The organism is Pseudomonas sp. LF020 (assembly GCF_053456425.1).
In genome coordinates this window covers 191,043-245,452 of sequence record NZ_JBRFIX010000008.1, presented here as the reverse complement: position 1 = coordinate 245,452, position 54,410 = coordinate 191,043, and the positions used below count along the sequence as shown (strand labels likewise).

General features: G+C 59.9%; 59 protein-coding genes, 1 tRNA gene and 1 pseudogene (1 of these 61 only partly in view). 39 read left to right on the top strand and 22 right to left on the bottom strand.

Going from position 1 to position 54,410, the window contains the following annotated elements; genetic code table 11:
- The first annotated feature begins 455 nt into the window (after positions 1-455).
- From rpoE to ACU680_RS20010, 4 genes are all read left to right on the top strand, one after another.
- A complete protein-coding gene (rpoE, locus tag ACU680_RS20025; protein WP_003172477.1) occupies positions 456-1,037 on the top strand; it encodes an RNA polymerase sigma factor RpoE/AlgU in 582 nt (193 codons plus the stop codon).
- Positions 1,038-1,067: 30 nt separating this feature from the next.
- Positions 1,068-1,655 carry a sigma-E factor negative regulatory protein gene (locus tag ACU680_RS20020; protein WP_003222558.1) on the top strand — a complete coding sequence of 196 codons (588 nt, stop codon included), beginning with the start codon at positions 1,068-1,070 and terminating at the stop codon, positions 1,653-1,655.
- Positions 1,656-1,663: 8 nt separating this feature from the next.
- Positions 1,664-2,626 carry a MucB/RseB C-terminal domain-containing protein gene (locus tag ACU680_RS20015; RefSeq protein ID WP_448180331.1) on the top strand — a complete coding sequence of 321 codons (963 nt, stop codon included), beginning with the start codon at positions 1,664-1,666 and terminating at the stop codon, positions 2,624-2,626.
- 210 nt (positions 2,627-2,836) lie between these two features.
- The gene (locus tag ACU680_RS20010; protein WP_007963275.1) at positions 2,837-4,267 is read left to right on the top strand and encodes a DegQ family serine endoprotease; all 1,431 of its coding nucleotides are present in this window, start codon (positions 2,837-2,839) and stop codon (positions 4,265-4,267) included.
- Between the two features lie 80 nt (positions 4,268-4,347).
- Here ACU680_RS20010 and ACU680_RS20005 read toward each other — a convergent pair whose 3' ends face one another.
- On the bottom strand, positions 4,348-5,781 hold the full coding sequence (locus tag ACU680_RS20005; RefSeq protein WP_367083623.1) for a M48 family metalloprotease: 1,434 nt from the start codon (positions 5,779-5,781) through the stop codon (positions 4,348-4,350).
- Positions 5,782-5,879: 98 nt separating this feature from the next.
- On the opposite strand from ACU680_RS20005, the gene ACU680_RS20000 reads away from it, so the two are divergent.
- Both ACU680_RS20000 and ACU680_RS19995 read left to right on the top strand, forming a co-directional pair.
- On the top strand, positions 5,880-6,119 hold the full coding sequence (locus ACU680_RS20000; RefSeq protein WP_007963279.1) for a sulfurtransferase TusA family protein: 240 nt from the start codon (positions 5,880-5,882) through the stop codon (positions 6,117-6,119).
- Positions 6,120-6,151: 32 nt separating this feature from the next.
- The gene (locus ACU680_RS19995; protein ID WP_027614463.1) at positions 6,152-7,222 is read left to right on the top strand and encodes an AI-2E family transporter; all 1,071 of its coding nucleotides are present in this window, start codon (positions 6,152-6,154) and stop codon (positions 7,220-7,222) included.
- 109 nt (positions 7,223-7,331) lie between these two features.
- Here the strand turns inward: ACU680_RS19995 and ACU680_RS19990 are convergent, their stop codons facing one another.
- Both ACU680_RS19990 and ACU680_RS19985 read right to left on the bottom strand, forming a co-directional pair.
- A complete protein-coding gene (locus ACU680_RS19990; RefSeq protein ID WP_400759385.1) occupies positions 7,332-7,805 on the bottom strand; it encodes a peroxiredoxin in 474 nt (157 codons plus the stop codon).
- A 10-nt stretch (positions 7,806-7,815) separates the two neighbouring features.
- Positions 7,816-8,376, bottom strand: a complete 561-nt coding sequence (locus tag ACU680_RS19985) for a glycine cleavage system transcriptional repressor (protein WP_007963284.1) — start codon at positions 8,374-8,376, stop codon at positions 7,816-7,818.
- A 324-nt stretch (positions 8,377-8,700) separates the two neighbouring features.
- On the opposite strand from ACU680_RS19985, the gene dapA reads away from it, so the two are divergent.
- The 7 genes from dapA (at position 8,701) to ACU680_RS19950 (ending at position 13,328) form a co-directional block, all read left to right on the top strand.
- Complete coding sequence (gene dapA, locus ACU680_RS19980) at positions 8,701-9,579, top strand: 4-hydroxy-tetrahydrodipicolinate synthase (protein WP_367083628.1); 879 nt, start codon at positions 8,701-8,703, stop codon at positions 9,577-9,579.
- A gap of 17 nt (positions 9,580-9,596) precedes the next feature.
- Complete coding sequence (gene bamC, locus ACU680_RS19975; protein WP_007963286.1) at positions 9,597-10,712, top strand: NlpB/DapX family lipoprotein; 1,116 nt, start codon at positions 9,597-9,599, stop codon at positions 10,710-10,712.
- A 4-nt stretch (positions 10,713-10,716) separates the two neighbouring features.
- Positions 10,717-11,478: an MBL fold metallo-hydrolase gene (locus ACU680_RS19970; RefSeq protein WP_047598088.1), complete on the top strand. Its 762-nt coding sequence runs from the start codon at positions 10,717-10,719 to the stop codon at positions 11,476-11,478.
- A gap of 28 nt (positions 11,479-11,506) precedes the next feature.
- On the top strand, positions 11,507-12,220 hold the full coding sequence (purC, locus tag ACU680_RS19965) for a phosphoribosylaminoimidazolesuccinocarboxamide synthase (protein ID WP_007963288.1): 714 nt from the start codon (positions 11,507-11,509) through the stop codon (positions 12,218-12,220).
- 83 nt (positions 12,221-12,303) lie between these two features.
- Positions 12,304-12,393, top strand: a tRNA-Ser gene (locus ACU680_RS19960).
- Positions 12,394-12,744: 351 nt separating this feature from the next.
- Complete coding sequence (locus ACU680_RS19955; protein ID WP_448180330.1) at positions 12,745-12,999, top strand: type II toxin-antitoxin system HicA family toxin; 255 nt, start codon at positions 12,745-12,747, stop codon at positions 12,997-12,999.
- The gene (locus ACU680_RS19950; RefSeq protein WP_047598089.1) at positions 12,996-13,328 is read left to right on the top strand and encodes a type II toxin-antitoxin system HicB family antitoxin; all 333 of its coding nucleotides are present in this window, start codon (positions 12,996-12,998) and stop codon (positions 13,326-13,328) included. The genes ACU680_RS19955 and ACU680_RS19950 overlap by 4 nt, the downstream gene beginning before the upstream one ends.
- A 117-nt stretch (positions 13,329-13,445) precedes the next feature.
- On the opposite strand, the gene ACU680_RS19945 is transcribed toward ACU680_RS19950, so the two are convergent.
- A complete protein-coding gene (locus ACU680_RS19945; RefSeq protein ID WP_027614505.1) occupies positions 13,446-13,652 on the bottom strand; it encodes a hypothetical protein in 207 nt (68 codons plus the stop codon).
- Between the two features lie 153 nt (positions 13,653-13,805).
- A pseudogene (locus ACU680_RS19940) lies at positions 13,806-13,997 on the bottom strand (YegP family protein).
- A 276-nt stretch (positions 13,998-14,273) separates the two neighbouring features.
- On the opposite strand from ACU680_RS19940, the gene ACU680_RS19935 reads away from it, so the two are divergent.
- The 7 genes from ACU680_RS19935 to ACU680_RS19905 all read left to right on the top strand — a co-directional run bounded on the left by ACU680_RS19935 (position 14,274) and on the right by ACU680_RS19905 (position 21,229).
- Positions 14,274-15,239 carry a glycosyltransferase family 2 protein gene (locus ACU680_RS19935; protein ID WP_448180329.1) on the top strand — a complete coding sequence of 322 codons (966 nt, stop codon included), beginning with the start codon at positions 14,274-14,276 and terminating at the stop codon, positions 15,237-15,239.
- 3 nt (positions 15,240-15,242) lie between these two features.
- Positions 15,243-15,953, top strand: a complete 711-nt coding sequence (locus ACU680_RS19930; RefSeq protein WP_448180328.1) for a class I SAM-dependent methyltransferase — start codon at positions 15,243-15,245, stop codon at positions 15,951-15,953.
- Positions 15,950-16,336: a GtrA family protein gene (locus tag ACU680_RS19925; protein ID WP_448180327.1), complete on the top strand. Its 387-nt coding sequence runs from the start codon at positions 15,950-15,952 to the stop codon at positions 16,334-16,336. Before ACU680_RS19930 ends, ACU680_RS19925 begins: the two co-directional genes overlap by 4 nt.
- The gene (locus ACU680_RS19920) at positions 16,333-18,417 is read left to right on the top strand and encodes a DUF6311 domain-containing protein (protein ID WP_448180326.1); all 2,085 of its coding nucleotides are present in this window, start codon (positions 16,333-16,335) and stop codon (positions 18,415-18,417) included. Before ACU680_RS19925 ends, ACU680_RS19920 begins: the two co-directional genes overlap by 4 nt.
- An 88-nt stretch (positions 18,418-18,505) precedes the next feature.
- Positions 18,506-19,426 (top strand): LysR substrate-binding domain-containing protein, encoded by a 921-nt coding sequence (locus ACU680_RS19915; protein WP_027614510.1) that lies wholly within the window; start codon positions 18,506-18,508, stop codon positions 19,424-19,426.
- 176 nt (positions 19,427-19,602) lie between these two features.
- A complete protein-coding gene (locus tag ACU680_RS19910) occupies positions 19,603-20,811 on the top strand; it encodes a low temperature requirement protein A (RefSeq protein ID WP_400759364.1) in 1,209 nt (402 codons plus the stop codon).
- Positions 20,812-20,863: 52 nt separating this feature from the next.
- Positions 20,864-21,229 (top strand): 5-carboxymethyl-2-hydroxymuconate Delta-isomerase, encoded by a 366-nt coding sequence (locus tag ACU680_RS19905; RefSeq protein WP_025110650.1) that lies wholly within the window; start codon positions 20,864-20,866, stop codon positions 21,227-21,229.
- 3 nt (positions 21,230-21,232) lie between these two features.
- Here the strand turns inward: ACU680_RS19905 and ACU680_RS19900 are convergent, their stop codons facing one another.
- Positions 21,233-22,168 carry a LysR family transcriptional regulator gene (locus tag ACU680_RS19900; RefSeq protein ID WP_448180325.1) on the bottom strand — a complete coding sequence of 312 codons (936 nt, stop codon included), beginning with the start codon at positions 22,166-22,168 and terminating at the stop codon, positions 21,233-21,235.
- Between the two features lie 200 nt (positions 22,169-22,368).
- On the bottom strand, positions 22,369-23,550 hold the full coding sequence (locus ACU680_RS19895; protein ID WP_448180324.1) for a cyanate transporter: 1,182 nt from the start codon (positions 23,548-23,550) through the stop codon (positions 22,369-22,371).
- A gap of 340 nt (positions 23,551-23,890) precedes the next feature.
- Here ACU680_RS19895 and rnd point away from each other — a divergent pair, with 340 nt between their 5' ends.
- The 3 genes from rnd (at position 23,891) to ACU680_RS19880 (ending at position 26,365) form a co-directional block, all read left to right on the top strand.
- Positions 23,891-25,024, top strand: a complete 1,134-nt coding sequence (gene rnd / locus ACU680_RS19890; RefSeq protein ID WP_448180323.1) for a ribonuclease D — start codon at positions 23,891-23,893, stop codon at positions 25,022-25,024.
- The gene (locus ACU680_RS19885) at positions 25,021-25,314 is read left to right on the top strand and encodes a YcgL domain-containing protein (RefSeq protein ID WP_007963308.1); all 294 of its coding nucleotides are present in this window, start codon (positions 25,021-25,023) and stop codon (positions 25,312-25,314) included. Before rnd ends, ACU680_RS19885 begins: the two co-directional genes overlap by 4 nt.
- 118 nt (positions 25,315-25,432) lie before the next feature.
- Positions 25,433-26,365 (top strand): D-2-hydroxyacid dehydrogenase, encoded by a 933-nt coding sequence (locus tag ACU680_RS19880; protein WP_003222601.1) that lies wholly within the window; start codon positions 25,433-25,435, stop codon positions 26,363-26,365.
- A gap of 81 nt (positions 26,366-26,446) precedes the next feature.
- On the opposite strand, the gene ACU680_RS19875 is transcribed toward ACU680_RS19880, so the two are convergent.
- Entirely contained in the window at positions 26,447-27,040 is a 594-nt protein-coding gene (locus ACU680_RS19875; protein WP_448180322.1) for a nitroreductase family protein, read from the bottom strand.
- Between the two features lie 165 nt (positions 27,041-27,205).
- Here ACU680_RS19875 and ACU680_RS19870 point away from each other — a divergent pair, with 165 nt between their 5' ends.
- Both ACU680_RS19870 and ACU680_RS19865 read left to right on the top strand, forming a co-directional pair.
- Positions 27,206-27,655, top strand: a complete 450-nt coding sequence (locus ACU680_RS19870; protein ID WP_027614519.1) for a YcgN family cysteine cluster protein — start codon at positions 27,206-27,208, stop codon at positions 27,653-27,655.
- A 36-nt stretch (positions 27,656-27,691) separates the two neighbouring features.
- Positions 27,692-28,921 (top strand): hypothetical protein, encoded by a 1,230-nt coding sequence (locus ACU680_RS19865; RefSeq protein WP_448180321.1) that lies wholly within the window; start codon positions 27,692-27,694, stop codon positions 28,919-28,921.
- A gap of 77 nt (positions 28,922-28,998) precedes the next feature.
- Here ACU680_RS19865 and ACU680_RS19860 read toward each other — a convergent pair whose 3' ends face one another.
- The 4 genes from ACU680_RS19860 to ACU680_RS19845 all read right to left on the bottom strand — a co-directional run bounded on the left by ACU680_RS19860 (position 28,999) and on the right by ACU680_RS19845 (position 31,245).
- The gene (locus ACU680_RS19860; RefSeq protein WP_047598116.1) at positions 28,999-29,376 is read right to left on the bottom strand and encodes a YgaP family membrane protein; all 378 of its coding nucleotides are present in this window, start codon (positions 29,374-29,376) and stop codon (positions 28,999-29,001) included.
- Positions 29,377-29,458: 82 nt separating this feature from the next.
- Complete coding sequence (locus tag ACU680_RS19855) at positions 29,459-29,929, bottom strand: RNA methyltransferase (protein ID WP_007911337.1); 471 nt, start codon at positions 29,927-29,929, stop codon at positions 29,459-29,461.
- 208 nt (positions 29,930-30,137) lie between these two features.
- A complete protein-coding gene (locus ACU680_RS19850; protein ID WP_003222612.1) occupies positions 30,138-30,509 on the bottom strand; it encodes a YajD family HNH nuclease in 372 nt (123 codons plus the stop codon).
- Between the two features lie 49 nt (positions 30,510-30,558).
- Positions 30,559-31,245: a spermidine synthase gene (locus tag ACU680_RS19845; RefSeq protein ID WP_047598150.1), complete on the bottom strand. Its 687-nt coding sequence runs from the start codon at positions 31,243-31,245 to the stop codon at positions 30,559-30,561.
- Between the two features lie 80 nt (positions 31,246-31,325).
- Between ACU680_RS19845 and ACU680_RS19840 the strand changes: the two genes are divergently transcribed.
- The gene (locus tag ACU680_RS19840) at positions 31,326-31,610 is read left to right on the top strand and encodes a hypothetical protein (protein ID WP_448180320.1); all 285 of its coding nucleotides are present in this window, start codon (positions 31,326-31,328) and stop codon (positions 31,608-31,610) included.
- On the opposite strand, the gene ACU680_RS19835 is transcribed toward ACU680_RS19840, so the two are convergent.
- On the bottom strand, positions 31,607-32,080 hold the full coding sequence (locus ACU680_RS19835) for a cyclic nucleotide-binding domain-containing protein (RefSeq protein ID WP_007969596.1): 474 nt from the start codon (positions 32,078-32,080) through the stop codon (positions 31,607-31,609). The genes ACU680_RS19840 and ACU680_RS19835 overlap by 4 nt on opposite strands.
- Positions 32,081-32,280: 200 nt before the next feature.
- Positions 32,281-34,335, bottom strand: coding sequence for a S9 family peptidase (locus ACU680_RS19830; RefSeq protein WP_448180319.1), 2,055 nt, complete (start codon positions 34,333-34,335; stop codon positions 32,281-32,283).
- A 236-nt stretch (positions 34,336-34,571) separates the two neighbouring features.
- Between ACU680_RS19830 and ACU680_RS19825 the strand changes: the two genes are divergently transcribed.
- The 3 genes from ACU680_RS19825 to ACU680_RS19815 are packed head-to-tail and all read left to right on the top strand — an operon-like array spanning position 34,572 to position 36,419.
- Positions 34,572-35,069, top strand: coding sequence for a hypothetical protein (locus tag ACU680_RS19825; RefSeq protein ID WP_007969598.1), 498 nt, complete (start codon positions 34,572-34,574; stop codon positions 35,067-35,069).
- 16 nt (positions 35,070-35,085) lie between these two features.
- Positions 35,086-35,862 carry a class II glutamine amidotransferase gene (locus ACU680_RS19820; RefSeq protein WP_007969599.1) on the top strand — a complete coding sequence of 259 codons (777 nt, stop codon included), beginning with the start codon at positions 35,086-35,088 and terminating at the stop codon, positions 35,860-35,862.
- A 14-nt stretch (positions 35,863-35,876) separates the two neighbouring features.
- The gene (locus ACU680_RS19815; protein WP_064586452.1) at positions 35,877-36,419 is read left to right on the top strand and encodes a DUF2937 family protein; all 543 of its coding nucleotides are present in this window, start codon (positions 35,877-35,879) and stop codon (positions 36,417-36,419) included.
- A 152-nt stretch (positions 36,420-36,571) separates the two neighbouring features.
- Here the strand turns inward: ACU680_RS19815 and ACU680_RS19810 are convergent, their stop codons facing one another.
- Positions 36,572-37,486, bottom strand: coding sequence for a LysR family transcriptional regulator (locus ACU680_RS19810; RefSeq protein ID WP_448180318.1), 915 nt, complete (start codon positions 37,484-37,486; stop codon positions 36,572-36,574).
- 158 nt (positions 37,487-37,644) lie between these two features.
- On the opposite strand from ACU680_RS19810, the gene ACU680_RS19805 reads away from it, so the two are divergent.
- The 4 genes from ACU680_RS19805 (at position 37,645) to ACU680_RS19790 (ending at position 41,359) form a co-directional block, all read left to right on the top strand.
- Entirely contained in the window at positions 37,645-38,931 is a 1,287-nt protein-coding gene (locus tag ACU680_RS19805; RefSeq protein ID WP_448180317.1) for an MFS transporter, read from the top strand.
- Between the two features lie 63 nt (positions 38,932-38,994).
- Positions 38,995-39,747, top strand: a complete 753-nt coding sequence (locus ACU680_RS19800) for a 5-oxoprolinase subunit PxpA (RefSeq protein WP_448180316.1) — start codon at positions 38,995-38,997, stop codon at positions 39,745-39,747.
- Positions 39,744-40,448 (top strand): 5-oxoprolinase subunit B family protein, encoded by a 705-nt coding sequence (locus ACU680_RS19795; RefSeq protein WP_448180315.1) that lies wholly within the window; start codon positions 39,744-39,746, stop codon positions 40,446-40,448. Before ACU680_RS19800 ends, ACU680_RS19795 begins: the two co-directional genes overlap by 4 nt.
- On the top strand, positions 40,445-41,359 hold the full coding sequence (locus ACU680_RS19790; protein ID WP_400759330.1) for a 5-oxoprolinase subunit C family protein: 915 nt from the start codon (positions 40,445-40,447) through the stop codon (positions 41,357-41,359). Before ACU680_RS19795 ends, ACU680_RS19790 begins: the two co-directional genes overlap by 4 nt.
- Before the next feature lie 117 nt (positions 41,360-41,476).
- Here the strand turns inward: ACU680_RS19790 and ACU680_RS19785 are convergent, their stop codons facing one another.
- Positions 41,477-42,655, bottom strand: coding sequence for a vWA domain-containing protein (locus ACU680_RS19785; protein ID WP_027614532.1), 1,179 nt, complete (start codon positions 42,653-42,655; stop codon positions 41,477-41,479).
- Between the two features lie 10 nt (positions 42,656-42,665).
- Positions 42,666-43,511 carry an AAA family ATPase gene (locus ACU680_RS19780; RefSeq protein WP_098967703.1) on the bottom strand — a complete coding sequence of 282 codons (846 nt, stop codon included), beginning with the start codon at positions 43,509-43,511 and terminating at the stop codon, positions 42,666-42,668.
- 202 nt (positions 43,512-43,713) lie between these two features.
- On the opposite strand from ACU680_RS19780, the gene ACU680_RS19775 reads away from it, so the two are divergent.
- Positions 43,714-43,944 (top strand): DUF4160 domain-containing protein, encoded by a 231-nt coding sequence (locus ACU680_RS19775; RefSeq protein ID WP_097086717.1) that lies wholly within the window; start codon positions 43,714-43,716, stop codon positions 43,942-43,944.
- On the top strand, positions 43,932-44,429 hold the full coding sequence (locus tag ACU680_RS19770; protein ID WP_367083686.1) for a helix-turn-helix domain-containing protein: 498 nt from the start codon (positions 43,932-43,934) through the stop codon (positions 44,427-44,429). The genes ACU680_RS19775 and ACU680_RS19770 overlap by 13 nt, the downstream gene beginning before the upstream one ends.
- On the opposite strand, the gene ACU680_RS19765 is transcribed toward ACU680_RS19770, so the two are convergent.
- Positions 44,426-45,502 (bottom strand): DUF748 domain-containing protein, encoded by a 1,077-nt coding sequence (locus ACU680_RS19765; RefSeq protein ID WP_367083688.1) that lies wholly within the window; start codon positions 45,500-45,502, stop codon positions 44,426-44,428. The two genes, ACU680_RS19770 and ACU680_RS19765, sit on opposite strands and share 4 nt — an antisense overlap.
- 127 nt (positions 45,503-45,629) lie before the next feature.
- Between ACU680_RS19765 and cysK the strand changes: the two genes are divergently transcribed.
- Together cysK and ACU680_RS19755 are read left to right on the top strand one after the other, a co-directional pair.
- Entirely contained in the window at positions 45,630-46,604 is a 975-nt protein-coding gene (gene cysK, locus ACU680_RS19760) for a cysteine synthase A (RefSeq protein ID WP_007969612.1), read from the top strand.
- A gap of 184 nt (positions 46,605-46,788) precedes the next feature.
- Positions 46,789-47,727, top strand: a complete 939-nt coding sequence (locus tag ACU680_RS19755) for an aspartyl/asparaginyl beta-hydroxylase domain-containing protein (protein WP_367083690.1) — start codon at positions 46,789-46,791, stop codon at positions 47,725-47,727.
- Between the two features lie 58 nt (positions 47,728-47,785).
- On the opposite strand, the gene ACU680_RS19750 is transcribed toward ACU680_RS19755, so the two are convergent.
- Together ACU680_RS19750 and ACU680_RS19745 are read right to left on the bottom strand one after the other, a co-directional pair.
- Positions 47,786-47,944 (bottom strand): hypothetical protein, encoded by a 159-nt coding sequence (locus ACU680_RS19750; RefSeq protein WP_329699363.1) that lies wholly within the window; start codon positions 47,942-47,944, stop codon positions 47,786-47,788.
- Between the two features lie 35 nt (positions 47,945-47,979).
- Positions 47,980-48,402 (bottom strand): hypothetical protein, encoded by a 423-nt coding sequence (locus ACU680_RS19745; RefSeq protein ID WP_371921067.1) that lies wholly within the window; start codon positions 48,400-48,402, stop codon positions 47,980-47,982.
- A 554-nt stretch (positions 48,403-48,956) separates the two neighbouring features.
- On the opposite strand from ACU680_RS19745, the gene ACU680_RS19740 reads away from it, so the two are divergent.
- The gene (locus tag ACU680_RS19740) at positions 48,957-49,820 is read left to right on the top strand and encodes a DMT family transporter (protein ID WP_448180314.1); all 864 of its coding nucleotides are present in this window, start codon (positions 48,957-48,959) and stop codon (positions 49,818-49,820) included.
- Between the two features lie 120 nt (positions 49,821-49,940).
- On the opposite strand, the gene ACU680_RS19735 is transcribed toward ACU680_RS19740, so the two are convergent.
- Both ACU680_RS19735 and ACU680_RS19730 read right to left on the bottom strand, forming a co-directional pair.
- Positions 49,941-50,849 (bottom strand): DMT family transporter, encoded by a 909-nt coding sequence (locus ACU680_RS19735; protein ID WP_448180313.1) that lies wholly within the window; start codon positions 50,847-50,849, stop codon positions 49,941-49,943.
- 85 nt (positions 50,850-50,934) lie between these two features.
- Positions 50,935-52,560, bottom strand: coding sequence for a methyl-accepting chemotaxis protein (locus ACU680_RS19730; protein WP_448180312.1), 1,626 nt, complete (start codon positions 52,558-52,560; stop codon positions 50,935-50,937).
- Between the two features lie 411 nt (positions 52,561-52,971).
- Between ACU680_RS19730 and aceK the strand changes: the two genes are divergently transcribed.
- Positions 52,972-54,410, top strand: partial view of a bifunctional isocitrate dehydrogenase kinase/phosphatase gene (gene aceK, locus ACU680_RS19725; RefSeq protein WP_367083700.1) — the 5' portion only. The gene runs 283 nt beyond the window's last position; only the first 1,439 of its 1,722 coding nucleotides appear in the window; the start codon lies at positions 52,972-52,974; its stop codon lies beyond the right edge, outside the window.

Below are 54,410 nucleotides of genomic sequence, written 5' to 3'. Positions count from 1 at the left end.
GCGGCACAATAGCCGGGCTCGTATGGCATTGTGAAACTACTGTGACGACAAAAGCTTGACGTTCGTCGGACGTTTTTTTCTGTCGTTTGAGAAAAAGGCGACTGTATCGAGGATGAAACAGGCTTTTTCAGCACACGGTTGCTCGATGTCGCTTCAGCGCGGCTATAAATAATTGGAACTTTTGCCAGAGGCCCAAGATCAATAGTCAGTTGCCAGAAGCACGGGACAGTGTCGGCTTCAATGCAGAACCTGCGATTGGGTTTTTGCCGGCGAACCGATGACAAGATTATTCGCGCAGCCGGTTTATCCCGCGCTGCGTTTTTCGTGCGTGCCAAATCAGAGCCCGCAGGAAACTTGCCTGGAGGGGGAGAACTTTTGCGAAAAGCCCGAGTCTATGTTTGCAAGTCTGGTCGTTTAGTTATGCAAGCCTCCTCCATGCTTATCGAGGAGTGTTCATGCTAACCCAGGAAGAGGATCAGCAGCTGGTCGAGCGCGTTCAGCGTGGCGACAAGCGAGCTTTCGATCTGCTGGTGCTGAAATATCAGCACAAAATTCTCGGGTTGATCGTGCGTTTCGTGCACGACACCCATGAAGCCCAGGATGTGGCTCAGGAAGCCTTTATCAAGGCCTACCGAGCACTAGGAAACTTTCGCGGAGACAGCGCGTTCTATACGTGGCTTTACCGCATTGCCATCAACACGGCAAAGAACTATCTGGTATCACGCGGCCGCCGGCCGCCGGATAGCGATGTAAGTTCTGAAGATGCAGAGTTCTACGACGGCGATCATGGCCTCAAGGATCTCGAATCACCGGAACGCGCATTGCTGCGGGATGAGATCGAAGGCACCGTCCATCGAACCATTCAGCAACTGCCAGAGGATTTACGTACGGCTTTAACTTTACGTGAATTCGATGGTCTGAGTTACGAGGACATTGCGAGCGTCATGCAGTGTCCGGTGGGTACCGTGCGCTCCCGGATTTTCCGCGCCCGGGAGGCCATCGATAAAGCCCTGCAGCCGTTGTTGCAGGAAAACTGAGACAGCGGCGACAGCCAAGAGAGGAACGCCATGAGTCGTGAAGCCCTGCAGGAATCGCTGTCCGCAGTGATGGATAACGAAGCGGACGAACTGGAATTGCGTCGAGTGATCAATGCACTGGACGATGTTGAAACCCGTGAGACCTGGGCTCGTTATCAGATCGCTCGGGCAGCCATGCACAAGGATCTGCTGCTTCCGCGTCTGGACATTGCTGCGGCAGTTTCTGCTGCGCTGGAAGACGAAACGGCTCCAGCCAAAGTATCCCGCGGCCCTTGGCGCAACCTGGGTCGTCTGGCCGTTGCAGCTTCGGTGACCGTTGCAGTGCTGGCCGGTGTGCGCTTGTATAACCAGGACGAAATCGCTGGCGTCGAGCTGGCTCAGCAGTCCAATCAGCCTTCGCTGGTTGCACCGCAGGTCAAGGGCCCGGCTGTCCTGGCTGGTTACAAGGAAAGCTCGGAAACCACTGGCCCGATGGCCAATGGCGTCCTGCAAGGTCAGCCAGGCTGGCACGATCAGCGTCTGCCAGGCTATCTGCGTCAGCATGCCCAGCAGGCTGCATTGAAAGGTACTGAAAGCGCTCTGCCTTATGCGCGTGCAGCAAGCATGGAAAACCGTTAAGGAGGATCATGCGCGCCATACCTCTACTTTCGCTTCTGCTGAGCGGCTGGTTCATTGTTCCAGCCCATGCCGACGAGGCCCAGGACTGGTTGATCCGCCTGGGTCAGGCCGAGCAGCAGCAAAGCTTCCAAGGCACTTTCGTATACGAGCGTAACGGTAGTTTTTCTACCCATAATATCTGGCATCGTGTCCAGAACGGTCAGGTCCGCGAGCGTTTGCTTCAGCTCGACGGCTCGGCTCAGGAAGTCGTACGTGTTGATGGGCATACTCAATGCGTCAGCGGCACCCTGATTGCGGGGTTGGGAGATTCTCCCAACTCGACCGCTCGTTCGCTTGATCCCCAAAAGCTGAAAAACTGGTATGAGCTTGCCGTCATTGGCAAGTCGCGCGTGGCCGGGCGTGATGCGGTTATCGTATCGCTCACGCCTCGCGACCAGCATCGCTATGGTTTCGAACTGCATCTGGATAAACAGACCGGCTTGCCACTGAAGTCGTTGTTGCTCAATGACAAGGGACAGCTACTGGAGCGCTTCCAGTTCACCAGCCTTGATACCGCTGAAGCCCCGTCGGACAAAGACCTGCAGGCTGGCACCGAGTGCAAGGCCGTTACTATTGATAGTGACAAGGCTTCTGCCGTGAGGACGGCTCAGGTCTGGCATTCTGATTGGCTGCCCCCAGGCTTCGTACTGACCAGCAGCACCTCGCACAAAGATCCGCAAACCAAGACTCAGGTCAGCAGCCTGATGTATGACGACGGGCTTGCGCGTTTTTCGGTATTTCTTGAGCCGTTGAACGGTGCAACAGTGACCGATACCCGCACGCAGTTGGGGCCGACTGTCGCTGTTTCCCGCCGCCTCACTACGCCTGAGGGCGAGATGATGGTGACGGTCGTTGGCGAAATTCCAATCGGCACAGCCGAGAGGATTGCTCTTTCGATGCGCAACGATGGTGCTGCAACCAGCAAGCAGTGAGCTGATTTCAGTCATTTCCACTTCTTCTTCGAGACGTAGATGAAATGTTTGCTCAGCATTTTCATTTGCAAATCACCCGAAAGTTTTTTATAGGTCAGAGCCTCACGGCTCTGGCCTTGTCTGTCGTTCCCGGAACAAAAATGCCGGCCTGCGGTTCCCGGTGTTCCTTGCTCCATATCGCTTAACCCTGCTCGTCGTAACGGGAGCTGTATGTCGATACTTAGCTTGAAGTCTTATCTGTCCATTTTCGCCACCGTGCTGGTACTGGGTCAGGCTGTCCCGGCTGTCCAGGCGGCCGACCTTCCGGATTTCACCCAACTGGTTGAACAGGCCTCGCCTGCCGTGGTGAACATCAGTACCACGCAGAAACTGCCGGACCGCAAGGTGAACCAGCAGATGCCTGACCTGGAAGGCTTGCCGCCGATGTTGCGCGAGTTCTTCGAGCGCGGCATGCCACCTCAGCAGCGTTCGCCGCGCGGCGATCGTCAGCGTGAAGCGCAATCGCTGGGTTCGGGCTTCATCATTTCCTCGGATGGCTACATCCTGACCAATAACCATGTGATTGCCGATGCCGACGAAATCCTCGTGCGTCTGGCAGATCGCAGTGAAATGAAAGCCAAGCTGATCGGCACCGATCCACGCTCCGACGTGGCCCTGCTGAAAATCGATGGCAAGGATCTGCCGGTGCTCAAGCTCGGCAAGTCCCAGGACCTGAAGGCGGGCCAGTGGGTTGTGGCGATCGGTTCGCCGTTCGGCTTTGACCACACTGTGACCCAAGGCATTGTCAGCGCCGTCGGCCGTAGCCTGCCAAACGAAAACTACGTGCCGTTCATCCAGACCGACGTGCCGATCAACCCGGGTAACTCCGGTGGCCCGCTGTTCAACCTGAACGGTGAAGTGGTCGGGATCAACTCGCAGATCTACACCCGTTCCGGTGGCTTCATGGGTGTGTCGTTCGCCATCCCGATCGATGTGGCGATGGACGTTTCCAATCAGCTGAAAAGCGGTGGCAAGGTCAGCCGTGGCTGGCTGGGCGTGGTCATCCAGGAAGTGAACAAGGATCTGGCCGAGTCGTTCGGTCTTGATAAGCCGGCCGGTGCGCTGGTTGCACAGATTCAGGATGACGGTCCGGCAGCCAAGGGTGGCCTGCAAGTGGGTGACGTGATCCTGAGCATGAACGGTCAGCCGATCGTCATGTCCGCCGATCTACCACACCTGGTCGGTGCGCTGAAAGCGGGCGCCAAGGCCAACCTCGAAGTGATCCGTGACGGCAAACGCAAGAATGTCGAGCTGACCGTCGGCGCAATTCCGGACGAGGACAAAGAGCTGGCAGCACTGCCAAAGTCCGGCGCGGAAAGCAGCAGCAACCGCCTCGGTGTTTCGGTGATCGAGCTGACCGCCGAGCAGAAGAAAACCTACGACCTCAAGGGTGGTGTGGTGATCAAGGATGTTCAGGATGGTCCTGCGGCACTGATCGGTCTGCAGCCGGGTGACGTGATCACTCACCTGAACAACCAGGCCATCGGCTCCACCAAGGAGTTCGCCGAGATCGCCAAGGCGTTGCCGAAGAATCGTTCGGTGTCGATGCGCGTTCTGCGTGAAGGTCGCGCGAGCTTCATCACCTTCAAACTGGCTGAATAATCCGCTAGCGGTGAAATAGAAAACCGCCTCGAAAGAGGCGGTTTTTTTATGCCTGAAAAATTTGCCTCGTCGAGGAAAACTCAGCCCATCATGTCCTTGATCATGCGCTCCTGCTCCATCAGCTCGCGCTGGCGTGCATCGATCCGCGAGGACAGCGGGAAGTTGCTGCCCGCCTTGCGCTTGGCAAAGTCGAGCTGCTGGATCGCCTGACGATAATCGCCGACCAGCGCGAAGTACTCGGCGCGAGCCTGATGCAGACCGATGATGTTGCCAGAGAGACCACGGGTTTCCGCGACCTGATACCACACGTCCGGATCATTCGGACGGGATTTGAGCAGGCTGTCGAGGGCTTTCTCCGCGTCGGCGGTGCGATTCTGTTTCAGCAACAGATCGACCCGAACCTGATTCAGTGGATAGTTGCCCGGATACTGGGTGAGCATTCGGTCAACCCGCGTTTGCGCATCCGGCAGACGGTTATTGGTAATGTCCAGGTCGATCTGCGCGAGGTTGTAGATGATCTCGTTGGGCGACCTGGCCAGCAGCTGTTTGAGGTTTTCCCGGGCTTCGTTGAGCTGGCCGCCCTTGATCTGAGCGATCGCCAGGCCGTAGCGCGCCACGTCGTTTTTCGGATTTTCATCCAGTTGTGCACGGAAGCGCTTGGCGCCCAGTCCCGGGGTTTCTTCATAGATCAGCTGAACGCGGGCGCGGATCAGTTGATAGCGCATGCTGTCTTCGATGCCGCCCGCCGGTGCTTGTTCTGCGCGGTTACGGGTGTCGGCGATACGCGATTCGGTTACCGGGTGAGTCAGCAGAAATTCTGGCGGCTTGGCGTCGAAGCGATACTGGCGCATCAGGCGTTCGAACATGGTCGGCATCGAGCGCGGGTCGTATCCGGCCTTTTCCAGGTTGAGGATGCCGATGCGGTCGGCTTCCTGTTCATTCTGGCGTGAAAAGGTGCGTTGCGACTGAATGGCTGCGGCCTGAGTACCGGCGATGGTCGCGATCCCGGCATCACCGCCACCGGCGGCGGCAATCACGATCCCGGCGAGCAGCGCCGCCATCATCGGCACCTGCATCCGCTGCGAGGCTTCGACGCCGCGAGCAAAGTGACGTTGCGACAAGTGAGCCAGTTCGTGGGCCAGTACCGAGGCGTATTCACCTTCGGTCTGTGCGTTGAGAAACAGGCCGCCGTTAACCCCGACCACGCCACCCGGTGCCGCGAAAGCGTTGAGTTGCGGGCTGTTGATCAGAATGAATTCCAGGCGCCGATCGGTGACCTGGCTGGTTTCCACCAGCTTGTAGACGCTGGATTCGACGTAGTCTTTGAGCTGCGGATCGTTGAGCTGTGCAACCTGACTGCGCAACATCGCCAGCCAGGCGCGGCCCAGCTGATATTCCTGTTGCGGAGAGACGATGGCAGAACTGGCGTCGCCAAGTGACGGCAGATCGTCGGCAAAGCCCGGTGAGGCGAGCAGGCAAGCGAGCGTCAGCAGGGTAGGGCGCAGAAATGTCATGCACAAAGCCTTAGAAGACAAAGACCTTACTGTAGCCGGACACCGGGCTTGCGACCAGATATTCTAGGCGCCTCAACCACCTGAACCGGAGTGACGCAATGACTGACGCTGTAGCCCATGACTGTGAATTGGACGCCAGTGGCCTGAATTGCCCGTTGCCGTTGCTCAAGGCCAAGATGGAACTCAACAAGTTGCCCAGCGGCGCGGTGCTCAAGGTGATCGCCACGGATGCAGGTTCGCAGCGCGACTTCCGCACCTTTGCCCGTCTGGCCGGTCATACGCTGCTGCGCGAAGAAGACGAAGCAGGCGTCTACCGTTACTGGTTGAAAAAAGCCTGAAGCCGACAGCGTAAAAGACCTAAGGATTATTGATGTTCAAAGTGTTACGCGACTGGATTCAGCGCTACTTTTCCGACGAAGAAGCGGTGGTGCTGGCGGTGCTGCTGTTTCTCGCCTTTACCGCGGTGCTCACACTCGGTGGCATGCTCGCGCCGGTATTGGCCGGCATGGTGCTGGCGTATCTGATGCAGGGGCTGGTACTCGCACTGGAGCGCATGCGCGTGCCTGGCGCGGCGGCGGTGGGGCTGGTGTTTGCGCTGTTCATGGGCGTGTTGCTGGTGTTCATCGTGGTGGTGTTGCCGCTGCTGTGGCATCAGTTGATCACACTGTTCAACGAGCTGCCGGGGATGCTCGCCAAATGGCAGTCGCTGCTGTTGCTGCTGCCCGAGCGCTATCCGCATCTGGTCTCGGATGAGCAGGTACTGCAGGCTATCGAAGCGGCGCGTGGCGAAATCGGCAAGTTCGGCCAATGGGCGCTGACCTTTTCGCTGTCGAGCCTGCCGCTGCTGGTCAACATCATGATCTATCTGGTGCTGGTGCCGATTCTGGTGTTTTTCTTCCTCAAGGATCGGGCCATGATCGGCGAGTGGGTGCGCGGCTATCTGCCCCGTGAGCGAGCGCTGATCACCCGCGTGGCGCAGGAAATGAACCGGCAGATCGCCAACTACATTCGTGGCAAGGTCATCGAGATCGTAATCTGTGGCGGCGTGACTTACATCGCGTTCGTCGCGCTTGGCCTCAACTATGCGGCGCTGCTGGCGTTGCTGGTCGGGGTGTCGGTGGTGGTGCCGTACGTCGGCGCGGTAGTGGTGACTGTGCCGGTGTTGCTGATTGCGTTGTTCCAGTGGGGCTGGAGCGATCAGTTCATCTATCTGATGGCGGTCTACGGGATCATTCAGACCCTGGATGGCAACGTACTGGTGCCGTTGCTGTTTTCCGAAGCGGTCAATCTGCACCCGGTGGCGATCATCTGCGCGGTGCTGCTGTTTGGCGGGCTTTGGGGATTTTGGGGTGTGTTCTTTGCGATTCCGCTGGCGACGTTGTTCAAGGCCGTGCTGGATGCCTGGCCGCGCAAGGAGCCTGTGGTGGCTCCATTGCTATAAAAGCAAAAAGATCGTCCGATCGCGGCCCGAGCCTGCGGCAGCTCCTACAATTGGAATGCGTTTCCCTGTAGGAGCTGCCGCAGGCTGCGATCTTTTGATCTTTTGATCTTCAGGCTTTATTCAGCGCCTGAGCCGCAGCCAGCACCGCATCCACATGCCCCGGCACTTTCACGCCGCGCCATTCCTGACGCAGTACACCGTTCCTGTCGATCAGGAACGTGCTGCGATCAACGCCCAGGTATTCCTTGCCATACAGCTTTTTCAGCTTGATCACGTCGAACAGCTGGCAGACGGCTTCGTCCTTGTCGCTGATCAGCTCGAAAGGGAATTCCTGCTTGCACTTGAAGTTCTCGTGGGATTTCAGGCTGTCGCGGGAAATGCCGAAGATTTCCGTGTTGGCAGCCTGAAACGCCGCGTACTGGTCACGAAAACCCTGGCCTTCGGTGGTGCAGCCCGGAGTGCTGTCCTTCGGATAGAAGTAGATCACCACTTGCTTGCCCTTCATAGCGGACAGGCTGACGGTCTGCCCGCTGGTGGCAGGTGCTTCGAAATCCGCAACCGGTTGGTCGATGACAACGGCCATGAAAGCTTCCTTACATTGGGTTTTGTGGGCGCCAAGGTTCGATCAGCGCATCCAGATTCATCGCGTCGGCGAAGTCCAGGAACTGGTCGCGCAGCCAACTGATCTGGGTGCCGGCGGGCAGGGTCACGGTGAACGTGGCGTTGAGCATGGTGCCGCCGGTCTGCGGGGCCTGATAGGTGTCGCAGGTCAGGTTTTCCAGCTCGACGTTGTGATCCATGAAGAACTGGCACAGCTCATTGATGATGTCCGGACGATACGCCGAGCTGACATAGGCCACGTAGGGCAGCGCCTGCGGGCGGTTTTCCAGCGCCGCGCTGCGCACCACGTTGACGGTGAAGGCGTGGCGCTTGGCCAGGGTTGGCAGGCTGCCTTCGAGGCGGGCCAGGGCGTCCCAACTGCCGGAGATTTCCAGCACCAGGGCGCTGCACTCGCCGTGACGAGTCAGGCGGGAGGTGACGACGGCGCAGCGATTTTCATGGCTGGCGCGGCACAGGACGTTAGTCAGCTCCATGGGGTTGGCGCCAAGGGCACTGATGACAAGGAATTGTTCGCGAACTGTGGGGGTGGACATGCAGCATTCCTAAAGCGATGAGCGGTCGGTAGGTCGATGGGCGTTGGCCGTCGGGAGTTTCTGCGCGTGCCGATTCAGAAAGCCCCGGGCCACGGCTCGCAATTCGCTCCAATAATGGTGGAGCGTGCAGCAGCGACGCTGGAACGGGACCTGGGAGGCCGAAAAGGGAGGCTGGAACCCGGCGTACAAGCTGATCTGTACCGATCAAAGTCTGAAGGGTAGCGAAAACCGACGCCAAGGGGAATGGCGGCGCAGTACTTCGCTTGTGCAAGCATCTTGGCGCCAGTACCATTACCGCTCTCTTTTTCCGGCAGGAGCGTTTTCATGATTCGGGGCAGTATGGTGGCACTGGTCACACCCATGGATGCACAAGGGCGTCTTGACTGGGACAGCCTCCGAAAACTCGTGGACTTCCACCTTGAAAACGGTACCCACGCCATTGTCGCGGTCGGTACTACCGGCGAATCGGCGACCCTTGATGTAGAAGAGCACATCGCCGTCATCAAAGCCGTGGTCAAGCAGGTCGCAGGCCGCATCCCGGTGATCGCCGGTACCGGCGCCAACTCGACCCGCGAAGCCGTCGAGCTGACCCGCAACGCCAAAGAAGCCGGCGCCGACGCCTGCCTGCTGGTGGTGCCGTACTACAACAAGCCGACTCAGGAAGGCCTGTACCAGCACTTCAAGCACATTGCCGAAGCCGTCGACATTCCACAGATTCTGTACAACGTTCCCGGCCGCACCTCCTGCGACATGCAGGCCGAGACCGTGATTCGCCTGTCCAGCGTGCCGAACATCATCGGCATCAAGGAAGCCACTGGCGACCTGAAACGCGCCAAAGCCATCATCGACGGCGTGAGCAAGGACTTCATCGTGCTGTCCGGCGATGATCCGACTGCGGTCGAGCTGATCCTGCTGGGTGGCAAAGGCAACATCTCCGTAACGGCCAACGTCGCCCCGCGCGAAATGGCTGACCTGTGCGAGGCTGCGCTGAACGGCGACGCCGAGACCGCACGGGCGATCAACGAAAAACTGATGCCGCTGCACAAGGACCTGTTCATCGAAGCCAACCCGATTCCGGTGAAGTGGGCTTTGGTTGAAATGGGCCTGATGCACGAAGGCATCCGCCTGCCGCTGACCTGGCTGAGCGCTCCTTGTCATGAAACGCTTCGCACGGCCCTGCGCCAGTGCAGCGTCCTGGTTTAATTGAGGAAGTACAACGCATGAAGCGAATGGCCGGACTTTCCGCACTTGCCTTGATTATCTCCAGCACCAGTGGCTGCGGATGGGTCTGGGGCCCGGAAGGTTATTTCCGTGACCGTGGTAGCGATTACCTGGAAGCGCAACAGACTGCACCGATGCAACTGCCACCGAATGTCAGCACCTCCAAGCGTCTGGATCCGCTGTTGCCGATCCCGCGCAACGTGGCTGATGACACGGCGAAGGGCGAATACGTGGTACCGCGCCCGCAACCGCTGACGGCGGTTGCCGAGGCGACCGACTACTCGCTGCAGAAGAGCGGTGACTCGCGTTGGGTCGTGGCCCAGCACCCACCAGCCGAAGTCTGGCCAGTGGCGGTGCAGTTCTTCCAGGACAACGGTTTCCGTCTGGATGAGCAGCGTCCGCAAACCGGTGAATTCACCACCACCTGGCAGCATTCCGACGAACTGTCCGCCGCTGTGGCCAAGCGCCTGAGCGCCGCCGGTGTCGGTTCCGACAGCGAAACCCGCGTGCGGGTGCGTATCGAGCCAGGCGTGCAGCGCAACACCAGTGAAATCTACGTGGTCAGCGCCGAGCGTCCTGCCGGCAGCACCGCCGACGTCGATTTCACCAACCGCTCGGTCAACACTGGCCTGGATGCAGCGCTGGTCGACGACATGCTCGCGAGCATGAGCCGGATCTCCGAGAAGGGCGGTTCGGTGTCGATGCTGGCTTCGCGTGATTTCGATACCCCAAGCCGTGTCAGTCTCAGCGAAGACGGCAGCGGCAACCCGGTACTGAACGTCGGTCCGGATCTGGATCGTGCCTGGTCGAGCGTCGGTCGTGCGCTGGAGCAAGGTCAGTGGCGCGTGGAAGACATCAACCGCAGCCTGGGCCTGTACTACATCAACCTGGCCGAAAAAGCCGAGAAGAAAGACGACAAGCCTGGTTTCTTCAGCAGCCTGTTCGGCAGTGCGCCGACCAAGGAAGAAGTTGAAGCCCGCGCCGAACGTTATCAGGTGCGCCTGAGCAAGGTCGGCGAGAACGTTCAGGTCACCGTCGAGAAGAACATCAACACCGTCGCGCCAGCCGATGTGGCGCGCAAAGTGTTGAGCGTGATTCAGGACAACCTGGGCTGATCACATGCGCTTTGCCGTTCTCGGCAGCGGTAGCCAAGGGAACGGCACGCTGATCGCCAGCGCTGATACGTATGTGCTGGTGGATTGTGGTTTTTCCCTGCGGGAAACCGAAAAACGCCTGTTGCGTCTGGGGGTTCATCCGGCGCAACTGAGCGCGATACTCGTAACCCACGAACATGCCGACCACGTGCATGGCGTGGGTTTGCTGTCTCGGCGCTACAATCTACCGGTCTACCTCAGTCGCGGCACACTGCGCGGGATGCGCAAACCGATCGAACCCGCAGGCTTTCTGGCCGGCGGCGAGCAGCTGCAGATCGGCGCACTGAACATCGGGGTCATTGCCGTGGCCCATGATGCGCAGGAGCCGACCCAGTACGTATTCAGTGATAACGAGCAGCGGCGCTTCGGCCTGCTGACCGACCTGGGTTCCTACTGCGAGCGGGTGCTGGACGGCTATCGGGATCTCGATGCGTTGATGATCGAATCCAACCACTGCCGCGACATGCTGGCCCGTGGTCATTACCCGTACTTTCTCAAGCAACGGGTGGGCGGCGAGCTGGGACATTTGAACAACCATCAGGCGGCATTCCTGGTGGCCGAGTTGGGGTGGCAGGGCTTGCAGCATCTGGTTCTCGCCCACCTGAGCAGCAAGAACAACCTGCCGCAGCTGGCCCGGCAATGTTTCGTCGACACCCTCGGGTGCGACCCGGACTGGCTGCAACTGGCCGATCAAGATTCAGGGCTCGACTGGCGCCATATCGCCTAGCCCATCTACTTAGCAAGCGGAGCCCATCATGGAAAAACGTGAAGAACTCTACCGCGGCAAAGCCAAATCGGTTTACAAGACCGACGACGCTGACCGCTTGATCCTGCTGTTTCGCAACGACACCTCGGCGTTCGACGGCAAGCGCATCGAGCAGCTCGACCGCAAAGGCATGGTGAACAACAAGTTCAACGCCTTCATCATGCAGAAACTCGAAGCGGCCGGCATTCCGACCCAATTCGACAAACTGCTGGGCGACAACGAGTGCCTGGTGAAGAAGCTGGACATGATCCCGGTCGAGTGCGTCGTGCGTAACTACGCCGCCGGCAGCCTGGTAAAACGTCTGGGCGTCGAAGAGGGCATGAAGCTCAATCCATACACCTTCGAACTGTTCCTCAAGGACGACGCCAAGGGCGACCCGTTCATCAACGAATCCCACGTCGTGGCCTTCGGCTGGGGCACCGCCGAGCAACTGGCGCGCATGAAAGAACTGTCGCTCAAGGTCAATGAAGTCCTGAGCAAGCTGTTCGACGACGCAGGCCTGCTGCTGGTGGACTTCAAGCTTGAATTCGGCGTGTTCAGCGACGGCTCGATCGTCCTCGGCGACGAGTTCAGCCCGGACGGCTGCCGTCTGTGGGACAAGGACACCAAGAAGAAGATGGACAAGGACCGCTTCCGTCAGGGCCTCGGTGACGTCATCGAAGCCTACGAAGAAGTCGCCAATCGTCTGGGTGTACCGCTTTAATCGACGCAAGCATCTGATAGCACGAAGAAATTTTCGAAAGAGGGTTTGCTTTCGGCAGAAGTGTTGTTATGATGCGCGCCGTTGGAGAGATGCCAGAGTGGCCGAATGGGACGGATTCGAAATCCGTTGTACCTTCACCGGTACCTAGGGTTCGAATCCCTATCTCTCCGCCATTACATAGAAAAAGCCCCGTAGCTGAAGAGCTACGGGGCTTTTTTGTTTCTGCTCGCTTGAGTGATCAGCAAATCCTGTCGCCGGAACCCGAGGTTGAAAAGTCGATAATCGGATGTGATTCGATTGATGCCGGTTCGTACGTAACTCTCGGAGTCTACCTACAGCTCTATTTCAAATCACTCCTTATCCTGACCTGCGTGCCCAATATTGACCGGAATTCGGATAAAAAGACGCCGCTTTTAAAGCCTGGAGGGTGGCGTTGTCCGCTTGTTCAAAGGGGGGCGCTTCATCGATCAGCGATATGAATCGCGATTGTCAATTTTTCCTGCGCGGTATCATGGTGTAATACTATGAACAACAAACAGCTCGGTACGCTCGCAGCTATATTTTCACGACCCACACCCGCCACGTTGGAATGGGCGCGCATCGAGTCTCTTTTCAATGCGGTCGGGGCCAGAACCGTCGAAGGCAATGGTTCGCGAGTTCGGTTTGAATTAAGAGGTGTGGTCGCTACGTTCCACCGACCTCATCCGGATAAAGAAGCAAAGCCCTATCAGGTTCGTGATGCTCGGGTTTTTCTTGAACAAGCAGGAGTCACTCCATGAACGTGATGAATTACAACGGGTATGCCGCCCGAATTGAATACAGTGATGAAGATGGTCTTTTTGTTGGTCATATCGCTGGGATCAAGGACGTTGTAGGTTTTCATGGCGAATCTGTAAAAGAGCTTCGGTCAGCGTTCGAAGAGGCTGTTACTGACTATCTGGAGACTTGCGCCAAATTGGGTCGAGCCCCGCAAAAGCCTTATTCGGGCAATCTCAGTCTGCGTTTGGCGCCAGCTCTTCATGCGACTGTTGCCGTAAAAGCGCAATTGGCTCAAAAAAGCATTAATCAGTGGGTTGCGGATGTTCTTGACCGAGAGGCCCATGCCTAGCTTGATTCGGGTCTGGAGCTTGTACGTCGTTCCCGAACAGAGCAAATAGCCCCGTAGCTGAGAAGCTACGGGGCTTTTTTGTATCTGCGGGCTTTACCAAACACCCGCATCAGCCACTCACGGCTGCGGATGCCCGAGCTTCTGCTTGATCAGGTCATACACTTCCTTGTGCGTCGAGTTGCGCAGGGTGTTGTCCTTGCAAGCCGAGGCCAGGAAGGTCTTAACCTCATCCTTGGCGTGCGGATAGAGGCTGGCGACGTAGTCGGCTTCATGCGTCTGGGTACAGTTGAAGTGCTTGTCGTCTTTCGCTTTGTCTCTAGCCATGATGCGGCTCCTTTTGAGTTTGAACGTCATTTGGCGAAACAGGGCTGGATGGCCCCGTACGCTGAAGAGCGTAGGGGCGCAAAAGTGCTTTGCCAGCGCTTCAGACGAAAAAGGAAGAGGCTGTAGGACGCGGCACCATGCCGGGCGGCCCGGTCAGATCTCCTTCACCGGCGTCTCCCCCTGCACACCCTTGATCAACTCGATCACATGTAAACAGTCGGCCTTGTTCACATACGACTCGCCACTGGCAATTGTCTCGTGGTTCCCAGCCCGCAGTCTTCAGCGCCATTGGCCTTTGCCGGTGCTCGGGGTGCCTCGGGATTGCCTGTAGATCTCGAAATACATTCAGTTCGCTCCTTGCGATGGTGTTTGCGCCAACCTGTGTGGTGCATCGTCGCAAGCCTAGCGGAGCGAGGTTTTTTCGCTATCGGGAATTTGTTTCCAATCGTTGGCAGATGTTTCTGAAGAGCGCGGGCTAGAGCGCACGCATCGGCGTCTGGATTGGCCAAAATGGCGTCATTTGCACCTTGCAAGGCTATCGACGCTACTGCTTAATACGGGACGGCTCATGGCGTTGAAAATGTTTCGACGACCGACAAACATTATAAAAAGAGCATTCCCTTGACTGAGCATGGAACGGCACAGGCCACACGGGTCACGTTATCGCTGGTTGTCCCGGTTTTTAACGAGGAAGACAGTCTCGACGCGTTCATTCAGCGTATCGATGAAGTCTTCCAGCATCAGGCGTCGATTGCTCTGGAGCTGGTGTTCATCAATGACGGCAGTACGGATGCCACACTTGAGCGGCTGCTGGATCGTCAGCGGCACGACTCGCGGCTGCGCATCGTCGATCTGAGCCGCAACTTCGGCAAAGAGGCGGCGTTATCCGCCGGCTTGCAGATCGCCACCGGGCAGATTGTGGTGCCTATCGATGCCGATCTGCAGGACCCGCCCGAAGTCATTCTGCAAATGATCGAGCGTTGGCGCGAAGGGTATGAAGTGGTACTCGGTCACCGCATCAGCCGCCGCAGCGACACCTGGGCCAAGCAGACGTCGGCGCACTGGTTCTACCGCCTGCACAACAAGATCGCCGAGCAACCGCTGCCGGAAAACGTCGGTGACTTCCGCCTGATGGACCGGTGCGTGGTCGATGCCTTGCTGACCTTGCCCGAGTCCCGGCGCTTCATGAAGGGCCTGTTCGCCTGGGTCGGGTTTCGCACCACTCATGTTGATTACGAGCGGCCCGAGCGCGTGGCAGGGCAGAGCAAGTTCAACGGCTGGCGGCTGTGGAACTTTGCCCTGGAAGGCATCACCAGTTTCAGTACCGAACCGCTGCGGATATGGACTTACATCGGCGCGGTGGTCTCGCTGGTATCTTTTGCCTTTGCCATTTTTATTGTGCTGCGCACGCTGATCCACGGCGTCGACATGCCCGGTTATGCCTCGCTGATGGTGGCCGTGACGTTCCTCGGCGGCCTGCAATTGATTGGCATCGGCGTACTCGGCGAGTACCTCGGGCGCACTTATATCGAATCCAAACGCCGGCCGGTTTTTCTGGTGCGTCGCGTCTACGACCCCAAGGACTGAAACATGGATCTCAAGGAAACCGACATCCTCGGCGACAGCATCGGTGAGCATTGGTATTACTGCTCCAAAGCGGCGGCGACCCGTCGTCTGCTCGGTGATGCGCCAGTTACGCGGATTCTCGACGTCGGCGCCGGGTCGGGATTTTTCTCGCACCATCTGCTGACCCGAACCTCGGCGCAGGAAGCGTGGTGCGTCGACATCAGTTACCCCGCCGATTCCGATGCGACCACTGCCGGCAAACCGGTGCACTACCGCCGCGATATCGGCGCCATCGACGCCGATCTGGTGCTGCTGATGGACGTACTGGAGCATGTCGACGATGACCTCGGTCTGCTCAAGGCTTACGTTGACAAGGTACCGTCCGGCAGCCGTTTCCTGATGACCGTGCCGGCCTTTCAGTTTCTCTGGAGTGGTCACGACGACTTCCTTGAACACAAGCGCCGCTACACGCTGCCGCAGTTTGAAACCCTGGCCCGTGACGCCGGTTTGACCGTGCAGCGCGGTGCCTACTATTTCGGTGCGGTGTTTCCGATCGCGGCAGCGTTGCGTTTGCTGCCCAAAGGACCGCAGGCCGCGGCACCGCAGTCGCAGCTCAAGCGCCATCATCCGCTGGTCAACGGCGTGCTCAAAACCCTGTGCAGCCTTGAACTGCCGCTGATGGGCAGCAATCGTCTGGCCGGTCTGAGCGTGTTTGTGCTGGCGCGTAAACCGTGACCTCAGCCGACAGATCGGCGTTGATTCAGCGCGGCTTGCGCTTTGCCGTGACCGGTCTGTTCGTCACCGCCCTGCATGCACTGGTGGCGGTGCTGTTCATCAATTTCGTTGCAGTGCAACCGCCACTCGCCAACGGCGTGGCATTTGCCGTGGCGACGGTGGTGTCCTATGTGATCAACACCACCTGGAGTTTTTCGGCCCGTTTGCATGGCAAAACCCTGCTGCGCTTCATGCTGGTTTCCTGTGGTGGATTCTGCCTTGCCATGTTCGTCGCGTGGGCCGCGCAGATTGCCGGGCTTCATTACTTGCTGGGTATCGGCGCCGTAGCGCTGATCATTCCGGCGTTCACCTTTGTGCTGCATAACTTCTGGACGTATCGATGAGGGATCTGAGTAAACATCCGGCCCTCGCGCTGTTGCCGCTGCTGTTGGGCGCGCTGGCGTTTTTTCTGGTGATCGGCCCGCGTGCCCTCGATCCACAAAACATTGCCTGGCTCAAGGACGGTGATCCGGCGACGCATTACATGGGTTGGGTATTCTTTCGCCATTCACCCTGGACCTTTCCCCTCGGGCTGAACCCGTCCTATGGGATGGAACTGGGCAGTGCGATCATTTTTTCCGACTCCAATCCGCTACTGGCGCTGCTGTTCAAACCGTTCAATGGCTGGTTGCCGGAGACGTTCCAGTATTTCGGTTTATGGCTGCTGGCGTGTTTCATTCTGCAAGCCTGGTTTGCCTGGAAGCTGCTCGGCTTGATCACCGACAACCCCCTATTGCGCTTGCTCGGCGCCGGGTTCCTGGTGTTTTCGCCGCCGATGTTTCTGCGTACCGGTGGACATCTTTCGCTGGCCGGGCACTTCCTGATTCTCGCGGCGCTGTATCTGGCGCTCCGCCCGGCACTTGAGCGCCGACGTCTGGCGTGGGGGGCATTGCTCGCCGTGACGGCATTGGTTCACGCGTACCTGTTGGGCATGGTGGCGCTGATCTGGGTCGCGGATCTGGTTGGCAAGTTGTGGGTCGGCAAGCTGACGCGCCGTCAGGTCCTTATCGAGCTGGGCGGCTTGTTCGCGCTGGTGAGCGTGTGCTGCTGGCAGGCGGGTTATTTCAGTATTACCGATGGCGCGGCGGGCGGCGGTTTCGGCTTTTACCGAATGAACCTGCTGTCGCTGGTGGATGCCGACGGCTGGTCGTTTGTCTTGCCAAACATTCCCAACGGCGCAGGCGATTACGAAGGTTTCAACTACCTGGGGCTGGGCGTCCTGTTGCTGGTGCCAGTAGCGGCAATCGCCTGGTACAGAAGTGGTATCTCGTTGAAGGCTTTGCTGTGCAGTCGCCCGTTCCTGTTGTTGGCGTTCATCGGGTTGACGCTGTTCGCCCTGTCGAATCAGATCGGGATCGGCCTGCAGGCGTTCGGCTATCCGCTGCCGAAATTCGTGCTGCGTGCGGCGAGTATTTTTCGCGCTTCGGGCCGGATGTTCTGGCCGGTGTTCTACGCCATCGTGATATTGCTCACCTACCTGGTGGTGCGTGGTTATCGACCGCGTATCGCCATGGGGCTGCTGGCGCTGGCGTTAGTGGTGCAAGTCGCCGACACCCGGATTGCCTGGGCAGGTTTGCGAGCAGCGAAAATGCTGCCCGAAGCCTCAGCCTGGGCCAGCCCGATGCATGATCCGTTCTGGGCCAGTGCGGCGGCGCACTACAAGAACGTCCGTGCCGTGACACCGAAAAATCTGCCGGACCAGTGGCAGGCGATTGCCGATTTTGCCGGCACCCATGGGTTGAAAACCGACGCGGCTTACTTGGGGCGTACGAGCCCCAAGGCGCTGGACAAGCTGTTGCGCACGACGCAAAGCCATCTCGCCAGCGGCCAGTACGACAGCGATTCGCTGTACATCCTTGATGACGACGCGCTGGAGTTGGCGGTACAGAGCATTCACAGCGACACCGATCTGTTGACCCGCGTCGACGACTTTGTCGTGCTGGCCCCGGGCTGGAAACACTGTAATGACTGTCTGGCGATGGTCGATCAGGGGCGAGCGCTGTCGACGATACCCTTGAGCCAGCCGGGACTGGTGCAGACGTTCAACCGCAGCACCCGGCAACTGGTCAAAGGCTGGTCCACACCGGAAGCGTGGGGCACCTGGAGTGATGGACAGGATGCGGAACTGCGGCTGCGCGTCGCTCCCGGATCGCATGCGCTGGTGATTGATGCCCTGGCCTTTGTCATGCCGCCGAACCTCAGTCAGCGAGTGATCGTCAGCATCAATGGTGTAGAGGCGTTGTCGACGCGGCTGACTCAGGTGCAGGGCAATCGGCTGGAAATACCGCTCAGCGCAGCGCAGGCAGCCGAGGAATATCTGAATGTCCGATTGCATCTGCCCGATGCAGTCAGCCCGCAAAAACTCGGCTTCAATGACGATGCGCGAGTCATGGGGTTGGGCTTGAAAACCCTGACGGTTCAGTGAAATTGTCGAACAAACCGCCAATCGTCTGATAGACGCCGATCCCAAGGACTTCATACACTGCCGGCAGTCTGGGGAGCAGGGGCAATGGATGAATCGAAATGAATTACGCAAGGCCGACATCAACCTGATGGTGGTGTTCGAGACCTTGATGCTCGAACGCAACGTGACCCGGGCGGCGGAGAAGCTGTTTCTCGGCCAGCCGACCATCAGTTCGGCGCTCAATCGCTTGCGCGCGATGTTCAATGATCCGCTGTTCATTCGCGTCGGCCATCGCATGGAGCCGACGGCCCGGGCCGAGGAACTGTTCAAGTACCTGTCGCCAGCGCTCGATTCGCTGTCGGTGGCGCTGAGCCTGACCCACGATTTCGACCCGGCCGTGAGCAACATGACGTTCCGCATCGGCCTGTCCGATGACGTCGAGTTCGGCCTGCTGCCACCGTTGCTGCGGGCGCTGCGCCAAGAGGCACCGAGCGTGGTGTTCGTGGTGCAACACGTCGATTACTGGCGCATCCCCGATCTGCTGGCCGCCGGCGACATCACCGTCGGCATCAGCCAGACCCGAGGCCTGCCGGCCAATGCCAAGCGCAAATTGCTGCGGCATATCCAGCCGAGCATCCTGCGCGCCGATGCCTCGGATTCGCCGCTGACCCTCGATGAATACTGTTCACGCCCGCACGTGCTGGTATCGCACACCGCCAACATCAGCGGCTATGCCGATGAGTGGCTGGCGGAAATCGGCCGCACCCGGCATGTGGTGTTGTCGGTGCCACAATACAGTGCGCTGCCGGCGTTGCTGGCTGGCACTGACCTGATCGCCAGCCTGCCGGACTACACCGCTGAAGCCATGGCTGCTTCCGGGCTGCTGTTCAAGGAACCGTTCCCGTTCAAGACGCCGATGCTGGATCTGTCGATGGTCTGGCTCAGCCACGTCGACAGCGATCCGGCCGAGCGCTGGCTGCGTTCGCGGCTTGAGGCGTTCATGAGTGAACGGCCACTGACCGCGCCCTGAATCCCACCACAAATCTCCCCTGTAGGAGTGAGCCTGCTCGCGATGAAGGTGTGTCAGTCACATCAATGTTGTCTGACACAGCGCTTTCGAGAGCAGGCTCACTCCTATAAGGGTTTGCGTTCGTTTGGTCTGCCTGCTTTGCTCAAAGGCAATAACCTTGGCGGAGGCCGGTCCCCATGAGCATTTCCCGTTCGTTGCTGCGTGGGCGTGGCAGTCTCGACAGCGGCAAGGTTGGCATGGTCGAGCTGTTTTTCGATCTGGTGTTCGTGTTTGCCGTGACTCAGCTCTCGCATTCGCTGCTTGCGCAGTTGTCGATTCTGGGCGCGGTGCAGGTGGCGCTGTTGATGGTCGCGGTGTGGTGGGTGTGGATTTTCACTTCGTGGATCACCAATTGGCTCGACCCGGAAAAACTGCCGATCCGCCTCGGGCTGTTCGGGCTGATGATCGCCGGTCTGTTGCTGTCGTCCTCGATCCCCAAGGCTTTCACCGAGCGTGGGCTGATGTTTGCCTCGGCGTTCGTGTTCATGCAGGTCGGGCGTACGCTGTTCGCGATCTGGGCGGTGCGTGGCGAGTCGCTGAGCATGACCCGCAATTTCCAGCGGATTCTGGCGTGGTTGATGTGCTCCGGCGTGTTCTGGATCGCCGGGGCCTTTCTTGACGGGCAGCAACGTTTGTTGTGTTGGGCGCTGGCGCTGGCGATCGAACTGATTTCACCTTCGCTGTATTTCTGGGTGCCGGGGCTGGGGCGTTCGTCGTTGAGTGACTGGAACGTCGAAGGCAATCACATGGCCGAGCGCTGTGCGCTGTTCGTGATTATCGCTCTTGGTGAATCGTTGCTGGTGACCGGCGCGACGTTCGCCGAGCTGACGCTGAGTACCACCGGGGTCATGGCGTTTCTGGTGGCGGTACTCGGCAGCATCGGCATGTGGTGGGTGTACTTCGATAGCGGCGCCGAGCGCGCGCATCACCGCATCGCGCATTCGAGCGATCCCGGTCGTCAGGCGCGCATCGCCTACACCTACCTGCACGTGCTGATCGTTGCCGGAGTGATCGTCAGTGCGGTGGCCGACGAACTGGTGCTGGTGCATCCGGATCATGCCAGTGACGCCGGGATCCTGGTGATCGTGGGCGGGCCTTGGCTGTTTCTGTTGGGCAATGCACTGTTCAAGTGGGTCATGTCCGACCGGCCGCTGCCACCCTTGTCGCATGTGGCGGGGCTGGTGCTGCTCATGCTGGCGCTGCCGCTGGCGTTGAATCACTGGTTTTCGGCGCTGATGCTCGGGGCGCTGACCACGGCGATCGTGGTGCTGGTAGCGCTGTGGGAAAGCCTGGCATTGCGTCAGGCGTCGGCCTCGATAACCTCGGAAAAAGCCGCAGGAGAGTAGGCCAGCGCTGTGGTATATGTACGACTTTTCTGCCGACCGACTGGAGCACCCCATGCCACACCTGCACATGGAATACACCGCCAACCTGCCGCAGTTGAACGCTGATGTGGCGTTGATCCGGCTCAACAACACGCTGGTGGGTTCTGGTCAGTTCGCTGCGGAGTTCGATATCAAAAGCCGGGCGGTGAAGGTCGAGACCTTCAAGGTCGGTACCGGCATGGGTGAGCGTGCTTTCATCCATGTGAAGCTGGCGCTGCTCAGCGGTCGTTCGCCGCAGATCAAGAAGCAGCTCTCGGATAGCCTGCTGGCGGTGTTGCAGGATTTGTGCGAGTGGCCGGCCGGAGTCGAAGTGCAGTTGTGTGTGGAATTGCTCGATATCGACCGCGACTCCTACACCAAGACCGCCATCGGCGTGTAGGACTCAGGCCGCTTCCAGCTCACTGCAGACCTTGATCACCTGCTCGCGCAGCCAGACGTTGGCGCTGTCCTGATCGGCGCTCTGGCTCCACTGCATGTCGAGGGTGAATCCCGGCAGACCGTTCGGCGCCTCGCAGTGATTGAATATCGTCTCTTTGGTCAGCAGGCGCTGGATGCGTCGGGGCAAGGTGAGGATGAAGTCGGTGCCGGTGATCATTTTCAATGCCGCGCTGTAGCTGTTGGAGCGCGCGACGATCTGCCGTTTCTGCGCCTGACGCGCCAGCCAGCCATCGACCATGTTGGTGGTGGAAGTCCACGGCGTCGGGAACACATGGCGCCGCTCGGTGAAGGCCTGCAGGCTCAGGCGCGGCTCCAGCGGCGTGGCGCGTTTGTCGAAGACACAGACCAGATCGTCCTCCAGCAGCATCCGCGATTTAAGGTCGGTGTGGCTGCGGTGGAAGTTGGGGCCGAAACAGATCACCAGGTCGAGACTGCCGTCGCGCAGTTCGTCGGCGGGCACATCGGTCTCGAACTTGTGCATGTTGACCACTACCGGCAAATCGTCGAAGTCGAAACGCTTCAACAGGCGCGGCAACACCAGTTGCTCAAAGTATTCCGGGGCACAGATATTGAAGGTCACCGCTTGCCGGGTCGGATCGAAGGCCGGGGCGCCGGCGTGGCACAGGTTGATGCTTTCGAGGATCTTCTGCACATGACCGTACATGGTGCCGGCCTTGTAGGTGGGACGCATGCCCGTGCGGGTGTTGATGAACAACTCGTCTTCGAAACTGGTGCGCAATTTTTTCAGGCAGTAGCTGACAGTGGACTGGCTGACGCACAGCGTCTCCGAGACATCCGTGACGCTGCTTTGCTCATACACGGCGATAAACACCATGAGGTCCTGCATGTCGAGCTTTCGAAGCAAGTTACTGTTCAGCATCCGTTCCGTCCCGCTGTGCTCCTTGCGCTGAATCCGCGCAAACGTGTGCGCATGATCGTAGCGGAACGATGGTGCCAGGACAAAGCCCTGTAGGACGTTTCGATGTCGCCAGTGGGACAGAAAGTTTTAGTAACACGACGTCGGCAAATAAAGCGCAAAAAGATGGCAACAGGCCTCTAGCCCGGCGGCGGCATTCGGCTTCAACGGATGTATCGGGCGTACTGCCGAGGGTCAAAGCGCAGCACTATCAGCAGCATCACCACCATCACTGCGGTCAGCGACCACCAGGCCCATTCAAAGCTGCCGAGGCGGTCGCGGATGATTCCGGCGAGCAGCGGCGAAAGTCCGGCGATCAAGTAGCCGATGCCTTGCACGAACGCGGTCAGGCTGCCGGCGCGCTGCGGGTTGTCGAGGTGATCGAGCGAGACGATCAGGCTCATCGGAAACAAGCCGCCAATCCCCAGCCCCAACAGGCACGGCCACAGCAGGCTGAGGTGTTGCGGGCTGAGGATCAGTCCGCAGAAGCCGCCGATGATCATCAGCAGCAACGCTGCGAGGACGGCACGGCGATCACGGCTGCGGTTGGCGATGGCCGGCGTCAGCAGCCCGGAAATCACCTCCATGGCGGTCAGAAAACCCAGCAGCAGCCCGGCGTGCTGTTCGCTCCAGCCTTGTTCCACGTAGTACGGCGCCAGCCAGGCGAGTACGCAGGTGTAGGATGCCGTGCCGAGGCCGAAGAAGAGGGCCAGCAGCCAGGCACGGGAATTACGCATGAAGGACTCTTTTCCTACAGGCGTGTTCTGGATGGATGGCGGAATCGACTGTGTCCACCAGGCCAGCAACGCGAGCAAGGCCAGTGCTGCCCAGATCCCCAGCCCGATGCGCCAGCTGCCGGTCTGCAGCAGCACCAGCGGCGAGAATGAGGCGGCGAGCGCGGCGCCGCCCATGATCGACGTGACATACAGGCCCATGCACAGCGCCACATGGTCGGGGAAGCGTGACTTGATCAGCACCGGCATCAGCGCCTGAATCAAGGCGATACCCATCCCGGCCAGCACCGCGCTGCCAATCAATTGCGGCGCCGAATCGAGCATCAGCCGCGACAGCGTCGCCAGGCCGATGATCGACAATGACAGGATCACCGTGCGTTGCTCGCCCAAGCGTCGGCTGATGCCGATGCCAAAAAACATCGCCAGCCCCATCGCCATTACCGGCAGCATGGTCAGCAGCGAAGCCGCGCTGAAGCTCAGCGGGATGTCGCCACGAATCGCCGACAGCAACGGCCCGACGGCGGCCATGGAGGGGCGCAGATTGAGCGCGACGAGAATGATCCCGAACATCAGCCAGACAGCGGGGCGGGAGGTGGCGCGGACGTTTTCCATCGGCAGACTCTGGATTGCGGAGGCTGTCGATTAGGCGGCGCGGCGCGCCTATCGGCAAATCAGATTTCCCGAGCATTATTTAAAAACTAAATATCACTCTCCCCACTGTAGGAGCTGCCGCAGGCTGCGATCTTTTGATCTTGTTTTTCAAGACCAAGATCAAGATCAAAAGATCGCAGCCTGCGGCAGCTCCTACACGGGACGGATTTATCTTGCCAATCACGCTGTAAGACTATTCTTTCTCTCTGGCAGGACATTTCGTTACAGCTCTGGCCCAGCGCAGGCGCGTAAAACGCCGGCGGCGATATATACTGCGCGCCATTCTTCAAGGGAGAGCCGTGTGGCCATCGATATTCACTGGATTCGCGACAACGAAAGCCTCGCGCAGTTTTGCGCCGAGTGGCAGCAACTGCCGTTCGTTGCCCTCGACACCGAATTCATGCGGGTCGACACCTTCTACCCGATTGCCGGTTTGCTGCAGGTCGGTGACGGCAAACGCGCCTACCTGATCGATCCGCTGACCATCGACGCCTGGCAACCGCTGGCGACGTTGCTGGAAAATCCGGCGGTGCTCAAAGTCCTGCATGCCTGCAGCGAAGACCTCGAAGTGTTGCTGCGCCTGACCGGCAGCCTGCCGGCGCCACTGTTCGACACACAATTGGTAGCGGCCTACCTGAACCTCGGGTTCTCGATGGGCTATTCGCGACTGGTGCAAGAAGTACTCGGTATCGAGCTGCCGAAGGGCGAAACCCGTTCCGACTGGTTGCAGCGTCCACTTTCCGACACACAAATCAGCTACGCCGCCGAAGACGCGGTGCATCTGGCGGAAGTTTTCGTACAGCTGCGGCCGAAACTGTCTGACGACAAATTCGCCTGGGTGCTGGAGGACGGCGCCGAACTGGTGGCCAACCTGCGCCGCGAGACCGACCCGTACGAGGTCTATCGCGAAGCCAAACTGGCGTGGAAACTGTCCCGCGCGCAACTGGCGGTGCTGCGTGAGCTGTGCGCCTGGCGTGAAAAAGAAGCGCGTGCCCGTGATCTGCCGCGCAACCGCATCGTCCGTGAACACTCGCTGTGGCCGCTGGCCCGCACGCAACCGGACAACCTCGCCGCGCTGGGCAAGATCGAAGACATGCACCCGCGTACCGTGCGTCAGGACGGCCAATTTCTGCTTGATCTGATCAAGCGCTCTGGCAGTGTGGGGCCTGATCAATGGCCGCCGGCGGTGCCGGAACCATTGCCGGTCGAAGCGGCGGCGCTGATCAAGCAACTGCGCGCCCTCGGCCAGGTCGAAGCTGAGCGTCTGGGTATCGCACCGGAACTGATGCTGCGCAAGAAAACCCTCGAAGCGCTGGTCAAAAGCGGCTTCCCCGAGGGCCCCTATCAATTGCCTGAGTCGCTGCGTGGCTGGCGCCGCGAACTCATGGGCCAGAAGCTGCTCGACAGCCTGGCCACCGCCGGAGAACAGCCTTGAAACGTATTTGCTCCATTTACCAAAGCTCCAAGCGAAGCGGAATGTACCTTTATGTGCTCAAGAGCGATGCGCTTGAGCGCGTACCCGAGGCACTGATGGCTGCTTTCGGCAAGCCGAAACATTCGTTCGATCTGGTGCTGTCGCCTGAGCGCAAGCTGGCCAGCGAGGACATCGTCGTGGTCCTGGAAAACCTCGACAAGCAGGGCTATCACCTGCAGATGCCACCGGCCGAGGACGAGTACATCGAACACCTGCCCGAAGAATTGCTGCGACGCAACGACCCGGTCTGATCTGCGAGGCCCTGTTCTGGGCCTCTTGCCACCCTGGAACTGATTTTACGGCGACGACCGCCACGAAGGAGCACGGCTCTTTCGGCGGTTGCCTGCACGGTTTGCGAAAGGTTTGAAGATGCGCGTTCTGATTGCTGAACACGACCACGCGGTGTACGCCCGGCTGCTGCGTCAGGCGGCCCCCGAACTTGAAGTACTGACCAGTGGCGACTCTGCCGAACTGGCCCGTCAGGCGGCCGATTGCCCGGTGTGGCTGGGGCAGCCGGATCTGCTGGCGACCCTGCTGCGTCAGGGCCATCAACCGCAATGGCTGCAATCGACCTGGGCCGGCATCACGCCGCTGCTCGCCGACGGTCTGCGCCGCGATTACCGTCTGACTCGCGCGGTGGGGATCTTCGGTCAGGTAATGGCCGAATACGTGCTGACCTACATGCTCGGTCACGAGCGGGAAGTGCTGGCGCGTCTGGTCAGCCAGGTCGAGCGCAAGTGGGACAACCGCACCGGCCAGAGTCTGGTCGGGCGCAAGGTGCTGATCGTCGGCACCGGCGATATCGGCCAGAGCGTGGCGCAGTTTCTGTTGCCGTTCGGCGTCGAGTTGTACGGCATCGCCAGCAGCGCGCGCGAGCAGGCGCCGTTCGTCGAAGTCGGCTCGATGGCGGATCTGCCGCGGCTGGTGGGCGCGGTCGATTATGTGGTCAATCTGCTGCCGAATACTGAACATACCCACGACATTTACGACGCGGCGCTGTTCAAGCAGTTCAAGCCGACCGGCTTGTTCATCAACGTCGGACGCGGCGTGGCAGTGGTTGACGCGGATCTGGTGGAAGCTTTGAAGGAAGGGCATCTGGCCGGTGCAGTAATCGACGTCTGCCGTCAGGAGCCGCTGCCGCAACGCCATCCGTTCTGGACCGCTTGGGGCCTGCTGCTGACCGGGCACAGCTCGGCACCGACGTCGCCGGCATTGATGGTGCAGTTGTTCGTCGAGAACCTGAAGGCGTATCAGGCGGGAGAAGCGTTGCGCGGGGAAGTGGATTTCAACCGCGGTTACTGAGGTGTAATTAAAAGATCGCAGCCTTCGGCAGCTCCTACAGGGATCAATGTAGGAGCTGCCGAAGGCTGCGATCTTTTGCGTTTAAAGGGTGAAGCTGCCTTCCGCCGCCAGCTCACTCAGCGGACGACGCGGGCTCGGTTCTTCACGGGCCTGCAGGTACTCGGCCAGAGTTGCCTTGTCACCCAGCTTGCCGACAGCGACCGCCGCATGCAGCGCATAACCTTCAGGAATATTCAGCTCCTTGCGGGTCAGCTCCTGATCGAAACCGGCCATGCCGTGGGTGTGCCAGCCGCTGATGCTCGCTTGCAGCGCCAGGTGGCCCCAGGCCGAACCGGTGTCGAAGGTGTGCCACAACGCCGGGGACTCTTCACTGGCACCGGGTGCGGTGAACGTGGTTTTCGACATCACGATCACCAGCGCCGAAGCGTGTTGCGCCCAGCCGCGGTTGAACTCGTTCAGCAGACCAAGAAAGCGCTCCCAGTTCGGCGTATCACGACGCGCATAGAGAAAGCGCCACGGCTGCGAGTTGTACGCCGACGGCGCCCAGCGTGCGGCTTCGAAAAAGCTCAGCAGGGTTTCTTCCGGGATCGCTTCGCCAGTGAAGGCGCGGGGCGACCAGCGGTCGGTGAACTGCGGGTGAATGGCGTAATCGGCAACGCGAGGGTTGGTACTCATCGAAAGATTCCTTGCTGTATTTGCGTCATGAATTCGTGGCAAAACCCTACTGGGCGGCGATTCGGCTGACAAGCGCGATTTACCGACAGTCGCCAGCGCTTGGCCCGCAAGGCCTTGGGCACTAGACTGGCGGCCTTTTCACCACCTGATGTTGATGCTTGAGCCATGGCCGCCAAAGTCGAACCGTTCTGGAAACGCAAAACCCTCGAGCAACTGGATCACGAGGAATGGGAATCGCTGTGCGACGGCTGCGGTCTGTGCTGCCTGCAGAAACTCGAAGATGAAGAAGACAACAGCGTCTATTACACGCGCATCGCCTGCAAACTGCTGGACCTGAAGACCTGCCAGTGCAGCGACTACCCGAATCGCATCAAGTTTGTCCCGGACTGTATCCAGCTCACTCCGGGCCAGGCTGAAGAATTCAAATGGCTACCGCCGACCTGCGGTTATCGTCTGGTCAGCGAAGGCAAGGATCTGCCGTTGTGGCACCACTTGGTGTGCGGCGATCGTGACGCCGTGCACCACGAACGGATTTCCCAGTCCGGGCGCATGCTCGCCGAAGGCAGCGTGCCGGAGGACGACTGGGAAGATCACCTGATTTTCCGCGCCGGTTAAACACCAAGGGTTTCCAGGATTCAACAAGGAGTGTGTATGGCTGGGGGATTGCTGCGGGCATCGCTGATCGGCCTGCTGGCGCTGAGCGCACCGGTGTGGGCGGCGAAGAAAGTCGATCTGGATTACCACGTGCGCCTGTTGCCGCAAAGCGATCAGGCCGAAGTGCGCCTGACCTTGGCCAAAGGCGAGGCGGTGCGAAGTCTCGATTTCGACCTCGGCGACGGCAGCCACTACAGCGACTTCAAGGCCGACGGCCAATGGCTGCTGACCCCGGGCAAGTTGGCCCGTGGCGTGTGGCGGCCCGCGAGCGAAAAGGCCAGCCTGACCTACCGCGTACGCATCAGCCACGGCCGCAAGAACGGCACGTTCGACACGCGCATGACGCCGAGTTGGGCGTTGATGCGTGGCGACGAATTGGTGCCCCCTGCAAAACTCGATCAACAGGATGGCACCGAACTGGTCGCGCGCCTGCAATTCGAATTGCCTGAAGGCTGGAACAGCGTCGAAACCGCCTGGCCGCGCATCGGCAAGAACAAATTCCGCATCGACAACCCGTCCCGCCTGTTCGACCGCCCGACCGGCTGGATGCTCGCCGGTCATCTCGGCAGCCGCCGCACGCGCCTGGGCGAAACCGAAGTCACCGTGGCCTCACCGCAAGGGCAGGGCATGCGGCGCATGGATGTGCTGACCTTGCTGACGTTCGTCTGGCCGCAGGTGCAAGCGGTCTATCCCCGGCATCCGAAAAAACTGCTGATCGTCGGCGCCAGCGACCCGATGTGGCGCGGCAGCCTCGGGGCGCATGAGTCCATTTACCTGAACACGCGTTTGCCGCTGGTCAGCGAGAGCGGCAGCAGTGCGCTGGTGCGTGAGTTGGCGCAGATATTTGGGCGAATCAACGACGAGCAGCGCAGCGACTGGATCAGCGAAGGCTTTGCCGAGTATTACGCGATCGAATTGGTGCGACGTGCCGGGGGCATGAGCGATGAGCGCTATCAGGCGTTGCAGGCGAGACTGACCCAGGACAGTCAGAAAGTCACGACCTTGCGCGGCGAACAGATCAGCTCTGCGCAGCTTGCGAAAGCGGTAATTGTCTTGCAGGAACTGGATCGCGAGATTCGTCTGAAGACGCGCAACAAGCGCTCGCTGGATGATGTGTTGCGTGGGGCGATGCATCTGGGGACGGTGAGTACTAAAGAGTTTGTGCAACTGGCTGAGAGTGTTCTGGGCGAGTCCTCCAAAGTCCTCGATACCGCGTTGTTGCAGTAAAGATCAAAAGATCGCAGCCTGCGGCAGCTCCTGCACCAATCTCTGTAGGAGCTGCCGCAGGCTGCGATCTTTTGCTTTTAAACCCCGGCTTTCGGCGATTTCACCGAATCGTTGCCGGTCACCGTCGCGGTGCTGGTCGCCGCCTCGGCATTGGCCTTGAGCTGGCTCAGTTCTTCCCCCGCACGCTCGATCTTCGCCCGCACGTTGTTGATGTCTTGACGGCTTTTTTCCAGCAAGCTTTTCACCGAGCTATGCCCGGTGATGCCCCTAGCCATCGCCACGCCGCCAATCGCCACCTGAATCAGACCGAACACGCCGCCACGGCGCAGGCCCTTGCCGACCATGATCACGCCACCGGCCAGCGAGCCGATGCGCTCCCAGCCCTGGACGTTCTGCTCGGTCGGGCTCTGGAACGGGGTGGAATCGATACGTTGGACGCGTTTGAGTTCGGTCATGATCTGTCTCCCAGGCAATGTGCAATAGATAGATAAGCTGACTGCCGCAGCGGCCGGCTCGTTCCATCGGATGTGCGACGTTTCAGCGGAATTTCGGCCCGGAGCGGGTATTCAGGCCCTTGGCCATGCGGTCGTAGAGCACGACGTTGACTGTGGCGGCGAGGTTCATGCAGCCGGTGGTCGGGATGTACACCACGTCTTCGCACCAGTCGCGGATCTCTTTGTCCAGCGAGCCGTCTTCCGGGCCGAAGATATACAGCGCGCGATCCGGGTGGGTGTATTCCGGCAGCGGGCGGGCGCCCTCGACCAGTTCCACGGCGACCGGGACGCAGTTGAGCGGGAGGATCTTTTTCAGGTCGTCGATGCCGATCAGCGGAATATCGTAGTGCACGCGCTTGGTGTCGGTGACGAAATCGGCGGCGCGTTCATAACGCTTGCCGGTGTAGAACACCGACGCCACGCCGTAACAGCCTGCGGCGCGCATCACCGAACCGACGTTCTCCGGTGACTTGGGGTTGTACAAACCAATGCAGCTGTAACGTTTGTCTGCCACGAGCGGGGTGCCTTCGGGAAAAAGAGGGCGATTATACGGGGATTGGGGGAGGGCGGGCAGATTCGAGATCTGTGGTGTCTGGTCTGGCCTCATCGCTGGCAAGCCAGCTCCCACAGGTATCTCGGGTGTTCACAAAATTTGTGAGCGACCAAAATCATTGTGGGAGCTGGCTTGCCAGCGATGAAGCCAGTTCAGGCGCTGAAGATCTTTAATCTTCTTTTTTCATCAGCCCGGCGAGGGCGGCGAACGGGTTATGCGTGGCCTTGGCGATTTTCGGCGTGCTCAGCGAGCCGTCGCCGAAGTATTGCTGGTCGGTGTAGCGCGAGTGTTCATTGTCGTGGCAGTACAGGCACAACAGCTCCCAGTTCGAGCCGTCCTGCGGGTTGTTGTCGTGGTTGTGGTCGCGGTGGTGCACGGTCAGTTCGCTCAGGCGCTTGCCGGAAAACTCACGGGCGCAGCGGCCGCAGACGTGCGGGTACATTTTCAGGGCCTTGTCGCGGTAGCCCATTTCCTTGTCGCGCTGGTTGTCGGCAAGGATGCGATCGAGCTTCGACGTGTTGGTCGGGGTGGACGAACTCATGGGTTCACCTTTGTAAAAAGACTGATGACGGTTATGTGCAGAGTTTAGCTCAGCCCTTGAGCTTCTCGGCAATCCAGATCGTGTGGCGGGTGCCCTTGTTGCCGTGGGCGAAGACCTGGACTTCTTCGGCCTTGAAGCCGGCCTTCTTCAATTTGTCGGAAAACTGTCGGTCGGCGCTGGCCGACCATACCGCCAGCACGCCCTTGGGTCGCAGGGCCTTGGCGCAGGCGTTGAGGCCAGCGGCGGAGTACAGCCAGCTGTTGGCCTTCTGGGTCAGGCCTTCGGGGCCGTTGTCGACATCGAGCATGATCGCGTCAAAACCGTTCGGCTCGCTTTGCAGCACCTTGGCCACGTCGTCCTGACGGATCACCGTGCGCGGGTCGAGCAACGGTCGTCCGGACTTTTCACCGAGCGGCCCGCGATTCCACTCGACCACGCCAGGCACCAGTTCGGCGACCACCACTTCGGCGCTCTTGCCCAGATGCTTGAGCGCCGAGGCGAGGGTGAAGCCCATGCCCAGACCGCCGATCAACACCCGTGAATTCGGCCGGCCGGCGACCTTGCGGCAAGGGATTTCGGCCAGCGCATCTTCGGAACCGTGCATGCGCGTGTTCATCAATTGCCCGCCGTCGCCGCCCTGGATCTTGATGACGAAATCCTCGCCATACTCGAACAGGCACAGGGCGCCACCGTTGTCAGGGATCGGCGTGGTGTCGAGCAGAACGAAACGTTTCATGGAAATCTCTACAAGGGGGAAGGCAAGCAGGCCCGTTGGGAGTAGCCTGAGCGCAGACTAAAGGCCAAACGGAGCCCTTGATGAAGCGCACCATTCTAACGGTCATTGCCCTGGCCGCGCTCTCGATTACTGCAGTGCAGGCGCAGCAGACCATTCCGGTCAGCCCGACGCCGCAACCTGGCTCGCCGGGAACCGCGACACCGACGCCGTATCCGCAAATCACCCCGATCAGCGCACCGAAGGCCGGTGCCGGCAGTGGCAGCCCGCCGCTGGTGCCAATCGAAATGCCCAGCCCGCCGAGCAAGGATCAACCAGTGCCGGGCATCGAGCCGAGCGGCAGCAAGGTCAAATCCCCCGGCGGTTAAACCTGTTGCGCCGCCAGTTGGCCGTCGGCCATGCGCAGGCGTTTGGAGAGGGAGACGGCGAGGGCGCGGATGATTTTCGCGGCGATCTTCGGCGCGTCGTTGAGCATTTTTTCCAGCGAGTCCTTGCCCAGGTTGAGCAGTTGGCAATTGCTCGCCGCGATGCAAGTGGCCGAACGGCGTTCGCCGTCGAGCACGGCCATTTCGCCGAAGGCCCGACCGCTGCGCAGGGTGGCCATGGTGATGACCTGACCGTCAGGGCCAGTTTTTTGCACCGCGACCTGGCCAGTGTGGAGGATGCACATGAAACTGCCGGCATCGCCCTCACGGAAAATCGCCTCGCCCTCAGCCACGGTGCTGATGCTGAAGTAGCCCGAGGCCGCGGCAAAGTCCGCCAGTTGCAATTGATCGAACAGGCCACAGTCCATCAGCCAATCGCGAATTTCGTTGTTCAGCAGGGTGGGTTCTGACATGTCATTGCGGTCTTTATTGTTTTCACTGATTCCAGGCTTACACCGTCCACTGTAGGAGCTGCCGAAGGCTGCGATCTTTTGATCTTGTCTTTCAAAAAATCAAGATCAAAAGATCGCAGCCTTCGGCAGCTCCTACAGGGATCTGTGGTGTATCGGCCTCTTGGTTCTGGAGTTAAGACCCAAGTGACCGACGGAGTTCCTCAGGCGAGGCCCAAAACCTTGAACACAAATGCATATTCGAGCGCTACGTCACGTAATCCCTGATAACGCCCGCTCATGCCGCCATGTCCGGCGCCGAGTTCGGTCTTGAGCAGCAGCAGGTTGTCGTCGGTCTTGGTCGCGCGCAGTTTCGCCACCCACTTGGCCGCCTCCCAGTACTGCACGCGACTGTCGTTGTAGCCGGCGATCACCAGGGTTGCCGGATAAGCCTGCGCAGTGACATTTTCGTACGGCGCGTACGCCTTGATCCGCTCGTAGACGTCCGGCTCTTCCGGGTTACCCCATTCGTCGTATTCGGTGACGGTCAGCGGCAAGTCCGGGTCGAGCATGGTGTTGAGTACGTCGACAAACGGCACTTCGGCAATCGCCACGCCGAACAGGTCCGGGCGCTGATTGAGCACCGCGCCAATCAACAAGCCGCCAGCGCTGCCGCCGCTGATCGCCAGTTTCTCGGCGGTGGTGATGCCGTTGAGGATCAGGAATTCGGCGCAGGCAATGAAGTCGCTGAAGGTGTTGTGTTTGTGTTCCTGTTTGCCGGCGCGATACCAGGCTTCGCCCAGTTCACCGCCGCCACGCACGTGGGCGATGGCGAAAGCCATGCCGCGATCCAGCAGGCTCAGACGCGCGTGGGAAAACCACGGATCGAGGCTGGAACCGTAGGCGCCATAACCGTACAGATACAGCGGCACCGGCTTGCCGACCATCTCGCGTTTCATCACCAGACTGATCGGCACCTGTGTGCCGTCCGGCGCCGTGGCCCACAGGCGTTGGCTGACGTAAGCGTCGGCGTCGAACGGGCCGAGCACCGGGGTTTCTTTCAGGACGGTTTGCTCGCCGCTCGCGAGGATCAACTGCCGTACCTGCGCCGGACGGTTCAACGCCTCGTAACGCAGACGAATGCGGTCGCTCTCGAACTCCAGACTGTTTTGCACATAAAGGCTGTAGGCCGCGTCCGGCAGTTGCACGCGATACGGCATCTGCCCTTGCGGGTGAACTTCGATGACCGGCAAGCCGCCTTCGCGCAGGCTCAGGGTCATGGCCTCGGCGTTCAGCGTCACGCCGTCGAGCATCACCGTGTCGCTGTGCGGAACCAGTTGCTGCCAGTCGGCTTCGCTGGGCACGACACCGGTGTCCGGCGCCTGATACAGGGCGAAGTTGATGCCGTCGCGATTGGTGCGGATGAACCACGTCCACACGCCATCCAGCGCGCCGTGGTCAACATCGTATTCGTGATCCTCGACCCGTGGCGCCATGCAAGTGAAGGGCAGATGCGGTTGATGCGCGTCCAGTGCCCAGACTTCGCTGGTGGTTTTGCTGCCCAGGGTCAGCAGCAATTGCTGCTCGGAACTGGAGCGGTAGCAATGCAGGAAGAAACGCCCGTCCGGCTCGTGGAACACCTCTTCGGCGGCGGTGCCGTCGAGGCGATAGCGAAACAGTTTGTGCGGGCGATGAGTATCGTCGAGCACGCCGAAGAACAGGGTCAGGCTGTCGTTGGCCCAGGTCATGCTGCCGTCGCAGTCCTGAAACTCCAGTTCGCTGACCTTGTCATTGGCCAGTTCCTTGACGAACAGCGTGTAAATCTCGTCGCCCGAGGCATCGACGCTGTAGGCCAGACGCTGGTGATCCGGGCTGATGCTGAACGCGCCGAGCGAGAAGAAGCCGCCATTGGCCAGCACGTTGGGATCGAGCAGCAATTGCTCGCGGCTTTCGTCGAGGGTCAGGCTGTCGTCGGCCGGACACGGGCAACGGTAATGGCGGGCGTATTCGTCACCCGCCGTGGTGCGCGTGTAATACAGATACGGCCCCCACGGCGAGGGCAGGGACAGGTCGGTTTCGAGGATCCGGCCCTTGATCTCCTCGAACAGGCTTTCGCGCAGGGCGGCCTGATCGGCGGTCTGTGCTTCCTGATAGGCGTTTTCAGCCTTGAGGTAGTCGAGCACCGCGTCGGTGTCGCGTTCCTGCAGCCAGGCATACGGGTCGGCACCGGCAGCCTTGCGGGCGATCGGGGCGCGGATGACGTGGGCGGATTCGGGCATGGAAGGCTCTCGGACATTTACGGAATAAGGGTTTTCGCAGCTCTTGAAACCATCGCACTCCCCTGTGGGAGCGAGCTTGCTCGCGAAGGCGTCCTGTCAGATGACATTTGTTTCACTGACCCGACGCTTTCGCGAGCAAGCTCGCTCCCACAGGGTTTGCTGTTGGCCGTCTGGCATTGGGACAAGCCTGACGGGCGAAAAGTCGTTACTATAAGCGCCTCTTTGCCTGCCTTGCCATGGACACCATGACCGAGAACGACTATCTGATCGCCTGGGGCCTCTACGCCTTTGCCGCTGTGGGCTGCCTGTTGGTATGGATGCGCCTGACCCGCTGGATGTGGCGCTGGCTGCGCGAGCCGCTGCGGGTGCTGATGGCGGTGTTGCTGTTCAGCCCGACCATCATTGACCCGGTGAAAGCCAAGGTCGCGCCGTCGATCGCCATTACCGCGCTGGACTTGGCCTTCAAGGTCGGCAACAACGCCTGGCGGGCGATTTCCGACCTGTTCATGTACGGCATGATTGCGTTCGGCATTTACCTGATTTTCGTGTTGATCCGCTTCCCGATCGAGCGCGCCTCCCGCGCCCGCCGCGAGCAGGCCGAAGCCGCCAAGGCGGCGGCGCGTGCCGATGATCGCGACGACGATCAGCCGTTTGGCGGGGCCGGTGATGACCGTTACGGTCGCCCGCCCTTGCCGAACAATCCGCAGCGCATGCGCGTCGAGCCGCGTCTGTAATCACGAGAGTCAGCACATGTGTGAACTACTGGGCATGAGTGCCAACGTGCCGACCGATATCGTGTTCAGCTTCACCGGCCTGATGCAGCGCGGCGGGCGTACCGGCCCGCACCGCGACGGCTGGGGCATCGCCTTCTATGAAGGTCGTGGCTTGCGCCTGTTCCAGGATCCGGCCGCCAGCAGCGAGTCGGAAGTCGCCAACCTGGTGCAGCGCTATCCGATCAAGAGCGAAGTGGTCATCGGCCACATTCGTCAGGCCAACGTCGGCAAGGTCTGCCTGTCCAACACCCACCCGTTCGTCCGCGAACTGTGGGGGCGCAACTGGTGTTTCGCGCACAACGGCCAGCTCGCCGACTTCACCCCGATCAAGAGTTTCTACCGCCCGGTGGGCGACACCGACAGCGAAGCAGCGTTCTGCGATCTGCTCAACCGGGTGCGTGCAGCCTTCCCCGAACCGGTCGATATAGAAGTGCTGCTGCCGGATCTTGTCGCCGCCTGCGCCGAATATCGCAGCAAAGGTGTGTTCAACTGCCTGCTCAGCGACGGCGACTGGCTGTTCTGCTATTGCTCGACCAAACTGGCACAGATCACCCGGCGCGCACCGTTCGGCCCGGCGCGGCTCAAGGATGTCGATGTGATCGTCGATTTCCAGGCGGAAACCACGCCCAACGACGTGGTCACGGTGATCGCCACCGAGCCTTTGACCGAAAATGAAACCTGGACCCGTTACCAACCGGGCCAATGGAGCCTGTGGCGACGCGGCGAATGCGTCAGCCAGGGCACGACCGAATAAAGGATCTCTCCTCGATGTTGCTCAGTTATCTACGGCTGGTGTTGTTTGCGGCGGGCCTGTTGATCGGTGTCCAGGTGCCGGGATTCATCAACGATTACGCGAAACGTGTCGAAGCCCATTTGATCGAAGCGCAGACCGGTCTGCGCGGCTTCCAGGGTACCGCCGAGCAGTTCTTCAAGGGCGACTTGCAGGCGCTGGTCGCGCATTACCGCGCCAGTGACGATCCGGTATTTCGCAGCGATGCCGACAGCCTGAGCACCTTGCTCAACCGCCAGATAGCACTGGATAAACAGTTCCAGGCGATGCAGGGCCCGTGGTACATCCGTTTCCTGCAAGTGGTGCTGGCCGCCGACCCGGACATCCGCAAAGAAACCTGGAACGGCTACAGCTACCAGATCCTGCTGACCCCGGAAGCGATGATCTGGGGCATGAGCGGCGCGTTGCTGCTGTCGTTCGGCATCGAGTGCCTGATTCGTCTGATTGACTGGGTGGTGCTCGGTGGGCGCCGTCTGCGCCAGAGCCGGCCGATTGAAGACCGCGACGTGCGCGGGTTGTAAGGCTGGCCAAACCCCTGTGGCGAGGGAGCTTGCTCCCGCCCGGCTGCGCAGCAGTCGTAAACCTTTGAACTCAATTGTCCTGAATGATTGGGATGTCTGGTTTTGGGCCTGCTTCGCAGTCCAGCGGGAGCAAGCTCCCTCGCCACAGGGTGTCAGGCACTCAAGGTGATGTACTTTTCACCGACCTTGCGCGCATACCCCTCCAGCACCTGCTGACACAACGTCACCATTTCCTCGACCCATTCCACGCCAACCCGCCACGACACCACCACTTGCAGATTCGGTGGTCGCTGGTCGATGTCGAGCAAGGTCAGTTCACCCCGGGCCAGTTCCTCGGCCACCAGCACCGGCGGCAGTACGCCAATACCAAAACCATCGCGCAGCAGCCGGGTAATCGCCGACACCGAATTCACGCAATTCAGGCGCGGCGCCAGCACACCGTTGGCCTGCATCAGCGCCAGTAGATCCTGATGCGGTCGGGAGTTTTTCGAGTAGGTGATGATCCGTTCCTGCGCCAGTTCACCGAGGTCGGCGTAGTCGCGGTTGTAGATCGAATTGCTCGCAACGATCCAGCCCAGCGGATGGCTGGCCAGTGCCAGGCTGCGCACGCTTTCGTGGCGCACCAGATCGGTTTGCAGAACGATGTCGAGAAAGCCTTTTTGCAGCTGATCGCAGAGGTTCAGCGAGGTATCCGCCACCAGCTCGATTTCCACCCGTGGATACAGATCGGTCATCTGCGCCACCAACGGGCTGAGCCAGGTGTGGATCACCGTGTCCATCACACCGATGCGCACCCGGCCGACCTTGCTCGAACGGGTCTCGATCGATTGCTTGAGGGCTGACATCGTATCGAGCATCTGCTCGGCATAATCCAGCACTTTCAGGCCTTCGGGCGTCAGGCTGACGCCGCGTGAATCACGCAGAAACAGCTTCACCCCCAGCTCGCCTTCGAGCACTGCGATACGGCTGGAAATCGACGCCTGGGTGGTGAACAGCTTGTCGGCGGTCAGGCGAAAACTCTTCAGCCGGGCGACCCAGACAAAGGTCTCGAGAAACTTCAGGTTCATGGCAACGGCTCGGGTGACAAATTTTTCTTATGCCTAAGGCGGGTTTTTATTCGTTGGACGCAGCAGGGCCGAGCGACGAAAAATCGGCGCATCCGGTTCCCACGATAGGCGTCGTCGGAACTTCGAACAAGACCAATAAAAGCCTGCGGAGACTTGCCATGCGTGCGCCCGACACCCTCGACCTCCCCAAGAGCACGGCCCGCCCCGGCCCGTTCGACTGGTATCGCAACATCAATCAGCAAGAGCGTCGTACCTTCTGGAGCTGCAAGATCGGCTATGGCCTGGACGGCATGGACACGCAAATGCTCAGCTTCGTGGTGCCGACCCTGATCGCCATGTGGGGCATCACCACCGGGCAGGCCGGGCTGATTCACACCAGCACCCTGATCGCCTCGGCCATCGGCGGCTGGGTCGCGGGGATTCTCTCCGACCGCATCGGCCGCGTGCGCACCCTGCAACTGACGGTGCTGTGGTTCGCCTTCTTCACGTTTCTTTGTGGTTTCGCGCAGAACTACGAACAGCTGCTAATCGCTCGCACCCTGATGGGCTTCGGTTTCGGCGGCGAATGGACCGCCGGCGCGGTGCTGATCGGTGAAGTGATCCGCGCCAAGGATCGCGGCAAAGCGGTGGGCATGGTGCAATCCGGCTGGGCGCTGGGGTGGGGGCTGACGGCGATTCTGTATGCGTTGCTGTTCTCGGTGTTGCCACCGGAAGATGCCTGGCGAGCGCTGTTCATTCTCGGCATCGTCCCGGCGATTTTCGTGATCTTCGTCCGGCGTCTGGTGAAAGACCCGCAGATCTATCGCGAAGCCAAGGCTGCACAAACTCCGCAGAATCCGGCGAAGTTCTACGAGATCTTCGCCCCGGGGATGCTGTTCACCACGTTCCGCGCTTCCTTGCTGACCACCGGGGCGCTCGGCGGTTACTACGCGATCACCTCGTGGCTGCCGACCTTCCTGAAGAATGAACGCGGCTTGAGTGTGCTGGGCACTGGCGGGTATCTGGCGATGGTGATCGTCGGTTCTTACGTCGGCTATGTGATCAGCGCCTATCTGACCGATCTGCTGGGGCGGAAAAAGAACTTCATCCTGTTTGCGGTCGGCTCGTTCACCATCGTTCTGCTGTACACGCAGATGCCGGTCAGCAACGGGGTGATGCTGTGGTTGGGCTTTCCGCTGGGCTTCTTCGCCTCGGGGATTTTCAGCGGCATGGGCGCGTTTCTCACCGAGCTGTTTCCGACGCGGATTCGTGGCTCAGGGCAGGGCTTCTGCTACAACATCGGTCGGGCGCTGGCGGCATTGTTTCCGCTGTTGATTGGTTTGCTCAGCCAGAAAGTCCCGTTGAGTGTGGGTATCGGCGCGTTTGCTGCGGTGTCCTACGGCGTGGTGATTCTCGCCGCATTGAGCCTGCCGGAAACCCGTGGCAAGCAACTGGATGCGCAGTAACTGATAACCTGCCGGGCAAGCGTCCTACAGATAAAAAGACAAGAAGCTACAGGAGTGTTCACCGTGAGCCGCCTGCTATTGAATTGTGATATCGGCGAGAGTTTCGGCAACTGGACCATGGGTCTGGACGCCGAGGTCATGCCCTTCATCGACTGCGCCAACGTGGCCTGCGGCTTCCATGCCGGTGACCCAGGCATCATGCGCAAAACCGTCAGCCTGGCACTGAGCCACGGCGTGCAGATCGGTGCGCATCCGGCCTATCAGGATCTGGTCGGTTTCGGCCGGCGTTCCATGGCTTATTCCGCGCAAGAGCTGCAAGACATCCTGCATTACCAGATTGGCGCCCTCGATGGCATCTGCAAGGCGCAGGGCGGGCGGGTCAGTTACGTCAAACCTCACGGCGCGATGTACAACGACATGATGGCCAACCCTGCCCAGTTGCGGGCGGTGATTCAAGCTGTGGCGGCTTACGATCGCACGTTGCCGCTGATGCTGATGGCCACCCGTGACAACGCGGCGGCGCAGCAACTCGGCGACGAATACGGCGTGACCCTGTGGTTCGAAGCCTTCGCCGACCGCGCCTACGACAGCGCAGGTCGACTGGTCTCGCGGCAACTGCCGGATGCGGTGCATCACGAGGCAGAAAAAATCATCGAACAGGCCCTGATCATCGCCCGTGGCAGTGACCTCGTCGCCAGCGACGGCAGCGCGCTGCACCTGCAGGCCAACACCTTGTGCGTGCATGGCGACAACGCCAGTTCGGTGGCCGCCGTGCAGCGCATTCGCGAGGCCCTGAATCAGCAGAGCGCGCCATGAACCCACGGATTGAAGTGGTGGCCCTGGACTGCCTGATGCTGCGCCTGTTCGATGAAATTGCCGAAACCAACATGCCGTGGATGCTCGCCGCCAGTGAGCGTTTGCGCACGGTATTTGGCGCGCAGTTGATCGATCTGGTGCCGTCCTACACCACGTTGATGGTGCATTACGATCTGACATTATTGAACCCGGGCCAAGCGCGTGAATTGATCGCTGAAGCCTTGATCGACCTGTCGCCCAATGCCCGAACCAGCGGCCAGTGCCATGTGCTGCCGGTCTGGTATGACCTGAGTGTCGGCCCCGAGCTGAGCCTGTTGGCGCAGCGCAGCGGGTTGGCGGTGGCGGAGGTGATCCGCCGCCACAGCGCTCGCGAATATCAGGTGTTTGCCCTCGGTTTTGCGCCGGGATTCGCCTTCATGGGGCTGGTGGAAGAGGTGCTGGCAGCGCCACGCCTGGACACCCCGCGCAAGAAAGTCGCGGCCGGCAGCGTCGGCATCGCCGAGCGGCAGACTGCGGCTTATCCGGTGGTATCCCCCGGCGGCTGGAACCTGATCGGCCGCACCCCGGCGAAACTGTTCGACCGCCATCGCGACGGCTACAGCCTGATGCAGCCCGGCGACACCGTGCGTTTCGAAGCGGTGAGCCACGCCGAGTTCATCAACTTGGGCGGCGATGACACACCGCTGGAGGCGCAGGCATGAGCCGACTGACGATTGAAGCCAGCACACCGCTGTGCCTGTTGCAGGACGCCGGGCGCTTTGGCGTGCGCCATTTGGGCGTGACCCAGGGCGGCGCGGCGGACTGGTGCTCGATGAGCTGGGCCAACTGGTTATTGGGTAACGGATTAAATGCGCCGGTGATCGAAATCACCCTCGGCGGGTTTGCCGTGGTGGCGCAGGAAGATTGCCTGCTGGCGCTGGCCGGGGCGGATCTCGGCGCGCAGATTGACGGGCAGGCGCTGGCGCCGTGGCGCAGTTTCAAACTGGGCAAGGGCCAGACATTGAGGTTCGCTCAACCGCTGCTCGGCGCCCGGGCTTATCTGGCGGCGCCCGGTGGTTTCGACGCGCCGCAGGTGCTGGGCAGCAGTGCCACGGTGGTGCGTGAAGAACTCGGTGGTCTTGATGGCATGGGGTTGCCGTTGGCCAAGGGCGCGACGTTGAGTTATCGCGGTGCGGTTCTGCAGGTGCGTGAAGTGCCGCTGGCGCATCGACCTGATTTGCGCCTGAATACGCCTTTGGATCTGGTGCTCGGTGCACAGATCGGCCAGTTCAGCGGGCAGAGTCTGTTCGATGTGTTCAACAGTTCGTGGACGCTCGACAGTCGCGCTGATCGCATGGGCATTCGATTGTTGGGCACCACGTTGCAGTATCAGGGCCGGCCGATGATTTCCGAGGGCATTCCGCTGGGGGCGGTGCAGGTGCCGCCGGATGGGCAGCCGATCGTGTTGCTCAATGATCGACAGACGATTGGCGGCTATCCACGGTTGGGAGCGTTGACGCCGTTGGCGCTGGCGCGACTGGCGCAGTGTCTGCCGGGGGCGCAGGTGCGGTTGCGGCCGGTGGTGCAGGACGTCGCGCACCGGGAGCACATCGAATATCTACAGCGGTTTTAGATGTGGCGAGGGAGCTTGCTCCCGCTGGGGCGCGAAGCGGCCCCCTCTAATCTGAAAAAGTATGGGACTGCTACGCAGTCCAGCGGGAGCAAGCTCCCTCGCCACGCACTCATTGGATTATTTGGACAAAAAGCGCATCCCTTCCTCCAACCCGCGCAGGGTCAACGGATACATCTGATCCTCGATCAAATCGCGCACGATATTGGTCGACGAGGTATAGCCCCACGTGTCCTTCGGATACGGATTGATCCAGATGAGTTTCTTGTACTTCTCCATGAAGCGCTGCATCCACAGATAGCCCGGCTCTTCGTTCCAGTGCTCGACGCTGCCGCCGGCCTGGGTGATTTCGTAGGGCGCCATGGCGGCGTCACCGATGAAGATCACTTTGTAGTCGGCGCCGTACTTGTGCAGCAAATCCTGGGTCGAGAAACGCTCGGACGTGCGGCGCATGTTGTTCTTCCACACCGACTCATAAATGAAGTTGTGGAAGTAGAAGTACTCCAGATGCTTGAACTCGGTCTTGCAGGCCGAGAACAATTCCTCGCAGATCTTCACGTGCGCATCCATCGAGCCGCCGATGTCGAACAGCAGCAACAGCTTCACCGTGTTGCGCCGCTCCGGGCGCATCTGGATATTCAGCAGGCCGGCGTCTTTGGCGGTGTGGTCGATAGTGCCGTCGATGTCCAGCTCTTCCGCCGCACCCTGACGGGCGAATTTGCGCAGACGACGCAGGGCGACCTTGATGTTGCGCGTGCCCAGCTCCACCGAATCGTCGAGGTTCTTGTACTCGCGCTGATCCCAGACCTTGACCGCTTTACCCTGACGCTTGCCGGCATCGCCGACGCGGATGCCTTCCGGGTTGAAACCGCCGGAACCAAACGGACTGGTGCCGCCGGTGCCGATCCATTTATTGCCGCCGGCATGGCGCTCTTTCTGTTCTTCCAGACGCTTCTTGAACTCTTCGATCAGCTTGTCCAGCCCGCCGAGGGACTGGATTTGTGCACGTTCCTCGTCGGTCAGCGAGCGCTCGAATTCCTTGCGCAACCAGTCTTCGGGGATCAGCGCCTGCAAGTGATCGTCGAGCTTTTCCAGGCCATTGAAGTAGGCGCCAAACGCACGGTCGAATTTGTCGAAATGCCGTTCGTCCTTGACCAGAATCGCCCGCGACAAGTAGTAGAACTCGTCCATGTCGGCGAAGGTCACGCGCTGTTTCAGCGCGTTGATCAGGTCGAGCAGCTCGCGTACCGACACTGGCACCTTGGCTGCACGCATTTCATTGAACAGGTTGAGCAACATGGCATCAGCCTCAGCGAGAACCGCGACGGCTCATGAACGCCAGGCGCTCAAGCAACTGCACGTCCTGTTCGTTCTTCACCAGCGCACCGGCCAATGGCGGAATGGCCTTGGTCGGATCGCGCTCGCGCAGCACTGCTTCGCCGATGTTGTCGGCCATCAGCAGCTTCAGCCAGTCGACCAGCTCGGAGGTCGACGGTTTCTTCTTCAGGCCCGGCACTTTGCGCACGTCAAAGAACACGTCCAGCGCTTCGCTGACCAGGTCCTTCTTGATGTCCGGGTAGTGCACGTCGACGATTTTCTGCAGAGTGTTGCGATCCGGGAAAGCGATGTAATGGAAGAAGCAGCGGCGCAGGAAGGCGTCCGGCAGCTCTTTCTCGTTGTTGGAGGTAATGATGATGATCGGGCGCTTCTTGGCCTTGATGGTCTCGTCGATCTCGTAAACGTAGAACTCCATCTTGTCGAGTTCTTGCAACAGGTCGTTGGGGAACTCGATGTCAGCCTTGTCGATTTCGTCGATCAGCAGAATCACCCGCTCCTCTGACTCGAAGGCCTCCCAGAGCTTGCCCTTCTTCAGGTAGTTGCGCACATCGTGGACTTTTTCGTTGCCCAGTTGCGAGTCGCGCAGACGGCTGACCGCATCGTACTCATACAAGCCCTGATGGGCCTTGGTGGTGGACTTGATGTGCCAGGTGATCAGCTTGGCGCCAAACGATTCGGCCAGTTGCTCGGCGAGCATGGTCTTGCCGGTGCCGGGTTCGCCCTTGACCAGCAGTGGCCGCTCCAGGGTGATGGCGGCATTGACCGCCAGCTTCAGGTCATCGGTGGCGACGTAGGCCTGGGTGCCTTCGAACTTCATCTGCTAATCCTCGAACGGTAACGCCGACCTGCGCGGGCAGGGCGGGGGCGAAAAAATCGGATGCCCCGACTATAACGCGCAGCCCGGTCGACTGTGAACGCAGACGGCTTATTCAGTCTCTGAATGGGGCGTCACATGTTGACTCGGTTTCGGCCAGAGGCCAGTATTCAGGTATCGCCGATTTGGCGATAGCCTGTCGGGCATGACGACTAAATACCGATTTCGCGACAAATACCGCATTCAGTTACGTGAGAAGGATCACCCGCCACCCCATGTCCACTTGATCGGTGGCGGAGTGGACGTGATGCTGAGCCTTGAAACCGTCGAAGTCATGACGGGCAAGGCACCGCCGCTGATTATCAAGGAAGCGCTGGCTTGGGTTGCGGCTCATCAAGTGCAACTGCTGGAGGACTGGAAACGATGTTACCCATGAAAAGGCCTCGTCTGACGGCTGTGCAGGCACTGTCAGGTTTTCGATTGAAACTGACCTTTATTGATGGTCAGGATCTGACCCTTGACCTGAGCCGAGACATCCACGCTTATCCAGGTCTGCAACCATTGCTTGATCCCGAAGTGTTTGCGGCTGCGACCCTTGACGACAATGGCTGGACGGTCGAATGGCTTGAGCGCGATATACAGATTGGCGCAGACACGCTTTATATGGATGCGCTGGCCCAAAACACTGTCGATGAAAACACTCGGATTTTCATCGATTGGCGTGCACGTACCGGACTCTCACTGAATCAGGCAGCCGAGGCGCTGGGTGTCAGTGCCCGCAGCATCAGCCGATACAGTAATGGGCGGGAGGCGGTGCCAAGGTCATTAGCCTTGGCTTGTCTTGGTTGGGACTCATTGCAGCAAAAGTCCACGCTGGCGGCTGAAGAATCTGGTCGATATGTCGTTAATCGTAAGAATTAGCCCGCATCCGGCTTCGGCCGCTCATACCTCGCATTAAAGGCTTGAATGAAGCCATTGCGCAAAATCTGCAAAAACGCTTCGAATGCGCTGATGTTTTGCTGATGCACGTTGCCGCTGAGTTCGACCTTGGTGGCGAACTGGTTTTTGGCCTGGTTCTTCAGCACGGTTTCCGTGCCGCCGACGATGGCCTCCCAGACGGAGCGGAAGATGCTCTTGTCCTTGTTCTCCACGTCCTGCTGCCAGTTGAACACCTCGACATCGCGCAAAAGCGGTTTGATGTAGCCGCTGACCTGGGCTTTTTTCGCCTGGGCTTCGATCACGACGTCACCATGCCCGGCGTTGAAGTCGAACTTGCCGTAGGCCGAGGCGAAGTCGTTCATGCTCTTGAGTTCGATGTCGCGGGCGCGCAGGCGGAACTGGAAGTCCTCGAAATTGCTCAGCGGATCGAAAGTGGCCGTGGTTTCCAACGGTGCGTGGCCGAGCAGCTTGGCCTTGCCTTCGAAACGGGCATCGCGCTTGCCCTGTTTGTCGACCACGTTGGTCAGGTTGTAGATGCTGGCCTCGACGTTGGTGGCGTTCATGTTGACCGGCGGCTTGGAGTTGAAATTGCGGAAACTGATCTTGCCGTCATGGATCTGCACCTCGTCGAGGGTGATCGGCAGCAACTTGCCCAGTTGCGCCCGCCAGTCGGTGCCTTTACCGGTCTGGGAATTCTGCTTGTTGGCTCCGCCGTCGACGAAGTTGATCTCGGGATTGAAGAACTGCACCTGTGCCACCACGGCATGGTCGTACCACAGCGAGTGCCAACTGACCGCCAGATCGATCACGGGTGCGTTGACGAACGGCACCGGCACCTTGCCGTCGACCTTGACGATTTTCAGCCCGTTGATCTTGTAGGCGCCGCGCCACAAGGCCAGATCGACATCGGTGATCTGGCCGCGATAATCACCCATGTCGGCCAGTTTGCCGTTCAGGTAATCGCGCACCACGTAGGGCAGGGCAATGTGCAGGGCGATCAGCAGCACAACGACGACGACAAAGATCCCTATTGGCCAGCTATAGCGACGCTTCATGGCAAAAATTCCCTGACGATGTAAGCGATTGACTGTGGCGCGGCGCAGACGTTCGACCCGACTGGACTGCGCCCGGCAACAGGCATACCTTGGAACGCTGAATTCAATGCTGCATAAGGACCCAGCCATGAGCCGTATTTTTGCTGACAACGCCCATTCCATCGGCAACACGCCGCTGGTGCAGATCAACCGCATCGCGCCGCGTGGCGTGACCATCCTGGCCAAGATCGAGGGGCGCAACCCCGGTTATTCGGTCAAGTGCCGGATCGGCGCGAACATGATCTGGGACGCCGAAAGCAGCGGCAAACTCAAACCGGGCATGACCATCGTCGAGCCTACCTCCGGCAATACCGGTATTGGCCTGGCTTTTGTTGCGGCAGCTCGCGGTTATAAATTGATGCTGACCATGCCGGCTTCGATGAGTATCGAACGGCGCAAGGTACTGAAGGCGCTGGGCGCAGAGCTGGTTCTGACTGAACCGGCCAAGGGCATGAAAGGCGCGATCGAGAAGGCCGCCGAAATTGTTGCCAGCGACGCCGACAAATACTTTATGCCGTCGCAGTTCGACAATCCGGCCAACCCGGCGATTCATGAAAAAACCACCGGTCCGGAAATCTGGAACGACACCGATGGTGCGGTGGATGTGCTGGTGGCCGGCGTCGGGACGGGTGGCACCATCACCGGCGTGTCGCGGTATATCAAGAATACCCAGGGCAAACCGATCCTGTCGGTGGCAGTGGAGCCGGTGTCTTCGCCGGTGATCAGCCAGGCGCTGGCGGGTGAAGAGATCAAGCCGAGCCCACACAAGATTCAGGGGATTGGCGCCGGTTTCGTGCCGAAGAACCTCGATTTGTCGATGGTCGATCGCGTGGAACAGGTCACCGATGACGAGTCCAAGGCCATGGCGCTGCGCCTGATGCAGGAAGAAGGGATTTTGTGCGGTATCTCGTGCGGCGCGGCCATGGCCGTAGCGGTGCGCCTGGCCGAGAAGCCGGAAATGCAGGGCAAGACCATCGTGGTGATTCTGCCGGACTCCGGTGAGCGCTATTTGTCGAGCATGTTGTTCAGCGATCTGTTCACCGAACAGGAGAATCAGCAGTAGTCCAATTGACTCAGATCAGCCGGGGTTCAGGATCGTTATGCTAATAAATGCTTTGTTGCGCAATTCTTAACACTGAATCTTGGGTTGGGCGGGTTTTTCCCGAGGCCGGTAGTGTTTATCATGGCCGGCTGCCATGCCGGGTAACGGGCATTGCGCAGCGTTGTCTTTATTCAAGGAGTCGTTGATGACCTTTTCGTTAGCCGCCAAGGTGTTGGTGTTGCTGCTGTTTGTGGGCAGCATCCTCTATGTGCATTTGCGCGGCAAGGCTCGTTTGCCGGTCCTGCGTCAGTTTGTCAACCACTCGGCGCTGTTCGCTCCGTACAACGCGCTGATGTACCTGTTCTCCGGTGTGCCGTCCAAGCCGTATCTGGATCGCAGCAAGTTTCCGGAACTGGATGTGCTGCGCGATAACTGGGAAACCATTCGCGACGAAGCCATGCACTTGTTCGACGAGGGCTATATCCGCGCCGCCGAAAAGAACAATGACGCCGGTTTCGGCTCGTTCTTCAAGAAAGGCTGGAAGCGTTTCTACCTCAAGTGGTACGACAAACCGCTGCCGTCGGCCGAAACCCTGTGCCCGAAAACCGTGGCGCTGGTCAGTGCGATACCTAACGTCAAGGGCGCCATGTTCGCGCTGTTGCCGGGTGGCAGCCACCTGAATCCGCACCGTGACCCGTTTGCCGGCTCCCTGCGTTATCACCTGGGCTTGTCGACGCCGAACTCCGACGATTGCCGGATCTTCGTCGACGGTCAGGTCTACGCCTGGCGCGACGGTGAAGACGTGATGTTCGACGAGACCTACGTGCACTGGGTCAAGAACGAGACCGAACAGACTCGCGTCATCCTGTTCTGCGACGTCGAACGGCCATTGAGCAACCGTCTGATGACCCGCATCAACCGCGCCATCAGCGCCTGGTTGGGACGCGCCACCGCGCCGCAGAACCTTGACGACGAACGTGTCGGCGGCATCAACCAGGCCTACGCCTGGAGCAAGAACTTCAGCGACCGGTTCAGCGGCGTGGTCAAACAGTGGAAGCGCCGCAATCCCAAGGCTTACCGCGTCCTGCGCCCGGTGCTGGCGGTGGTGGTGCTGACGCTGCTGGGGTATTGGCTGTTTGGCTGAGGCCGGATGTTGAAATAAAAAAACCGCTCCTTGTGAGCGGTTTTTTATTGTCTGTGAGTCAGCGGCGTCCAGCGAGAACGTTGGGTTCGTCTTCTATGCCTGTAATCAGTAGTTGCAGAAAACGCTGCTGATTGGCAGATAGCTTGGAGGAGACAATCGTTCCTTCCGTTTTGGTTGATCTTTTCCTGGTGGGGGATTTCTTGACTGATTTGCGCATGTTCCCTCCCTCATTGATCATTACTTGAGCTGTTTTCACCATACGTTACTCTCCACTGCGAGGACAAGACGACCTTCCAAATCAAATTTGAAGCCGAGCTTTGTGTAAACAGGAATTGCTCCCTGCATCGGCTCCTGGACTTCTATGAAGTTGCTACCGATTATTTGGGCGAATTCATCGATGACCATCATCGCCAAGGTCCCGATACGATTTTTCAGCGGGTGAGAATCCCCGGGTCGCCCTTCCAATCGGACGATTCGAATACGTTGGCGGCTTTTGTTCGGATTGACGAAACACAGTCCGCAAAGCTGTTCTTCAAACCAGATCGCGATATCCAGAGACAGGGGTTCTCGTGACTTCCATGCGGCAACTTCTCGCCAGCAAAAAAGTGGATTCTCCCAAAGCTCGAACGCGCTCAGTGCTATGGCATCAATGGGTTCGAAGCGTACTTTCGACAAGTCTTGCCCTGCTGGAAGCTGTAATAGAGCTTTAGCGATGCTTGCCTGTTTCCTAGCCTGCGACTTGTACAACTGATACCGCAAATATGTCCGTTCCCTTGGCATGTGATCCCGAGCATTCCCTGTCCCCCATCAATGGGCCTATCCGTTGCTCATCAGCCTATGCGCCCGCCATCGAGCTGTCCCTGCTGGCCCTTTGTCCAAATCGTTGCAATCCATGTCCCGCGCTGGTTATAGTCGGCGCTCGTGAATCAGCTGATTCACGTTTCAATCCCGTCAAAAAAGATCAGTCCCGATGCCTGCATTCCTCATCAACGCGGTAGTCGATTCAGCGGTCAACGCTGGCGTCGTGCCGTGCGGGAATCAGCAGCCCGGGCAGATCAGTCATTACCCTCCACCTGTCAGTAGCACGCCGGTGTGCGCAGTCGTATCACCGCCGGGCGTTGGCGTTTCGGGCTGATCGGCATTCTCTGCTGACCCCTGCGCCCGCCAGAACAACTACTGAATTTCAGCTACGGCTGAGTTGGCTATTTGCCTGACTACAGGTGGTATTCATGTTTGTCCTTTCGAAAAAGTCCGCGCTTGCGGCGACGTCCACGAGCCTGTTCGTTCTGCTGTGGAGCAGCGGGGCGATCTTCTCCAAATGGGGCCTGGCCCATGCCTCGCCCTTCGCCTTTCTGCTGATGCGCTTTGTGATCGCCCTGTGCGGGCTGTTGCTGTTAACGCCGCTGCTCAAGTTGAAGCTGCCCAAGGGCGGCAGGCCGATGCTGTTTGCGATTGCAACGGGCGTGGTGTTGTTGGGGGCGTATCAGATTTTCTATCTGCTGGCCCTCAACACCAGAGTCACGCCGGGGGTGATGGCGACCATCATGGGCGTACAGCCGATCCTCACCGTGGTGCTGATGGAGCGCCAGCGCTCGGCGAGCCGGATGTTCGGCCTGGCGCTGGGGCTGGCCGGGCTGATCATGGTGGTTTACCAGGGGATCGGTCTGGCCGGGATGTCCTGGGCGGGCATGCTGTTCGGCCTGCTGGCGCTGGCGAGCATGACTCTGGGGTCGATCATGCAGAAACGCATCACCGACAATCCCCTCGGCACGCTGCCGGTGCAGTACCTGGCCGGGCTGCTGTTGTGCGCGATGTTCGTGCCGTTTCAGCCGTTCCACTTTGAACACAGCGCAGGTTTCATCGTGCCGGTGTTGTGGATGGGGCTGGTGGTGTCGGTACTGGCGACGTTATTGCTGTACCGCCTGATCGCCCGGGGCAATCTGGTGAATGTCACCAGTCTGTTCTATCTGGTGCCGGCGGTGACGGCAGTGATGGATTACCTGATTTTCGGCAATCGTCTGGCGGCGTTGAGTGTGTTGGGGATGCTATTGATCATTGTTGGGCTGGCGTTTGTGTTCCGGAAAACCAGCTGATCCGTAAACCGATGGCGGCTGTTCGGCCGCCATCGCGAGCAGGCTCACTCCTACATTGAGAATGCCTTCAACTGTAGGAGTGAGCCTGCTCGCGATAGCTATCTCAATAACGCAACAAGTCTAACCGGCGGTCGCGGCAGCAGGCTTCACCACCGCCGGCTTCAACACCAGCCACAGCGCCAGCGCAATCAACACCCCGCCATACAGGTGCGCCATCGACAACGGCTCATCCAGCAGCAACGCGCCCCACAACACGCCGAACGCCGGAATCATGAAGGTCACGGTCATCGATTTGACCGGGCCGATGGAGCTGAGCAGGCGGAAATAGATGATGTAGGCGAACGCCGTGCAGCCCAGGCCCAGGCCCAGCAGTGACAGCCAGACATTCCAGCCGCCCCAGCTTGCCGGTGGCGCGGTGATCACGTTGTAGCCGAACAGGGGCAACAGAAACAGCGAGGCGCCGAGCATGCTGCCCACCGCCGAAAGGCGACTGTCGAGCCCGCCGCTATGGTCCAGCCAGCGCCGCGTGAGGAATCCGGCGAAACCGTAGCAAGTGGTGGCGAGCAGGCAGGCGAGGGCGCCCATCAGCAACTGCAGATCGAACGCGACCGGACCTGCGCGCGTCAGCACGCCGACACCGAACAGGCCGAGAAACACACCCGTCAGTTTCGCGGCAGTGAGTTTTTCGCTGAAAAACAGGCCGCCAATCAATACGCCCATCAACGGTGTGGTGGCGTTGAAGATCGCCGAGTAACCGGCCGGCAACACTTGCGCTGCCACCGAATACAGCGTCGCCGGTATCCCCGAGTTGATCACCCCGAGCAACATCACGGTCTTCAGCTTGCCCTTGAAATCCCAGTTGATGCGCATCAGGCCAAGAATCACCAGCAGACCGACGGCAGCAATCGATACGCGAAAGAACGCTGTCGGAATGGTGCCGATCACCGGCGCAATGATGCGCATGAACAGGAAACTCGCGCCCCAGATGGCTGCCAGCGACAACATGCGGAAAATATCGACAGCGCTCACGATGGCACTCCTTCCTTGATCGGGACGAGAGTGTTGCCGAGCGCCCCGTCGATGGCAACCGTCAATCGGGCATTTAATTTTTCATTCAGAGCACGAAGCGCGTGACCAGGCCGTTGAGGTCGATCGCCAGGCGCGACAGTTCCTGACTGGCAGCGGACGTTTGCGTGGCGCCGGCGGCAGTCTGGGTCGAGAGGTCACGAATGGTCACCAGATTCTGGTCAACCTCACGCGCCACCAGTGCCTGTTGTTCGGCAGCACTGGCGATCACCAGGTTGCGCTGGTTGATCTGCGCAATCGACGCGGTGATTTTCTCCAGCGCCTGACCGGCACTGTTGGCCCGACGCAACGTGTGGCTGGCCTGCTCGGCACTGCTTTGCAGCGCACCGACGGTGGCACCGGTGCCTTGCTGGATGCTGCTGATCATCAGCTCGATTTCTTCGGTGGAGTTCTGCGTACGTAGCGCCAGCGAGCGCACTTCATCGGCGACCACTGCAAAGCCGCGTCCGGCCTCACCGGCGCGCGCGGCTTCGATGGCAGCGTTGAGCGCCAGCAGGTTGGTTTGCCCGGCGATGCCGCGAATCACCTCGAGCACCTTGCTGATGTCCTGAGCCTGAGTGGCGAGGCCTTCGGCCTGTTCCGACGCACCGAGCACCGCGCTGACCAGTTCCTGAATCGAGCTGATGGTCTCGCTGACCTGCACATGCCCGTGTTTGCTGTCCTCGTTCGAGGCTTCGGAGGCCTCGGCGCTGGACACCGCGTTGGCCGCAACTTCATCCACCGCCGTGCTCATCTCGGTGACGGCGGTGGCGGCCTGTTCGATCTGATCGTTCTGTTGTTGCAGGCCACGGGTGCTTTGCTCCATCACCGAGCTCATTTCTTCGGCGGCGGAGGCCAGTTGCTGCGCCGATTCGCTGATGCCGCGGATGGTCGAGCGCAGGTTGTTCTGCATCTCGGCGAGGGCGCTGAGCAACTGCGCCGCCTCATCGCGACCGTGATCGGCAATCTGGCCGCTGAGGTCGCCGGCGGCAATTTTTTGCGCGACGGACAGGGCCTGATTGATCGGTGCGGTGATGCTGCGGGTCAGCAGCCAGGCCAGCAACAGGGTGGCGATCAGGGCGACCACGATGATCGTCGCGACAATCCACAGCGCCTGCTGATAAACCCCGGCAGCAGCTTCGGCGGCGCTGTCGGCGCCTTGCTGGTTGAAGCTGATCATCTGCTCCAGCGTCTTGTCGAGGATCCGGCCCTGTGGCGCCAGTTCATTGTTCAGACGGGCATAGGCCTGTTCACTTTGCCCGGCGTCGATCTGAGCGATGATCTGGTCCAGGATGCTCATGTACTTGGCGACGTCGCCATTCAAACCGTCGAGCATCGCCCGTTCCGCATCGCTGGCCAGCAGTGTGGTGTGGTCCTTCAGGCGCTTGGACAATTCTTCGCGCTGCACCTTGATGAGGCCTTTGCTTGTGTCGCGTACCGCCGGCTGGGTGCTGGTGATCAGGCGCAGGGATTCGAGGCGGATGTTGGCGATGTTCGCCGCCGCATCGTGAATGCTCTCGATGCTGGGCATCCACGATTCCTCGATCACCGTTGCGCTCTCGCGCAGGTTTTTCATCTGGCCCAGGCCGAACAGGCCGACCACCACCAGCAGGCCGGCCAATACGGCAAAACTCAAACTGGCGCGCAAACCGATGCGCAGATTGCGGATAGACATCAATATGCTCCTTGATCTATGAGGAAGAGGTCGTCCTCTTGGACCGAGGATCTTGTTGTGAGGCGGGTGCTGGCGGGCTGTATATCAAAGTGCCACTATTTTGGTAAGACCAATCTGTGGGCAGTTCTTCAATTGGATCGACAGGGTGGATCACAGCGGTAAGACCGCGAGCCAGAGCGGCGGGGTGGTGATTGGATCCGAACCCCAGAGAATTCGCGGGCTGGCGCGGGGCGGCAGGCGAGACTGAGTGGGCGGTTATTTGACCGAACGGTCGACTCAAAAAACTTTGCTAAAAACTGTGTCGCTGTACAACCCTGCCGCGCTTTTGGCAGAAATTGCACTTCTCCTGTACGGGCATCCGTGGCTAAGCTCAGGCACAGATTTTTCCACTTGCACGCCGAGGTCTCCTCTATGCCGCAGCAATGGCCAGCCACCGACATCGCCCGCATGATCCTCGACGGCTTTGATGATTACCGCGAGCATTTCCGGCGCATTACCGACGGTGCGCGTGAGCGCTTCGAGCAGGCGCGCTGGCAGGAGACGCAGACCGCGTCGGCGGCGCGGATCAACCTCTACGAGGAAAAGGTCGGCGAAACCATTGCCCGCCTGCGCGAGTACTTCGACGATGAGACGCTGATGAATGTCAGTTGCTGGCCGTTGGTCAAAAGCGCCTACATCAGCGTGATCGACCTGCGCTTCGACGATGAGCTGTCCGAGACCTGGTACAACTCGATCTTCTGCGGGCTGTTCAGCCATGACCTGATCAGCGATGGCTGCATGTTCATCCACACCACCCGGCCAAGCCTGCGCCGCGCCCGGGCTGCGCAAACCCGCACCTACAAGCCGCAAGGGCAGTTGTCATCGATGCTCGCGAGCATCTTTGCCGACTATCGCTTCAGCGAGGACTACGCCGATTTGCCGGGCGACCTGCAGCGCCTCGAGTCGCAACTGCGCGAGAACCTGCCGGACTGGGTGTGCAAAGACCCGGAGCTGAGCGTCGAGTTGTTTTCCTCGGTGCTGTACCGCAACAAGGGTGCGTATCTGGTCGGGCGCATCTACACCCGTGACGAGCAGTGGCCGCTGGTGATTCCATTGCTGCACCGCGAAGGCCGCGGAATTCAGATCGACGCGCTGATCACCGACGAAGCCGACGTGTCGATCATTTTCTCTTTCACCCGTTCGTATTTCATGGTCGATGTGCCGGTGCCGGCAGAGTTCATCGGCTTCCTGCGGCGCATCCTGCCGGGCAAACACATCGCCGAGCTGTACACCTCGATCGGTTTCTACAAGCACGGCAAATCCGAGTTCTACCGGGCGCTGATCAATCATCTGGCCAACACCGACGACCAGTTCATCATGGCCCCGGGCGTGCGCGGCATGGTCATGAGCGTGTTTACCCTGCCGGGCTTCAATACCGTGTTCAAGATCATCAAGGACCGTTTCTCGCCGTCGAAAAACGTCGACCGCGCAACGGTGATCGAAAAGTACCGACTGGTGAAAAGCGTCGACCGGGTCGGACGCATGGCCGATACCCAGGAGTTCGCCGATTTCCGCTTTCCCCTGAGCAAGTTCGATCCGGCGTGCCTGGAGGAACTGCTGGAAGTCGCGCCATCGACGGTCTCGGTCGAAGGCGACACGGTGCTGATCCGCCACTGCTGGACCGAGCGCCGCATGACCCCGCTCAACCTCTATCTGGACAACGCCAACGAAGCTCAGGTGCGCGAAGCGCTGGAAGATTACGGGCTGGCGATCAAGCAACTGGCGGCGGCCAACATCTTTCCCGGTGACATGTTGCTGAAGAACTTCGGCGTCACCCGTCATGGTCGGGTGGTGTTCTACGACTACGACGA

Bases quoted from the DNA above. Each gene is read 5' to 3' on its own strand.
- rpoE (WP_003172477.1), top strand. From the start codon at position 456: ATGCTAACCCAGGAAGAGGATCAGCAGCTGGTCGAGCGCGTTCAGCGT.
- ACU680_RS20020 (WP_003222558.1), top strand. From the start codon at position 1,068: ATGAGTCGTGAAGCCCTGCAGGAATCGCTGTCCGCAGTGATGGATAAC.
- ACU680_RS20015 (WP_448180331.1), top strand. From the start codon at position 1,664: ATGCGCGCCATACCTCTACTTTCGCTTCTGCTGAGCGGCTGGTTCATT.
- ACU680_RS20010 (WP_007963275.1), top strand. From the start codon at position 2,837: ATGTCGATACTTAGCTTGAAGTCTTATCTGTCCATTTTCGCCACCGTG.
- ACU680_RS20005 (WP_367083623.1), bottom strand. From the start codon at position 5,781: ATGACATTTCTGCGCCCTACCCTGCTGACGCTCGCTTGCCTGCTCGCC.
- ACU680_RS20000 (WP_007963279.1), top strand. From the start codon at position 5,880: ATGACTGACGCTGTAGCCCATGACTGTGAATTGGACGCCAGTGGCCTG.
- ACU680_RS19995 (WP_027614463.1), top strand. From the start codon at position 6,152: ATGTTCAAAGTGTTACGCGACTGGATTCAGCGCTACTTTTCCGACGAA.
- ACU680_RS19990 (WP_400759385.1), bottom strand. From the start codon at position 7,805: ATGGCCGTTGTCATCGACCAACCGGTTGCGGATTTCGAAGCACCTGCC.
- ACU680_RS19985 (WP_007963284.1), bottom strand. From the start codon at position 8,376: ATGTCCACCCCCACAGTTCGCGAACAATTCCTTGTCATCAGTGCCCTT.
- dapA (WP_367083628.1), top strand. From the start codon at position 8,701: ATGATTCGGGGCAGTATGGTGGCACTGGTCACACCCATGGATGCACAA.
- bamC (WP_007963286.1), top strand. From the start codon at position 9,597: ATGAAGCGAATGGCCGGACTTTCCGCACTTGCCTTGATTATCTCCAGC.
- ACU680_RS19970 (WP_047598088.1), top strand. From the start codon at position 10,717: ATGCGCTTTGCCGTTCTCGGCAGCGGTAGCCAAGGGAACGGCACGCTG.
- purC (WP_007963288.1), top strand. From the start codon at position 11,507: ATGGAAAAACGTGAAGAACTCTACCGCGGCAAAGCCAAATCGGTTTAC.
- ACU680_RS19955 (WP_448180330.1), top strand. From the start codon at position 12,745: ATGAACAACAAACAGCTCGGTACGCTCGCAGCTATATTTTCACGACCC.
- ACU680_RS19950 (WP_047598089.1), top strand. From the start codon at position 12,996: ATGAACGTGATGAATTACAACGGGTATGCCGCCCGAATTGAATACAGT.
- ACU680_RS19945 (WP_027614505.1), bottom strand. From the start codon at position 13,652: ATGGCTAGAGACAAAGCGAAAGACGACAAGCACTTCAACTGTACCCAG.
- ACU680_RS19930 (WP_448180328.1), top strand. From the start codon at position 15,243: ATGGATCTCAAGGAAACCGACATCCTCGGCGACAGCATCGGTGAGCAT.
- ACU680_RS19920 (WP_448180326.1), top strand. From the start codon at position 16,333: ATGAGGGATCTGAGTAAACATCCGGCCCTCGCGCTGTTGCCGCTGCTG.
- ACU680_RS19915 (WP_027614510.1), top strand. From the start codon at position 18,506: ATGAATCGAAATGAATTACGCAAGGCCGACATCAACCTGATGGTGGTG.
- ACU680_RS19910 (WP_400759364.1), top strand. From the start codon at position 19,603: ATGAGCATTTCCCGTTCGTTGCTGCGTGGGCGTGGCAGTCTCGACAGC.
- ACU680_RS19905 (WP_025110650.1), top strand. From the start codon at position 20,864: ATGCCACACCTGCACATGGAATACACCGCCAACCTGCCGCAGTTGAAC.
- ACU680_RS19900 (WP_448180325.1), bottom strand. From the start codon at position 22,168: ATGCTGAACAGTAACTTGCTTCGAAAGCTCGACATGCAGGACCTCATG.
- ACU680_RS19895 (WP_448180324.1), bottom strand. From the start codon at position 23,550: ATGGAAAACGTCCGCGCCACCTCCCGCCCCGCTGTCTGGCTGATGTTC.
- ACU680_RS19880 (WP_003222601.1), top strand. From the start codon at position 25,433: ATGCGCGTTCTGATTGCTGAACACGACCACGCGGTGTACGCCCGGCTG.
- ACU680_RS19875 (WP_448180322.1), bottom strand. From the start codon at position 27,040: ATGAGTACCAACCCTCGCGTTGCCGATTACGCCATTCACCCGCAGTTC.
- ACU680_RS19870 (WP_027614519.1), top strand. From the start codon at position 27,206: ATGGCCGCCAAAGTCGAACCGTTCTGGAAACGCAAAACCCTCGAGCAA.
- ACU680_RS19865 (WP_448180321.1), top strand. From the start codon at position 27,692: ATGGCTGGGGGATTGCTGCGGGCATCGCTGATCGGCCTGCTGGCGCTG.
- ACU680_RS19860 (WP_047598116.1), bottom strand. From the start codon at position 29,376: ATGACCGAACTCAAACGCGTCCAACGTATCGATTCCACCCCGTTCCAG.
- ACU680_RS19850 (WP_003222612.1), bottom strand. From the start codon at position 30,509: ATGAGTTCGTCCACCCCGACCAACACGTCGAAGCTCGATCGCATCCTT.
- ACU680_RS19845 (WP_047598150.1), bottom strand. From the start codon at position 31,245: ATGAAACGTTTCGTTCTGCTCGACACCACGCCGATCCCTGACAACGGT.
- ACU680_RS19840 (WP_448180320.1), top strand. From the start codon at position 31,326: ATGAAGCGCACCATTCTAACGGTCATTGCCCTGGCCGCGCTCTCGATT.
- ACU680_RS19835 (WP_007969596.1), bottom strand. From the start codon at position 32,080: ATGTCAGAACCCACCCTGCTGAACAACGAAATTCGCGATTGGCTGATG.
- ACU680_RS19830 (WP_448180319.1), bottom strand. From the start codon at position 34,335: ATGCCCGAATCCGCCCACGTCATCCGCGCCCCGATCGCCCGCAAGGCT.
- ACU680_RS19825 (WP_007969598.1), top strand. From the start codon at position 34,572: ATGGACACCATGACCGAGAACGACTATCTGATCGCCTGGGGCCTCTAC.
- ACU680_RS19820 (WP_007969599.1), top strand. From the start codon at position 35,086: ATGTGTGAACTACTGGGCATGAGTGCCAACGTGCCGACCGATATCGTG.
- ACU680_RS19815 (WP_064586452.1), top strand. From the start codon at position 35,877: ATGTTGCTCAGTTATCTACGGCTGGTGTTGTTTGCGGCGGGCCTGTTG.
- ACU680_RS19810 (WP_448180318.1), bottom strand. From the start codon at position 37,486: ATGAACCTGAAGTTTCTCGAGACCTTTGTCTGGGTCGCCCGGCTGAAG.
- ACU680_RS19805 (WP_448180317.1), top strand. From the start codon at position 37,645: ATGCGTGCGCCCGACACCCTCGACCTCCCCAAGAGCACGGCCCGCCCC.
- ACU680_RS19795 (WP_448180315.1), top strand. From the start codon at position 39,744: ATGAACCCACGGATTGAAGTGGTGGCCCTGGACTGCCTGATGCTGCGC.
- ACU680_RS19790 (WP_400759330.1), top strand. From the start codon at position 40,445: ATGAGCCGACTGACGATTGAAGCCAGCACACCGCTGTGCCTGTTGCAG.
- ACU680_RS19785 (WP_027614532.1), bottom strand. From the start codon at position 42,655: ATGTTGCTCAACCTGTTCAATGAAATGCGTGCAGCCAAGGTGCCAGTG.
- ACU680_RS19780 (WP_098967703.1), bottom strand. From the start codon at position 43,511: ATGAAGTTCGAAGGCACCCAGGCCTACGTCGCCACCGATGACCTGAAG.
- ACU680_RS19775 (WP_097086717.1), top strand. From the start codon at position 43,714: ATGACGACTAAATACCGATTTCGCGACAAATACCGCATTCAGTTACGT.
- ACU680_RS19770 (WP_367083686.1), top strand. From the start codon at position 43,932: ATGTTACCCATGAAAAGGCCTCGTCTGACGGCTGTGCAGGCACTGTCA.
- ACU680_RS19765 (WP_367083688.1), bottom strand. From the start codon at position 45,502: ATGAAGCGTCGCTATAGCTGGCCAATAGGGATCTTTGTCGTCGTCGTT.
- cysK (WP_007969612.1), top strand. From the start codon at position 45,630: ATGAGCCGTATTTTTGCTGACAACGCCCATTCCATCGGCAACACGCCG.
- ACU680_RS19755 (WP_367083690.1), top strand. From the start codon at position 46,789: ATGACCTTTTCGTTAGCCGCCAAGGTGTTGGTGTTGCTGCTGTTTGTG.
- ACU680_RS19750 (WP_329699363.1), bottom strand. From the start codon at position 47,944: ATGCGCAAATCAGTCAAGAAATCCCCCACCAGGAAAAGATCAACCAAA.
- ACU680_RS19740 (WP_448180314.1), top strand. From the start codon at position 48,957: ATGTTTGTCCTTTCGAAAAAGTCCGCGCTTGCGGCGACGTCCACGAGC.
- ACU680_RS19730 (WP_448180312.1), bottom strand. From the start codon at position 52,560: ATGTCTATCCGCAATCTGCGCATCGGTTTGCGCGCCAGTTTGAGTTTT.